Origin of the sequence: Caldicellulosiruptor hydrothermalis 108 (genome assembly GCF_000166355.1) — a bacterium.
In the GTDB taxonomy this organism is placed as follows: domain Bacteria; phylum Bacillota; class Thermoanaerobacteria; order Caldicellulosiruptorales; family Caldicellulosiruptoraceae; genus Caldicellulosiruptor; species Caldicellulosiruptor hydrothermalis.
Genome location: NC_014652.1, coordinates 1,295,686 through 1,353,356 on the forward strand (window position 1 = coordinate 1,295,686; position 57,671 = coordinate 1,353,356).

Consider the following 57,671-nt stretch of genomic DNA (forward strand, 5'->3'; position numbering starts at 1 on the left):
TATATCATTTTAGGTTCTGTCATCTTTAAAAATCCTGATTTTGTAAGTGAAGTTATAAAACTGTTTGGTAAAGAAAGATTTATTGCTTCTCTTGACTTTAAAGATGGTTTTGTAAAACTTTCTGGATGGCAGGAAGCAACAACAATTACCATTGAAGAAGGAATTATGAAAATAAAAACTTTGGGATTTGAAAGGCTTATTTATACAGATATAACAACTGATGGAATGTTAAAAGGACATAACTTTGAAGCTGCAAGATATATTCGCAAACTTTTTGACGGATTTTTGACAGCATCAGGTGGGATTTCATCTAAAGAGGATATTATAAGACTTAAAAGTATAGGTGTTGATGCAGCAATTGTTGGAAAAGCTCTTTATATAGGTCAGCTCAAATTAGAGGAGGTAATTAGTTTACTTTAAATATTCAAATAAGGAGAAGGATGTAAAGTGGTTGCTAAGAGAATAATTCCCTGTCTTGATGTCAACAGAGGAAGGGTTGTTAAAGGTATAAACTTTGTCAACCTTGTTGATGCTGGCGACCCTGTCGAAAGTGCTCAAAAATATAATCAGCTTGGTGCTGATGAACTGGTGTTTTTAGATATTACAGCATCGCATGAAGAAAGAAATATAATGATAGAGGTCGTAAAGAATGTAGCTGAGAAGGTTTTTATTCCTTTTACAGTAGGTGGTGGTATAAGAAATTTAGATGACATTAGAAATTTGCTTTTGGCTGGAGCTGATAAGGTTTCGATTAACTCTGCAGCGGTTAAAAACCCCGACCTTGTAAATGAGGCTGCAAAGGTTTTTGGTTCGCAGTGTATTGTGGTGGCAATTGATGCAAAAAGACACAGTAATGGTTTCCATGTGTATATAAACGGTGGAAGGATAGACACAGGACTTGACGCTGTAAAATGGGCAAAAGAAGTTGAAATGAGAGGGGCAGGAGAGATACTACTTACCTCAATGGACAGAGACGGAACAAAAGCTGGATATGATTTAGATCTTTTAGAGGCTATTTGTAGCAGCGTAAACATTCCTGTCATTGCTTCAGGTGGTGCTGGCAGGCCAGAGCATTTTTTAGAGGCTTTCAAAGCTGGTGCAGAAGCTGCTTTGGCTGCTTCTATATTTCATTTTGGAGAGATTTTAATTGGAGATTTAAAAAGTTACTTAAAAAATCACGGCATTGAGGTGAGGATATAAAATGATAGATATCTCAGCTTTGAAGTTTGACCAAAATGGACTTGTGCCTGTTATTGTACAGGATAGTCTAACAGGTGAAGTACTTATGCTGGCATACATGAACAGGGAAGCTTTAGAGCTTACCATTCAGACAGGGTATATGCACTATTTTAGCCGAAGCAGAAACAAGATATGGAAAAAAGGAGAGACTTCAGGTAATGTCCAAAAATTGGAAAGTTTATTTTTAGACTGTGACGGTGACACCTTGCTTGCCATTGTTGAACAAACAGGAGTTGCGTGTCATACAGGGAACAAAACATGTTTTTTTAGTGCTTTGGAAGGTGATAAAAAAAAGATTACAACTGACATTATTTTTGAACTGATGAAAACAATAAATGAAAGAAAGCAAAATAAGGTAGAAGGTTCGTATACCTGTTACCTATTTGAAAAGGGACTTGATAAGATACTTAAAAAGATTGGCGAGGAGGCAACAGAGGTAGTAATTGGAGCAAAGAATGGTCAAAAAGAAGAAATAATCTATGAGATATCTGATTTGATGTACCACTTGAGTGTTTTACTGGCGTATTTTAACCTCGACTGGACAGATATTTTAAAAAGCTTGGAGGAGAGAAGAAAATAATGCTTTTTGGCGTTTTTCCATTGTTTAAAATTTGAAAAATATTGTATAATATAAATGTTGAAGATTTCAACTATTTTTTGAAGAGGAGGGGTTTAAAAATGCAAAGATTTGCAGTGGTTATGGCAGGTGGTGGTGGTACAAGGTTTTGGCCTTTGTCACGAAGCTCGTCGCCAAAGCAATTTTTAAACCTCTCTGGAAATGACATTTTGATAAATGAAACAATTGATAGGATATCAAAGGTCATTCCTAAGAAGAATATCTTTATTGTCACCAACATAAATCAAAAAGAGATGATAGAAAAGGTCCTTGATGAAGAGATAGATAGAAAAAACATCATTTATGAGCCAATTGGAAGAAACACTGCAGCTTGTATTTTATATGCTGCACTTAAAATTAAAAAAATACATGAAAATGGAATAATGTGTGTATTTCCATCTGACCACTATATTAAAGATAACGATGGATTTGCTGAAGTAATAAATACCTGCATTGAAATTGCTGAAAAGCATGACAAGCTCATAACAATTGGAATAAATCCAACTTTTCCATCAACTGGTTATGGTTATATAAAATTTGACAGAGATTCCAGTGATAAATATGAGAAAAAAGCTTATGAGGTTTTGGAATTTGTCGAAAAGCCATCATTTGACAGAGCAAAAGCCTATATAAAAAGCGGTAATTACCTGTGGAACAGTGGGATGTTCGTATGGAAGATAGACACAATCATTCAAAACTTCAATAGGTTCCTGCCCAGAATCTACAATAGGTTTTATTCTATATATGAGTATCTTTGGACAGACCAAGAGTTTGAGAAAATAGGAGAGATATATCCATCTCTTCAGGATATATCTATTGACTATGGGATAATGGAAAGAGCTGACGAGGTGGTAGTGGTACCTGGCGATTTTGGCTGGAATGATGTGGGGTCATGGGACTCTCTTGGAGCAATATTCCCACCAGACGATGATGGTAACATTGTGAAAGCTTTGCATGTTGGGATTGATACGCGTGACTGCATAATTTATGGAAACAACAGGCTTATCGCCACAATTAATGTGTCTGATGTAATTATTGCTGAGACAGAAGATGCAGTTCTTGTTTGTTCAAAAAACAGAGCACAGGATGTTAAAAAGATTGTTGAAATTCTCAAAGAACGAAAACTGGATAAGTTTATTTAATCTTTTTGCTGGTTCATTTATTTTTTTAAGAAGGGCGGTCTTATATGTCTGACAGTGCCAAAAGAATTACCAAAGCTACTTTTTTTGTTATCGTTGCAACTATACTGTCAAAATTGTTTGGATTTTTGCGTGAGGTTGTTTTAGGTGCTTTCTACGGGACGAGTTATAAATTGGACTCTTTGATTGCAGCCCAGCTGTTGCCGGGCGTTTTTTTTGCAAGTATTTTGGCTTCTTTTTCTACCACCTTTATTCCTATTTACAATGAGATATTGATAAAAGAGAGCAAAGAGAAAGCAAGCAGATTTGCAAGCAAATCACTTTTTTTAATTGTAATAGCTGCGCTCATTGTAGCAGTGATAGGTTCTATATTTTCACCGTTTATAGTTGAAGTGGTCTTTAGGGGATTTGATAGGTCTGCAAAACATCTGACCTGGCAGCTGATGAGAATTACATTTTTTTATATAATCTTTTTAGGCGCTAACTATATCTTGCAAGGATTTCTTCAGTCTAATGAAAATTTTGTGGTGCCTGTACTTGTAGGACTACCATTCAATGTAATTATCATCTTTTCAGCCTTTTTAAAGAAAGAATTTGACATTTATGGTGTTGCTGTTGCATTTGTACTTGGATACTTTTCGATGGTATTGTTTCAAATACCGTTTGCACTCAAAAAGGGATTTAAGTTTAAGTTGGATATTAATTTACGTGACCCATATATAATCAAACTTTTTAAGCTTGTTCTGCCTGTATTTATTGGTTCGTCGGTTATGTCGCTTAATTCTTTTGTTGACAGGTACTTGGCTTCATTTTTACCTGAGGGAAGTATTTCAGCTTTGAACTTTGCAGATAAACTAAATGGAGTGGTTTATGGTATATTTAGTGGTTCAATATCGGCTGTCATTTATCCGTATTTATCGCGATTTTTTTCAAGTGAAAAGAAAGAAGAGTTCAAAAAGTATTTGGTACTTTCTATAAATTCTCTCATATTGATTATGGTGCCAATTACAGCTGCGGTTCTGGTATTATCACGCGAGATTGTCCAGTTTGTATATGAAAGAGGGGCATTTAACAGCCGTTCAACTTATCTGACAAGTGGTGCTCTTATGTTTTTTTCCTTAGGGTATTTAGGGTATGCAGTGAGAGAAATCCTTAGCAGAACTTTCTATTCAATCCAGGATACCATTACACCAATGAAAAATGGTATTTTAGCTGTAGCAATTAATATAGTTTTAAATATCATTCTTGTCAAATACCTAAAACACAGAGGTTTAGCACTGGGTACCAGCATTGTTGCGTATGTGTCAGTATTTTTGCTTATGCGTAGTTTATTTAAAAAGATAGGAAAGATTGAACTAAAAAGCTCCTTGATAGTATTCATAAAAGCCCTGTTTGCTTCTTTTGTAATGGCTATTAGTATTATTTTTGCAAAAAATCTGATACAAGTAAAAACGCCTGTGACGTTTATAACTAAGGTAATCAATCTTTCGATTTGGGGATTTTGTGGAGTAATTTCATATAGTACAGTAATTTATTTATTGAAAATAAAAGAGGCCCAATGGGTATTGGAAAACTCAATAAAAGTGCTTAAAAAGGTTAGAGGATTAGCTGCAAAATAATAACATCCAAAAACCTACCAAATTTGCTACCAACTTTGGTGAGCTTTCCGACTTCTACAAAACCAAATGATTTGTGCAGATGTAAACTTATATAGTTTTCAGCGCACACTTTTGCAATTATGTTGGCAGCCCCTGTGTCTTTAGCTCTTTCTATTAAAAATTTTAAAATCTGCTTGCCAATCCCTCTGCCTCTGTACAATGGATGTATGTATATGGAGTCTTCAACTGTGATTGAATAAGCTTCTTTTTCTGAGAATGGGGAGAGATACCCATAACCTAGTATAGCGGAATTTTCTTCTGCTACATAAATAGGGTATTTGTTGCCGTGGCTGTCGAACAATTTCAAAAAATCTTCTGTGGTCTTGGGATGAATATCGAATGTGGATGTTGAATTCAAAACTTCATAGTTGTAGATATAAAGCAGGTCTGGGATATCAGAAATTGTTGCTTTGCGGATGTTCATTTTACCATTTTTCTCCTTTCCTCAAAAAATTCTTAGGGAGTGAACGAAGATTACTAAAAAAGAAAAAGCAAGTTATGTGATAAAAGAACTTTTAAAAATTTATCCACAACCAAAGTGTACTTTAAATTATAATAAACCATATGAGCTTTTAATTGCAACCATTTTGGCAGCACAAAGTACAGACGAGCGTGTAAATAAGATTACCGCTGAGCTTTTCAAAAAGTATCCTACACTTAAGAGCTTTGCAGAAGCAGATTTAGAAGAGCTTGAGAAAGACATAAAGCCTGTTGGGTTTTATAAAAACAAAGCGAAAAGTATTAAAGAAACCTCAAGGATTTTAATTGATAAATATAACGGTACATTACCAACTACTATAGAAGAGCTTGTAAAACTCAAGGGAGTTGGAAGAAAAACAGCAAATGTAATAATGGCAAATATTTATGGAATACCTTCCATAATAGTTGATACTCACTGCAAAAGACTTTCAAATAGACTTGGGCTTGTAAATAGCAAAGATGCTACAAAGATAGAGTTTGAGCTAAAGAATATTGTCGAGCCTCAGATGTACACTATATTTAGTAATTTGATGGTTTACCATGGGAGAGCAGTTTGCAAGGCAATAAAACCGAAATGTGAAGTGTGTACTATAAAAGATGTTTGTGAGTATTTCAAGGCCCGAAAATAGAAGGGCCTATTTTTTTTGTATTTTTACTGCCAAAGTGGTGAAAAATAAGTAAATAGAAAAAACGGTCTCAATCTTTGAAAGGGAGAATTGAAAAAGTGAAGGTAGGAGTTCCAAATAGTTTTTGCTATGCTGGAATGGAAAATTTTTTTATAAGAGTTATACCAGAAGTCTTAGAAGATTCCCAAATAATCTTTTCAGGGAAGACAACAAAGGAAATGGTAGAATATGGGCTTAAAAATGGCTGTGATGAACTTTGTATCCCTGCCAAAATTTTTATTGGACATGTAGAATATCTTATAAGAAAAAAGAATGTAGATGTGTTGTTTTTGCCGCGCCTTGTATCTGTATTACCAGGCACCTATTCATGCCCCAAGATTATTGGTATTCCAGATATCATAAAAGCTAATTATTGTGAAGCTAAGCTGCTGGTACCTGAGATAAATTTAAGAAAAAAGAGAAAAATAATGTCAGAAAAAAGTATGAAAAATGAACAGCTTTTTGATTTTCCTATGGCCAAGATAGCTAAAACTAAAAATATAATGGTATTGGCCCATAGCTATGTAATCTTTGATGAATTTCTAAACAAAGGTATATTGGAAACTATAAAAAACGCAGGCTACAATCCTATTTATCCCGCATACTATCGTTTTAATTCTTTTTATATTTCCTCTAATTTGCCAAAAGAATTCTTCTGGTCCTCTGCAAGGGATATCTACAATTATTTTGAATGGGCAGTAAATAATACACAAATTGACGGCGTAGTGTACCTTATGACATTTGGATGTGGGATTGACTCTGTTTTGCAGGAACTGATTATGAGAAAATGCAATAAAGTGGGACTGCCTTATCTTTGTATAACTGTGGATGAACACTGTGCTGATGTGGGGATACAAACAAGAATAGAAGCGTATTTAGATATGATTGAATGGAGGAGAAAAAGTGATGAGAAAAATAACATTTCCACATATGGGTAATCTATTTATTATAGGCAAAGCACTTTTTGAAGAACTTGGATTTGAAGTGGTCATTCCTCCATATAACAACAAAAGCGCTCTTGAAATTGGAAAGAGACTTTCGCCCGAATTTATTTGCCTGCCTTTTAAATTGAACATGGGGAATTTCATCCAAGCAATTGAAATGGGCGCAGACACCATTGTAATTTTTGGTGGCTGTGGACCATGTAGATTTGGATACTATGGTGCACTTGAAAAGGAGATTCTCAAAGATTTGGGCTATGATGTAGAGATGATAGTCATCGAACCTCTTTTTTATGGTCTTATGAATTTTTTGGAGCAGGTGAGTAAGATATTTGCAAGAAAAAATATAGCCAGTGTATTAAAGAGAGTGTATAGGTTAGCCAAAAAGATAGATGGGATTGAGAAAAAAGTACATTTTTTAAGACCAAGGGAAATGGTTAAGGGGAGTGTAGATAAGATATATGAGAAGTTTAGAAATGAAGCAATAAAAGTTTATGGAATTGACCAAATGGAAAGATTGGTTGATACCACGAATGTTTTGCTTGACAATTTGTATATTGTAAATGAGAAGGTCAGAAAAATAGGAATTGTAGGAGAGATATACACCATTATTGATAGTTTTTCAAGCTTAAACATTGAAAAAATACTTGGTGAGATGGGATGTGAGGTTGAACGAAATCTTTATATTTCCCAGTGGATTGATATACATCTAATATATCCAATATTTAAAAGAAAAGATCCAATTGTTAAGAGATATTCTAAAGATGTAATGCCAGTTTTAATTGGAGGCCACGCAAGAGAGACCATTTCTTATGCCAAATACTTTGCAGCCCAGAAATATGATGGAATATTGCATATTTTTCCTCTCACATGTATGCCAGAAATAATAGCAAAATCAGTATTAAATGGTATCAAAAATCAAATAAATATTCCTATCCTACACGTTGTAATAGACGAAGTTGACAGTGACGTAGGTATCAAAACACGTTTAGAAGCTTTTTTAGACCTAATTGAGGCAAGGAGTGAGAAGGTTGAGAGAGGACTTCTTTCTTGGGATTGATATTGGTTCTGTTAGTACTAATGTAGTCTTGATTGATAAAAATGGTGAGGTAATTGAAAGCATGTATCTCAGAACCCAAGGAAAGCCTATTGAAATTTTACAAAAGGCTCTTGGCACATTGTACGAAAAGTATGGAGATAGCTTGAGGATAAAAGGAGTTGGAACTACAGGGTCAGGAAGACATTTAGCATCGCTGGTGGTAGGAGCAGACATTGTAAAAAATGAGATAACTGCTCATGCAAAGGCCGCAATCTTTTTTGTACCTGATGTAAGAACTATAATTGAAATAGGTGGACAAGATTCGAAAATAATCTTAATAAAAGATAGAATTGTTATTGATTTTGCTATGAATACAATCTGTGCTGCGGGAACAGGTTCTTTTTTGGATAGGCAAGCAGAAAGACTCAATATTCCGATTGAAAAATTCGGTGAAATAGCAATAAAATCACAAAATCCTGTAAGAATAGCTGGCAGGTGTGCTGTATTTGCTGAGTCAGATATGATTCACAAACAGCAGCTTGGACATCCTTGTGAAGATATTCTTTTTGGGCTGTGTTTAGCTCTGGCAAGAAACTATCTTGCTAATTTGGCAAAGGGAAAAAGGTTGGAAAGTCCAATACTATTTCAAGGCGGTGTTGCGGCAAATATAGCAATGAAAAAGGCATTCGAACAGCTTCTTGGAATTCAAATTATAGTTCCAAAATACTACAATGTTATGGGGGCAATAGGTATTGCACTACTGGCAAAAGAGAGGACAAAAGGTCTTATCACCAAATTCAGAGGTTTTGAAAACATCCACAGGTGCAAGTTTGAGACAAAAGGATTTGAGTGCCGTGACTGCTCAAACTATTGCGAGGTTGTTGGTTTTTATAGCAATGGTAATTTAGTGGCAAGGTGGGGTGATAAATGCCAGAAATACTCATCTAACAGGAATTATCATATTGAAAACTCTAAAAATCTGTGATATATTTAAATTAGAAATAATAAAACAAAGCTATGGCAGGAACTCTGCCGTGTGCGTTACAAGATGGTGAAGTTCCAGGCCAACACCATCAAAAAAGGGAATCCGGAGTCCAATAGTGGCGCATAGGCTTCCCACCCAAGGTTTTGCTTGGGTGACAAACAGGAAGTAATGCAAAGCTATTGGCAGGATACCCACCTGCTGAGGCAGGGTCTGGGAAACTCCCTGAGGACGGCATGGTGGAGTTCCTGACATGAAAGAAGAAAGACCCCAAAAACAAAAGAGGGTCTTTTATTTTTTAATTTACTTCAGAGAGGAGAGAATAAGAATATTGATAGGTCCAGCGGATATTTTCCAAAGAACTATGATGTTGATTGGAGAAGATAAGATTGAAAAACTGTCAAAGGCAAAAATAGCAGTGTGTGGACTTGGTGGAGTTGGAAGTTTTGCATTTGAAGCTCTTGTTCGCTGTGGAATTGGAAATTTTGTTATTGTTGACAAAGACAGAGTAGTTCCCTCTAATTTGAACCGTCAGCTTATAGCCACCATTCCAAATATAGGAAGGTATAAGGTGGATGCTGCTCGTGAAAGAGCAATTGAAATAAACCCTTTTGTAAAAATAGAAATAATTTCCGAGAAAATTACATCCGAAAATGTCTATGAGATTTTTGGAAAAGGGAGTATAGATTATATAGTAGATGCAATAGATGATATTAGGGCAAAAGTTGCGCTGATCAAGTTTGCTTCAAAAGAGAACATAAAAATAATAAGTTGTATGGGTATGGGCAATAGACTAAATCCTTTGCTTATAAAAGTTTCTGATATATATTCTACACGTTATTGTCCGCTTGCTAAAAAACTTAGAAGTATTCTGAGAAAAGAAAATATTAAGAGTTTAAAGGTTGTGTACTCTGAGGAAAAACCGTCAAAACCCGACTATAGATATTTAAAAGAAGAGACAGAAAAAAAGCATGTTCCAGCAAGTATTTCGTTTGTTCCACCTGTTGCAGGATTTATCATGGCTTATGAGGTGATAAAGGATTTGGTTTTCTGTGATTAATTTTGATATACAAAAATAATCTTTTTTGTGTTAAAATATTCAAAAAGGTCTTAAGAGAATGTGGAGGTAAAAATGAATACATACAAATTTGCAAGGACTTTTAGGGGTTTTAAACCAAGTTCTGTGATAGAGTACTTAAACAATTTGGAGATGACCTATGAAAAAGAAATAAAAGAGAAACAGGAAAAGATTGAAGAACTTCAGAAAGAAAATGAGGAGTTAAAGAATACTTTGAAAAAGCTTGAGGAAGAGCTTTCAAAGTTGAACGAGCAGAAAATAAAAATTGCTGAGCTTCTCATAATTGCTCAGGAAAAGGCAGAGAGCATCGTATCAAAAGCAATTGAAGAGGGGGAAAACAAAAAAAGAGCTCTTCTTGCTGAAATCGAGGAGCATGAAAAACTTCTGCAAAATTTAAAAGACGAAATAAAGCGAATAAAAGGAGAACTTCAATCTTTCATTTCTAAATTTGATGAGAAAGCTATAGGTAGCTCTCAACCTGAACTTCAAGAAGAGAGTAGCATTATGTAAAAAATATGCTACTCTATTTTTTCATATTATTGCTGTCATTTTCATAAATTTACCTTAGAACAAACTTTGTGGAATGAATAATGATAAGAGTTTTTAACATTTCCAAGATTATAAAGCTGGTCTTAATCACAATTCTTGTTTTGCTCACAATAAACACTATTTTTATCTATTCAAAGCTAACTGTAGAGGTTATAAATCAAAAAAAGCTTCTACCAATCTACTGTGTTGACAGAGATGACAAGAAAATAGCTTTAACATTCGATGCTGCATGGGGAAACGACGATACAAAAGAACTGCTTAGTATACTCAAAAAATTCAATGCAAAAGCTACTTTTTTCCTTGTAGGCTTTTGGGTAGAGAAATATCCTGAAGATGTAAAAGATATCTTCAGTCAGGGGCATGAAATAGGAAGCCATTCTGACAAACATCTTCACATGTCAAGATTATCTGAATCTGAGATAATTAGAGATATTAAAAGCTGTGAAGAAAAAATTATGAAGATTATTCACAAAAAACCAGTGGTTTTTAGACCTCCATATGGAGATTACAATAATACTTTAATAAAAACTCTTTCTTCCTTGGGATATTACGTTATCCAGTGGGATGTTGATTCACTTGATTGGAAGGATTTATCTGCACAAGAGATTGCACAGAGAGTATTGAAGAGAGTAAAAAGTGGCTCTATCGTATTGTTTCATAATAATGCCAAAAATACTAAGTATGCTCTGCCAATTATACTCAGTACTCTTTCCAAACAGGGATATCAATTTGTAACAGTATCGCAGCTAATATACAAAGATGGTTATTATATTGACCATCAAGGTGTTCAGAGGAAAATAGTAAGGTGACTTAAATAATTGAAAGAAGAATGGTCACACTAATATATGCGGTAAAAAACAGCGGGGAGAAAAATAAAATGGTAAAAATAGGTGTGTTGTATAAAAACCTATCGTACAAAGAGATGTTTAAAAGCGACTTTGTTGATTTTGTAAAAAAAAAGGGTAAAAAAATATTAGAGATAGATTTAGCGAATGAAAAAAATAATGATGAAAAAATTACAGGTTTGCTTACAGATTTTAATCTTCCCTTCGATTATATCATTTTTTATTTAGATTGTCCACAAAATGTTATTAAATATTGTGAACTGGTTGTTGTACTTCAGAACGAGATTTTAGGTGAGTTGGAAGGCATTTTTGATAAACACCAGAAAATTTTAATCTTTATGGATAACAGCTTACCTATGGTATTAAAAAATGCTTCTTGTAAGGTTGTTGACATAGGCTTTTCATCCCAAAACACCATAAATATAACTCATCTTGATTATGGCAGTGACAACAAGGTAAGCCTGAGCCTATTTTTCCAGAGAGCTGTTGAGACCATTGATGGCAATATTATTGCCGAGAAAGAAATAAAAGAAAAAGAAAATCTACAAAAAGAGGAAGAGGGGATATCTGTCTGTGTGATTTCTGCCACTTTAAAAAGCTTGTGTGGTTTGAATTTGGATGTCTAAAAATTTACCTTTTTGAATAGGATAAAAATAGGTTAAAAAAGTACGAAAGGATGAGTGTGTGCCATGTCTAAAAATCCTTTAGAAAACAATAGAGTTTACTTATGTGGAAAGGTTGTTACTCCACTTAATTTTAGTCATGAAAGTTTTGGCGAAAGATTTTTTACATTTAAACTTGAAGTTCCTCGACTTTCTCAACAAAAGGATATCTTAATTGTAACAGTTTCTGATAGACTTTTAATCAATGTAAATCTTGAAGAGGGAAGCTCGGTAGAGGTAATAGGACAGTTTAGGTCATACAACAATCCTTCAAATGTAGGAAACAGACTCATCTTAACAGTATTTGCAAGGGACATTAAAAATGTTGAGAGCATAGACCCTTCAAAGAATATCAATGAGATATTCTTAAATGGATATGTGTGCAAAAAACCTCAGTACCGTACCACGCCTTTAGGAAGGGAAATAACAGATATTTTGCTTGCTGTAAATAGACTTTATGGAAAGTCAGATTATATTCCCTGTATTGCTTGGGGGAGAAATGCCCGTTTTGCAAGCACATTTCAAATAGGTGATAACATAAAAATATGGGGAAGAGTACAAAGTAGAGATTATCAAAAGAAATTAGAAGATGGTAGAATAGAAACCAGAACTGCTTACGAAGTCTCTATATTTAAGCTTGAAAAAGTAGAAAAGAGTGAGAATGTAAGCTAAAGATATGATGTAGATATTATCTTTGAAATATGATAAAATCATAAAAAGTGACAAAAGAAAAAAGAGGTGTAGTTGTTGAATCTTCCAAATATTCTCACAATTTTAAGATTTATATTGGTACCAGTATTTGCTGCAATATTTCTTTCTCATCTGAAGTACAATTATCTGATAGGGCTAAGTATATTTTTATTATCAGGACTCACTGATGTTTTGGATGGTTTTATTGCACGAAGATACAATATGGTTACACAATTTGGAAAGCTATTTGACCCGCTTGCAGACAAGTTGATGATACTTACCGTCTTGTGGTGCCTTGTTTTGAAAGAATATATACCTTCATGGGTTTTTTATATTGTCCTTGCAAAAGAGATTTTTATGATAGTAGGTTCAGCTCTCTTATATGGGAAGATAAAAATAGTGGTTTCTGCTAATATCTATGGCAAGCTTTCTACTTTTTTGTTTTACATAGCCATTGTCTCGTTAATTTTGAGATGGCAGATATCCTTTCTTACACTCATATTGGCTCTAATTTTTGCTATTTTTGCACTTGTGATGTATGTATCAAAATATGTAAATGAATATAAAAGACTCAAAAGCACCTCCCGTGAATAACTGCATTATAAGTTGGTTAACCTACAAATAGGAGGTGCTTTTGTTATGAGTGAAAAAACTGAAAAAAGGTATGCAAGCTGGCTAGGTATAATTGTGAGATTTGTTGTTGCTTCTTTTATGATGCTTTTGATGCAGCTCATCTACCCCAACTTTGTATTCAGCAATTGGATGATAGGAATAGCTTTAATTGTAGCAATATCTGTGATAACATATATAATTGAGAGAATAACAACACTTTATAGAACCCCTATAGGAAGAGGAATAATTGCTTTTTTAGTAACTTTTGCTATTTTGTATTTTGGTAATATGTCAGTACCAGGTATTAAAGTACCCATTATAGCTAACTTAATTACCTCTTTTGTTGTAGGGATGTTTGATATATTTTTGCCAGATAGAGTATTTTAGATTGAAGAGGCAAAGGGGGTCTTCTTTTTGGATATAGGAAAGGTACCCGTAGAGATACTGCAGAAGCATGTCTTTAGCAACTTAAGGACCAACAAAAACATCTTGTTGCTTCCTAATATTGGAGAAGATTGTGCTGCTGTGGATATCGAAGGAGAAATAGCTGTTCTTACCACGGACCCAATTACAGCAGGCGACAATATGAGTGGTTTTTTGTCGGTGGTTGTTGCCTGTAACGATTTGGCGGCAGCTGGAGCAGAACCACTTGGGGTACTTACTACTGTGCTTCTTCCTCCCGGAAGTAGTGAGGATGAATTTGCGAAGATATTAACTCAAATAAGAGATGCTTGCAATAAATTAAACATCCATCTCTTAGGCGGACATAGCGAAGTGACAACTGCAGTTACAAGACCATTGATTGTTTCAACTGGTTTTGGAAAGGTAAAAAAAGAGCTTCTTATCCCTACAGGGGGAGCAAAGCCGGGTGATAAAATTGTTATCACAAAAACAATAGGTTTAGAAGGTACTTTTATTTTATATAACAAGTATAAAGAAAAACTGAAGGATATATTAAATAGCCACGAAGAAAAAGAAATAGAAAGCTTTGTAGAAAAATTAAGTGTTGTAAAGGAAGGGATGATAGCAAGAGAATATGCCTCCAGTATGCATGATATTACAGAAGGCGGACTTTTTGGAGCTATATATGAGGTGTGCAGAGCATCAAGTAAAGGTGCAGTAATATATGAAGATATGATAAATCTCAGTAGTGCAGTTGAGAAAGTGTGCGCTTTTTTTAATTTAAATCCATATAAGCTTATCTCAAGTGGAAGTATGTTAATTACAACAAGTAAGGCAGATGAACTTGCAACAAAGCTTTTAGAAAGTGGCATTGAATGCTGCATAGTTGGAGAAATTGTGGAAAAACCAAGTATAGAATTTGTTTCTAAAAGCGGAGAAAAAACTTATATAAATGATTTACCAATAGATGAAATATATAAAGTTGTGTAGAGGAGAGGTAGAGATAGGATGAAAATCCTTGTCATTGATGATGATGTAAAGATATGTGAGGTAATAAAACTCTACTTAGAAAAAGAAGGGTTTGAAGTAGTAGTTGCTCACAATGGTATAGATGGAATTGCTATGTTCAAAAATGAAATGCCCGACCTTGTAATACTGGACATTATGCTGCCCAAAAAGGATGGATATGAAGTCTGTAGAGAACTTAGAAAGATTAGTAACATTCCAATTATAATGCTCACTGCAAAGGGAGAGACATTTGATAAGGTACTTGGATTAGAGTTGGGAGCAGATGACTACATTGTAAAACCGTTTGATCCAAAAGAACTAATTGCACGAATAAAAGCGGTGCTGAGAAGAACACAGGGTGAAGTCAATGATGAAAAGGTTGTTGTATATCCAAATCTGACAGTAAATCTCACTACATATGAGGTGAAACTTGAAGATAAAGTAATAGATATGCCGCCGAAAGAGATAGAGCTTTTGTATTTCTTAGCATCACATCCCAACAAAGTGTTCACAAGAGAGCAGCTTCTTGACCATATATGGGGTTACAACTTTGTTGGAGACACTCGTACAGTTGATGTACACATCAAAAGAATAAGAGAAAAGATTGAAAAAGACAAATATCCTTGGAAGATAAAGACTGTATGGGGTGTGGGTTATAAGTTTGAAATTTAGGCTTTGTTGAGGAAGTGAAAAGAATTGAAATCTATATATTTTAAATTTGTGGTGACATATACAATCATAATTGCAGTTGGATTTTTAATTTTTGGGACAGTGCTCAATAACCTGACAGAAAACTATTTTGTCTCCCAAAAACAGACTCAGCTTGTTCGTGAAGCTGAGAAAATTGCAACTGGACTTGCGCTTTGGTATATAACAGGGTTTTTGGAACAGGATAGACTTAGGTTTGAGATTAGATTTTTGCGGGATTATCTGAATGCTTCAATCCTGCTGATAAATAAAAATGCAAATGTAATATTAAACTCGGATGAACAGGTATATATAGATGATTTAAATCTGAGAAAGATAAGAGACAAGGTCTTTGAAGGCGAGATTGCTGTAAAAAAGCTTCTTATAGGGGATATGATAAAAAGAGAATATCTTGTGATAGGGTATCCGGTAGTGATAAATAACCATGTTGTGTCAGGACTTCTTCTTATCACTTCAACAGATGAGATAAGGCAGACATTAAAGATGTATAACAGAATAATTTGGCTGATTACATTGTTTGAGGTTTTAGTTGTTTTGATAATAACATATGCACTGACTCAAAGGATTATCACTCCCATTAAAAAGCTTGCACAGGCTTCAAGAAAGATAGCTGAAGGTGATTTTTCGCAAAAAATTCCTATTCCAAACAATAGTGATGACGAGATTAGTGAACTCATCTCATCTTTTAATTATATGACCGAAAAATTAGAAAATTTAGAGATGATGCGAAAAAGTTTTATTTCTAATGTGTCACATGAGCTCAGGTCTCCTCTTACCTCTATAAGAGGGTTTGTGGAAGGTATATTGGATAAGACCATTCCAGATGACAAAAGAGATTTTTATCTGACCCTTGTAAAAGAGGAAGTTATAAAGCTTAACAACTTGATTAATCAACTTTTAGAATTGTCAAGACTTGAGTGGGGGAAAATAAATCTTAATTTGAGCGAATTTAAGATTTATTCTGTGATTGCGGAGGAGCTAATTAAGTTTGAAAAGCGAATAGAAGAAAAAGAAATAGATGTAACTCTGCAAGTGGACGAAGAACTTGTTGTCAAGGCAGATAGGGATTTGATAAGTAGGGTTGTTCACAATCTTCTTGACAATGCTATAAAGTATAACAAGGTTGGCGGGAAGATTTATATATATTCTGAAGTAGTAAATGGTAAAGCCTATATAACAATACAGGATACAGGCGTGGGTATTCCTGAAAAGCTACAAAAGCTTATCTGGGAAAGGTTTTATAAAGTTGATGAGTCAAGAAGCCTTGAAAATGGAGTTGGGTTAGGGCTTTCAATTGTAAAAGAGATTATAAAGCTTCATAAACAGAACATCTGGGTTGAAAGCGAGGAAGGTGTTGGATCCAAGTTTACATTTACGCTGGATTTAAAATAATTTTTATTATTTGTTAACAATTCGTTAATAATTTTTTCAAAAACAAGGGGTAGAATTATAAGTGAAAAAACAAAGTGAGAGGTGAACAAAGATGACAGATAAATTTGATTTCGAAACTCCAAACTATCAACCATCTTACAGTCCCATTAATTTTGAGATTCCCAAAACAATAAGAAAGAAAAAGTCAGCAAAAGAGTATATAGTTGCAGGGCTTGTAGGTGGTTTAATTGGTGCCATTTTAATGTCAATATTTTTCATGGCATATTTTGGTGTTAACTTTAATAACTTTAAAAATGATATTAACTCTACGTTGAACAGTTTCAACTTGAATAATTCCACTGCCACAGAACCTATTACAAAAACAGTTGTACTCAATTCTGGTAACAGTTCATTTGTGACAGATGTGGCACAAAAGGTTGGTCCAGCTGTTGTGGGAATTAAAAACAAAGGAACAGCTTATAACTGGTGGACAGATGAAGAACAGGAAATCACAATAGGTGAGGGCTCTGGGGTTATAATTAGTAAAGATGGTTATGTTGTGACAAACAACCACGTAGTATCAGGTGCTAAATCTGTCACGGTGATTTTATCAGGTGAAAAGGAAGTGCCGGCTACAATTGTTGGGACTGATGCTTTGAGTGACATAGCGCTTTTGAAAATTGACCCGAAATATGTAAAGGCTGTTGCTCCACTTGGAGACTCATCAAAAGTAAAAGTTGGGGAGTTTGTGGTTGCAATAGGAAATCCTCTGGGGCAAGAGTTTGCTGGGACAGTTACATTTGGTGTTGTGAGCGCGGTCAATAGAAAGCTTGATATGGGAAATGGTATTCAGATTCCACTGATTCAAACTGATGCTGCGATAAACCCAGGTAACAGTGGAGGAGCACTTGTAAATAGCAGTGGTGAGGTTATTGGCATCAACACAGCAAAGATTTCTCAAACAGGTGTTGAAGGAATGGGTTTTGCTATACCAATAAACTATGTAAAACCGATTATAAACGATTTGATGAAGTATAAAAAAGTTTTAAGACCAACTATAGGTATATCTGTTATGGAGTACTACGACAGATCTGGTAATATTATGGGGATGTATATTTCAAGGGTTTATCCAGGTACAGGTGCAGCAAAAGCTGGTTTAAAAGAAGGAGATATAATTTTGCAGATAGATGGTAAGAAAGTTACTACATTTTCAGATATTCAGTCAATACTTTCAAATCATAAGATTGGTAACGTAATAACCATAAGAGTTCTGCGGGATGGCCAGACCAAGGACTTCAAAGTGACCTTGGGTACTCCTGTTGATACAACTACTAACGACTAAAATTAATTTCGGAAAGATTTGATCAGGTCACATCTTTTAAAAAAGAGGTGTGACCTGTTTTTTTGTATATTATCATTCCGAATATTATTTAAGCGCATTTTAATTTTGTTCACAATTAATTATTGACATAAAGGCTTTTGCTTTGATAATATGTACTTGTAGATACCAAACATTCGGATGTTATATTTAAAAAATGTTCGAAGAAAGGTGGTATATTTGTGTTAGAAAATATTTTTAAGCTCAAAGAAAGAAGAACTGATGTAAAGACAGAGGTAATAGCAGGTTTTACTACATTTATCACAATGGCGTACATAATCTTTGTCAATCCTTCTATTCTTAGCACGACCGGACTTGACAAGCATGCTGTATTTTTTGCAACATGTATTGGTGCAGCAGTTGGAACGCTTATAATGGCACTCTATGCTAATCTTCCATTTGCTCTTGCACCTGGGATGGGCCTTAACGCTTTCTTTACCTACACTGTATGCCTTCAAATGAAATATACTCCACAGCAGGCATTAGCAGCAGTGTTTATATCAGGTATTATATTTGTTATCATCACAGCAGTTGGGCTCAGACAAGCAATAGTTCGTTCTATACCTCAATCTTTAAAACATGCTATGACAGCAGGTATTGGACTTTTTATAGCTTTTATCGGGTTTATAAACAGTGGAATAGTAGTAATAGACTCCGGTTCCAAACTTCCAAAGTTCGGCGATTTTACATCTGCTTTTAAGTCTTTGACAAATGACCCAAATATAAACTCAGCAATAATATCTTCACGTGGTGCGATTGTTGCTCTTATAGGACTTTTAATTATAGGAATTTTGATTGCAAAAAGAGTAAAAGGCGCAATTATTATTGGAATAATTATAGCCACAGTAATAAGCTTTCCTTTGAAAATTGTGGATTTGTCGAAATTTAAATTTTCGCTGGAGGCATTTAAAGTCTCTGCCTTCAACTTTGATTTTGCAGGTCTATTTGCGGCACATGGCCAAGGAGGCGGCATAGGTGCGGTTCTTCTTAGTCTTTTTGCGGTGATATTGACATTTACTCTCATAGATATGTTTGATAGCATCGGGACATTTGTAGGTCTTGCTGATAAGGCTGGGATGCTTGATGAAAAAGGAGATATTCCAAATATGGACAGGGCATTGATGTCTGACGCGATTGCAACAATTGTTGGGGCTATCTTTGGTACTTCTACAGTAACAACTTATATCGAAAGCGCAGCTGGTATAGAAGAAGGTGGAAGAACAGGTCTTACATCCTTGGTCACAGGTATTTTATTTATCCTTGCATTGGTGATTGCGCCGTTTATAGGGCTTGTGCCATCCCAGGCAACTGCTCCAGCGTTGATTGCTGTTGGTGTTATGATGATAAGCTCTATCAAAAAGATTGACTTTAACGATTTTGAAGAAGCTCTTCCAGCATTTTTAACAATTGTAATTATGCCGTTTACTTACAGCATTGCAAATGGTATTTCAGCAGGTATTATATTCTATGTTCTGGTTAAACTTTTAAGAGGAAAAGCAAAAGAGGTTCATCCAATAACATACATTCTTGCTATACTCTTTATTTTGAGATTTATGATTATTGCACACTAAAAGAAAAAGGGGAGCATGCAGATTGCTCCCCTTTAAAAATCCAGGTATTGCATAAATATACATTGCTATCTCTCAAAGAAGGCTTTAGCATTTACACTAATTGATAATTGGGAGGCTTTTAAAATGAGTTATGTTATTACAAAACTTTTGTATGAAGGCAAAGCAAAAAAAGTTTATGAAACTGAGAACCCAGATGTTGTTGTAATTGAGTACAAAGATGATGCAACAGCTTTCGACGGTACAAAAAGAGGTATAATTAATAATAAAGGAGTTGTCAACAACTTAGTGGCAAACCATTTCTTTAAAATATTAGAGACCAACAAAATTCCCACACATTTTATTGAGCAAATTGATGAGAGAAAGACAGCTGTTAAGAAAGTGCAGATAATTCCAGTTGAAGTTATTGTGAGAAATGTAGCTGCAGGTTCACTATGCAAAAGACTTGGACTTGAAGAGGGAGCGATTTTGAAAAGACCTATCTTAGAATTTTGTTACAAGAACGATGCCCTTCACGACCCTCAGGTAAATCAATACCATATCCTGGCTTTGGAACTTGCAACCGAAGGGGAAATTAGGAAGATTGAAGAGTATTCATTTAAAATTAACGACGTGCTCAGAAATTATTTAAAACAAGTTAACATTGACCTCATTGATTTCAAACTTGAATTTGGCAGGTACAAAGGAGAGGTAATCTTGGCTGATGAGATTTCTCCCGACACCTGTAGGTTCTGGGATACTACAACTAAGGAAAAGCTTGATAAGGATAGATTTAGAAGAGACCTTGGAAATGTGGAAGAGGCATATATGGAAATATTAAGAAGACTTGGTCTTGATAAAAATAAGTAAAATCAAAATAATTATTTGAAAGGGGATATAGAAATGCTCAAGGCAGAAATCTTTGTATATTTAAAAAAATCAATTTCAGACCCACCTGGTATTGCTGTGTTGAATTCTTTAAAAAGTCTGGGATTTGACAATGTAGAGAAAGTTAGAATGGGAAAGTATATTGTGGTATATTTGAACGAAAATGATATTGAAAAAGCAAAAGAATTGGTAAAACTTATGTGTGAAAAGCTTTTATGCAACCCTGTTATGGAAGAGTACAAGTTTAACATTTTGGAGGAGTAAGAGATGAAGTTTGGCGTTGTAGTTTTTCCGGGTTCTAACTGTGACAGTGATTGTTTTCATGTAATTAAAGATGTAATAAATGAGGATGTCGAGTATATTTGGCACGACAGTGATGAAAAATTAACGGGGTTTGATTGTATAATCTTGCCTGGAGGATTTTCGTACGGGGATTATTTGAGGGCTGGAGCAATAGCAAGGTTTTCAAAAATAATGCCAAGAATAGAGGAATTTGCCCAAAATGGAGGACTTGTGATAGGTATATGCAATGGGTTTCAGATTTTAACTGAAAGTCATCTTTTGCCAGGCGCGCTGATAAGAAACAAGAATCTTAAGTTTATTTGCAGTGACCAGTATGTAAAGGTAGTGAATACAAACACTCCTTTTACTAATCTCTACAAAGAAGGAGAGGTAATAAACCTGCCTATTGCCCATGGCGAGGGTAACTATGTTGTGGATGAAGAAACATTAAAACAAATAATTCAAAATCAACAGATTGTGCTGCAGTATTGTGATAAATATGGCAACGTCAATGATGAAACAAATCCTAATGGTTCTATTCTAAACATAGCAGGTATATGTAACAAGGAAAAAAATGTTTTTGGACTCATGCCTCATCCTGAAAGAAGCAGCGAGAAAATCCTTGGTTGTGAAGATGGTAAAAGAGTATTTTTAAGCATTGTCAATTATTTGAAGTCGAGGTGAGAGGTTTTGAAAAAACATCTTTATGAAGAAGTGGGACTGACATACAATGAGTATAAAATAATTGTGGAAATTCTGGGGAGAGAACCGAATGAGCTTGAGCTTAATCTTTTTGGGGTTATGTGGTCTGAGCATTGTGGGTATAAAAACTCAAAAGCGTTTTTAAAGAATCTTCCTACAAAAGGTGAGCATATCCTTCAAGGTCCAGGAGAAAATGCAGGGATTGTTGACATTGGTGATGGATATGCAGTGTGTTTTAAAGTAGAGAGTCACAATCACCCATCAGCAGTAGAACCGTACGAAGGTGCAGCAACAGGAGTTGGCGGGATAATACGAGATATATTTACAATGGGAGCAAGACCAATAGCTCTTTTGGATTCACTCAAGTTTGGCAACCTCAATGATAACAGAACAAAATACTTGTTTGAAGGGGTTGTAGCTGGTATTGCAGGATATGGCAACTGTGTAGGTATTCCCACTGTAGGTGGTGAGACCACATTTGACCCTGTTTACAAAAACAATATCTTGGTCAATGTCATGTGTGTAGGTATTATGAAGAAAGATAAAATTTTCAAAGGGGTTGCCCAGGGAGTAGGCAATTCTGTGTTTTATGTTGGACATACCACTGGTAGAGATGGAATGGGTGGAGCAACATTTGCGTCAACAGATCTTACAGCTGAATTAGAGGAGAAAAGGTCTGCTGTGCAGGTTGGAGACCCATTTATGGAAAAGCTCCTTTTAGAAGCGTGTCTAGAACTTTTTCAGACAGATGCAGTTGTTGGTATTCAAGACATGGGTGCAGCAGGGCTTACTTCTTCAACATGTGAGACAGCGGCAAGAGCGGGAACAGGAATCGAGATAGATGTAGCACTCGTTCCAAAAAGAGAAGAAGGTATGAACCCAATTGAGGTTATGCTTTCAGAGTCACAGGAGAGAATGCTTGTCATTGTTAAAAAAGAAAGAGAAGAAGAGGTATATAAAATATTTGAAAAATGGGGACTTCATGCAGTAAAAATAGGAAAAGTTACAGATGATGGTATGCTAAGGGTTCTTGAAAATGGAAAAGTAATTGCAGAGGTTCCTGCAAAGGCACTTGCTCATGCGCCAGCTTATGTCAGAGAGATAAAAGAGCCAGCGATAATAAAAGAGGCTGAAAAATTTGATATATATTCAATTCCGCAACCAAATGATTTAAACGAGGCAATCTGCAAGATGATTTCAAATCCTAACCTTGCAAGCAAAGAGTACATCTATCGCCAGTATGACCATATGGTCAGAACAGATACTGTCATAAGACCAGGTCATGATGCAAGTCTTTTGAGAATAAAAGGAACAAAGAAAGGAATTGCTGTCACAATAGATAGTAACGGCAGATACTGTTATTTAAATCCATATGAAGGAGTTCAACTTGTGTTGGCAGAAAGTTATAGAAATATTGTAGCTGTTGGGGCAAAGCCACTTGCAATCACAGATGGACTTAACTTTGGAAATCCGCACTATCCGGAAATTTACTACCAGTTTGTCAAGACAATTGAAGGAATGAAAGTTGCATGCGAGCATTTTGAAACACCTGTGACTGGTGGAAATGTATCATTCTATAACCAGTCAGAAGAAGGAGCTATTTACCCTACGCCTGTAATTGGAATGGTAGGTAGAATTGATAATATTGAAAAAGCTGTTGATATTTCATTTAAAAATGAAGGTGATTTGATTGCAGTTGTTGGTAGAACCTCAGATGATATTGGAGCAAGCGAATATTTAAGTTTTTATCATGGGATAGTTTCTGGTAGGGTACCAAAACTCGATTTAAAGCTTCACAAAAAAATATGTGATAAGATCTTAGAATGTATCAACAAAGGACTTTTCAGTTCTGTTCATGATATTTCGGATGGAGGTTTTGCAATTGCTCTTATAGAAAGTGCATTAAGAGGTTCAAAGGGTGCTGAGCTGCAAATTAAAACAGAGCTAAGAGAAGATTTTTATCTTTTTAGTGAAACACCAGGAAGGTTTGTTGTTACATTCCAAGAAAATAATTTAAGAAAAATACAGGATATATTAGATGACATTGAGTTTACTGTAGTAGGAAGAGTAACAGATGAGTTTGCGATAAATGGTAAAATAAATGATAAAGATATTCATTTGGACTTAAAAGAGGTGGAGAGAATATATCAGGAGGCAATACCATGTGCTTTAAAGAGTTAGAAGAAAACTTTAAAGACCATTGTGGGATATTTGGCATATATTGCCCGGATGGTAAGCTTGACGTTGCAAAGATTACTTATTTTGGACTTTACGCTCTTCAACACAGAGGCCAGGAAAGCAGCGGTATTGCTGTAAATGACTCGGGGAATATCATTTATCATAAGGACAATGGTCTTGTCAATGAAGTTTTCAACGAGGTTGTGCTAAATCATCTTAAAGGATATTCAGCAATTGGTCATGTAAGGTATTCTACTACAGGCAAAAGTGACAGGGAAAACGCTCAGCCTCTTGTCATAAAATACAGAAAAGGTCATATGGCTCTTGCGCACAATGGCAATCTTGTCAATGCACATATAATAAGAGAGAAACTTGAGCAGGAAGGCGCAATCTTTCAAACAACTATCGATTCTGAAGTTATTGCAAGTTTGATTTCTCGCAACAGGATAAAATCCGAAAATATCGAAGAAGCCATTTTAAAAACTATGGATGAAATAAAAGGGGCATATTCTTTGCTGATTTTAACACCCAACAAACTTATTGCAGTAAGAGACCCTTATGGACTTAGACCTTTGGTAATGGGAAAGATAAGCAACAGTATTTGTTTTGCATCAGAAACATGCGCCCTGGACACTATCGGAGCCGAATATATCCGAGATGTTGAACCAGGAGAGATAATTTCGGTAACTAAAAGTGGTATTAAGAGTGTAAAATACAATAATAGCACTAAACACTTATGTGTATTTGAATTTATCTACTTTGCAAGGGCTGACTCATACTTGGAAGGAATAAGTGTTTATGAAATAAGAAAAAGGCTTGGGAAACAACTTTGCAAAGAGTCTTATGTTGACTGCGACATTGTAATTGGTGTGCCCGACTCTGGAACAACTGCTGCAATTGGCTTTGCGGAAGAGGCCAATATTCCATTTTCAGAAGGTTTTATAAAAAATAGATATATAGGAAGGACATTCATAAAACCAGAACAGACACAAAGAGAAATCGCTGTGAGAATAAAGCTTAATGTCTTAAAAAGCAATGTAGAGGGAAAAAGGGTGGTTTTAATTGATGATTCTATTGTAAGGGGAACAACATCGCGAAAGATTATAAAAATGCTGCGAGATGCAGGGGCAACAGAGGTTCATCTTAGGATAAGCTCTCCACCAGTTGTTTTTCCTTGTTACTACGGTATAGATACACCTGACAGAAAAGAGTTGATTGCAGCAAATTACTCAACTGAGGAGATTGCAAGGATTTTAGGTGCTGACTCATTAGAGTACTTGAGCTTAAACGGACTGAATGAGGTCTTTGATGGGAGAATCCATCAGTTTTGTACAGCATGTTTTAGCGGGGAGTATGTAACCGAGATACCAGAGAATTTTAATAAATATATTCTTGAAGAGGGTGTTTGAAGAATGACCACATATAAGGATGCGGGCGTGAACATTGAAGAAGGTTACAAAGCAGTGAATTTGATTAAAAGCTTGGCGAGAGAAACTTTTGACTCAAATGTTATTACTGACATAGGTAGTTTTGGGAGTATGTATCTTTTGAATATTGGAAGTTCTGAATATATTTTGGTTTCTGGCACAGATGGAGTTGGTACTAAACTGAAGATTGCATTTTACCTTGATAAGCACGACACTGTTGGTATAGACTGTGTTGCAATGTGCGTCAACGATGTTTTATGTCATGGTGCAAAACCACTTTTCTTTTTAGACTATGTTGCATGTGGTAAACTAAACAGTAGCAAGATTGCAAGCATTGTGAAAGGCATTGCAGAAGGTTGCAAAATGGCTGGATGTTCACTTGTAGGCGGAGAGACTGCTGAGATGCCAAGATTTTACAAAGAGGATGAGTACGATTTGGCAGGGTTTGCAGTTGGAATTGTAGAAAAGCAAAAAGCGGTGTATGGCAAAGATGTGAACCAAGAAGATATTATAATTGGCCTTGCTTCAAGCGGTGTTCACAGCAATGGTTATTCACTTGTAAGAAAAGTTTTTGGGATAGATGATAATCCAAAAGTGCTTGGAAAGATATATGAAGAGCTTGGGGTGTCACTTGGGGAAGAGCTATTAAAGCCTACAAGGATATATGTAAAACCTGTTTTGAAAGTGCTTGAAAGGGTAAATGTTAAAGGAATAGCTCATATTACTGGCGGTGGATTTTTTGAAAATATACCTCGTGCTTTTCCGAAAGGTTACTCTGCCATCATCGAAAAAGGTAGTTGGGAAGTTCCTGCTATATTTAGGTTGATTCAGGAACATGGAAAAGTAGAAGAAAGAGAGATGTTTTCAACATTTAACATGGGAATAGGTATGATTCTAATAGTTTCTAAAGAAGGTGTGGATTTGACATTGAAGATTTTAGAACAAGAGAAAGTAAATGCATGGGTAATAGGTGCAATTCAAAAAGGTGAAGACGGAGTTGTTTTAAAATGAAAAAATTAGCTGTATTTGTTTCAGGTTCAGGTTCTAATCTTCAGGCAATCATTGACCAGATTAAAATTGGAGAGATACCAGCTACTATCTCATGTGTCATATCCAACAAAAAAGATGCATATGCACTTGAAAGGGCAAGAAAAAACGGTATTCAAGCAATTTATATATCCAGGAGAGATTTTCCTTCTTCTTTGGAGTATGAAAAATATTTGGTAAAGTTACTTAAATGTCAAAAAATTGATTACGTCATTTTAGCAGGTTTCCTTTATATATTTTCAGAGTATTTTGTGGAAGAGTTCAAGAACAGAATTGTAAACATTCATCCTTCCTTGCTACCAGCATTTGGTGGTAAAGGTATGTATGGCATAAACGTACACAGAAGTGTGTTAGAATATGGAATGAAGGTAACAGGTGCAACAGTCCATTTTGTTGATGCAGTACCTGACGGTGGTCCAATAATCTTGCAAAAAGCTATATATGTAAGGGAAGATGATACTCCAGAGACTCTTCAAAAGAGGGTACTTGAAGAGGTTGAATGGAAGATATATCCTTTAGCTATAAAGCTTCTTTGTGAAGATAAGATAGAAGTCATAGGAAGAAAAGTTATCATAAAGGACAAGGAAATCTTAAAAAAGGTGGGAATTGAGATATGAACAAGAGGGCGATTATAAGTGTTTACAATAAAAACGGGATAGTAGAATTTGCAAAAAAGCTAAGAAAGTTTGGATATGATATTATCTCAACAGGTGGTACCATGAAGTACTTGACCGAAAATGGGATTGAGGTTATAAATATCTCTGATGTGACCCGTTTTCCAGAGATTTTGGATGGCAGAGTAAAAACTCTTCATCCAAATATTCACGCAGGAATTCTTGCAATGAAGGATAACAAAGAACACTTAGAAACTTTAAAGGCATTGGATATTCTGCCAATTGACATGGTTGTGGTTAACCTTTATCCATTTAAAGAGACTATTTTCAAGAAAGATGTTACGCTTGACGACGTTATAGAAAATATAGATATAGGCGGGCCCACCATGATTCGAGCAGCTGCAAAAAACTTCAAATACACAACAGTAATAGTTGACCCTGAAGATTACGATACAGTAGCAATGGAAATAGAAAAAAATGGAGAGGTTTCTTTTGAGACAAGATTTTATCTTGCCACAAAGGTTTTTGAATACACCTCGTATTATGATTCAATGATTTTTAACTATTTCAAACATGTGCGAAAAGACCAGTCGTTTTCGAAGTATTTTACAGTCCCACTTGAACTTTTGCAGAACTTAAGATATGGTGAAAATCCTCACCAGAAGGCATGTTTTTATAAGATATCGTTACCCTTCATCAAAACTTCAAATGTTGTGAATTGTACGCAGCTTCATGGTAAAGAACTTTCATACAACAACATCCTTGACAGTGACAGTGCTATAGAGCTTTTGAAGGAGTTTGATGAACCTACATGCGTTGCTATAAAGCACAATAACCCATGTGCAGTAGCATCGGCAGAGAATATCTATGAGGCTTATAAAAAGGTATATGAAAGTGATCCAGTGTCAATATTTGGCGGCATTGTTGCTTTCAATAGAAAGGTTGACAAGGGTACAGCAGAGCAGCTCAAAAAGATATTTCTTGAAATTGTGATTGCTCCGGAATTTGACGAGGATGCTCTTTCTATCCTGTGTTCCAAAAAAGATTTGAGAGTTTTAAAATTAGCATCCTTAGAAAAAACCAATACTTTCTATGATATAAAATCTGTGAATGGTGGCGTTTTAGTACAAGAAAAGGATAAAATGCTTTTCAAAGACGGATTTCAGGTTGTCACAGAAAGAGAGCCGTCAGAAAAGGAACTGGAAGATTTAATCTTTGCCTGGAAGGTTGTAAAACATGTAAAATCGAATGCTATAGTTGTAGCAAAGGATAAAATGACCCTGGGCATTGGAATGGGTCAGACAAATAGAATATGGGCTGTTGAACATGCAATTTCAAGGTCGCGATTTGATTTAAAGGGAGCAGTGCTTGCATCCGACGCATTTTTCCCATTTTCAGATAGTGTTGAAACTGCGGGCAAAGCAGGAATTAGTGCTATTATCCAGCCAGGTGGTTCTATCCGCGACAAGGATTCTATTGAGATGGCAAATAAGTTCAATATAGCTATGGTGTTCACAGGAATGAGACATTTTAGGCATTAAGAAAGAGGTGGTATTTTAACCATGAGAGTACTAATTGTAGGAAATGGTGGACGTGAACATGCTATTGCATGGAAGATATACAATGAAGGTTACAAAGATTTGTTCTGCATTCCAGGAAATGCAGGAATAAGCGAAATAGCTGAGTGTGCTGATATTAAAGTGAATGAGTTTGACAAGATAAAGGACTTTTGTTTAGAGAAAGGAATAGATTTTGTGGTTGTTGGTCCTGACAATCCACTGGCTGACGGGATTGTTGACTATCTTGAATCTTTTGGTATAAAGACATTTGGACCTACAAAAGATGCTGCAATGATAGAAAGCAGTAAAGCTTTTGCGAAAGATTTGATGAAGAAATATGGAATTAAAACTGCAAGATATGAGGTGTTCACTAACTATGAAGATGCATACAAGTTTGTAAATCAAACATATAAGTATCCAATTGTTATAAAAGCAGATGGGCTTGCTCTTGGCAAGGGTGTGATTATTGCAAATAACCAGCAAGAGGCAGTTGATGCCTTGAATCTTATTATGAAAGAAAAGGTTTTTGGAGCTGCAGGCAACAAAGTGGTTATTGAAGATTACCTTGTTGGTGAAGAAGTTTCAGTGTTTGTTGTTTCTGATGGTAGGGATATTGTTCCTCTTACAACAGCAAGAGACCACAAAAAGGCATTTGATGGTGACAATGGACCAAATACAGGTGGAATGGGTGCTTTTTCGCCGTCTAAACTTGTCAACAAAGATATTTTTGAAGATATGTTAGAAAACATAATGCTCAGAGCAGTGTATGGCATGCGAAAGGAAGGACGACCTTTCAAAGGAGTACTATATGGAGGACTTATCCTGACAGAAGAGGGGCCAAAGGTTTTAGAATTTAATGCACGTTTTGGAGACCCAGAAGCCCAGGCAATTTTACCGCTTATGAAAAGTGAACTTATGGAAATAATGGTAAAGGCGAGAGAAGGAAATTTAAAGGGTGTTGAGGCAAGGTTTGAGCAAGAGTATTCTCTGTGTGTTGTGCTTGCCTCAAAAGGTTATCCTGACAAATATGATACTGGCTTTGAAATAAGCGGATTAGAAAATCTGGATGAAAGGACCATAGTATTTCACGCAAATACAAAGAAAAAAAACGGTAAGATAAAAACTGCTGGTGGAAGGGTACTGAATGTGGTAAGAAAAGAAAAGACTCTAAAAGAAGCGAAAGATAAGGTATATGAAGAGATTAAGAAGATTTGGTTTGAAAATATGTTCTACAGAAATGATATAGGAGATAAAGAGATTGAGATTGAATAAAATTTGTGTTTTAAGAAGAGAAAAATGAGGTATAAATTATTTGACAGTTTAAATTCTAAGAAAGGAGAGAATGTTTAAAGTGGAAATTTGGGTATGCAGTATATGCGGATACGAGTACAATCCTGAAAATGGAGACCCAGAAAACGGTATTGCGCCAGGAACAAAGTTTGAAGATTTGCCAGACGATTGGGTTTGCCCTATTTGCGGTGTTGGCAAGGACATGTTTGAGAAAAAATAAGTTCGAGAAGTAAAGCGGGAGTACCCTAAGTCATCTTTGGTAGTTTATTGGGATGGCTTAGGGTATTTTTATGGTATAATAATTTTTATAGGAATGCCAAAGAGGTATAAGAAAAGAATGATAGCAAACATTCCTTCATATATTTTTTTAAACGATGTATTTACACAAGCCGGTCGAGGTTTGAAAAAGGTTTCGTATGAAATCGTAAATGAAAAGGATGGTTTTACTGCAAAGCTTTCTTTTACTGACAGCTGTGAAGTTAATAACATAGGAGTGGCTTTTGACCTTCAAGAAGCAGAAATTTTTTTTATGCCAAGGCTTCAAAGAGGAAAGAAAGGACTTGTGTGTAACAACTCGAATACACAAATTATCCTTTTGAGAACTAAAGATTCGTTTTTTCTATTAAAAGTTTGTGGTATTTTACAACTGGATGAAATATATTTGAGATTTGCCACGAAGATAAAAGAAAACTTATTGTGTATAGGGTTTTTCCATTCGTTCTGGATAGATGAAACACAGAATAGTTTTTGTTTTCAAAATTTACTACCGATGTCGAGGATAAAAAAAGGCTCAAATATAAAAATAGAAGTCAAGGTACAGAAAGGAAGTTCAATTTATGATTGCGTTGAAAACTTTAATCCAAAATTGAAATCTTTTGAAGCAGGACTTAATTTAGAACCGGCAAACAATCCAAAGTACGTTGGTATAGTAGATATAATGAAGTATTCAAAAATAGACATTGCGAGAAGGTACCGATTATCACTTGGCGTTCCAGCAAAGATGTTAAAACTTTACTTTTTATATCTACCCAGAAAACTTATAAATTTCAAGCTTTCCTATACATCCTCGTTACAATCTTCCAGTTTTTATTATATAAAAATTTTAAGCGAGCTTAGAAAAAGTGAAATTTTAAGTCTTAAAGAAAACATAGAACTATTATCCACAAAAGAAAATATTTATTTTAATTTTTACAATAAAAATCTTATGTTAACCTCAATAAAAACTTATTATCATCTGCCTTATATTTTACTTCTTTATACTAAGCTTTGTTCTTTGACAGGAAAAGAAATAAAAACTTCTATTGAGAGACTCATCGGTGAGATAGAATGGCATGTTATAAGAAACTATAAATTTTTCACAGATGAGACTTTGATGAATATAGAAGAGTTTGATAGAAAATTTGAGAATGGAATGTATCCAAATGAAACCCTAACAATATATATTTGTTATGAGCTGTACAGGTTTCTCTTCAACTACTATGAAGATTTAAGTTACTATAAAACAAGCAATGACTTAAAGGCTTTATTGTTTCTATACTATGATTTTGAGTATGAATACTTTTATAAAAACAACTATTCATTCAAAAAAGAAGAACTTTTAAGAATTAATGAAAGGGAAGATAGAAGATGAAGCTGGTTATATTTGATGGGAACAGCATTTTATATAGGGCTTTCTTTGCTCTTCCTGAACTGACAACCTCAAGCAATATTCCAACAAACGCTATATATGGGTTTATAAATGTGATATTAAAATATTTAGAACAAGAAAAACCTGATTATATTGCTGTAGCATTTGACAAGAGAGGAAGAGAGGCTCGAAAAAGCGAATACCAAGAATACAAAGCTAACAGAAAACCTATGCCAGATAACCTTCAAGTGCAAATTCCTTATGTTCGAGAAATTCTTTATGCCCTCAACATTCCAATTGTTGAGTTTGAAGGTTATGAAGCAGATGATGTAATCGGCTCACTTGTTAACAAGTTCAAAAATACTGGTTTGGATATTGTTATTATTACAGGTGATAGGGATACTCTTCAATTACTTGACAAAAACGTGGTTGTAAAAATTGTCTCGACGAAGTTTGACAGAACAATGGAAGATTTGTACACCATCGAGAATATAAAAGAAAAATATGGAGTTTGGGCAAATCAAGTTCCTGATTATAAAGCGCTTGTTGGAGATCAATCAGATAACATTCCCGGAGTGAAGGGAATTGGCGAAAAGAGTGCTCAAAAACTCTTGGAAGAGTACTCGTCTTTAGAAGAAATATACCAAAATTTAGATAAAATTAAAGGTTCTATCAGAGAAAAATTAGAAGCTGGAAAAGACATGGCGTTTTTATCCAAGCGTTTAGCAACAATTGTATGTGACTTACCACTAAATGTTAATCTTGAGGACTTAAGAACAAAAGAGTGGAACAAGGAAAGGTTATATGAGATTTTGGTCCAATTAGAGTTCAAAAGTATAATAAAACGATTAGGCCTATCAGAGAATATACAATTTGAATTTGTTCAGCAACGAACTGATATTCCTGACGTAGAACAAAGAGAGCTTGAAAGTATCTCACGAATAAGATCAAAAGAGATTCCATTAATGTTTGTACAGGACGAAAAGTGTTTTTATTTGTATGACCAAGAAAGTAATACTGTATTTGTGACAAGGGATAGACATTTGGTAGAGGAGATTTTAAAAAGTGACACTGTGAAAATTGTATATGATTTAAAAAATATATTTCATCAACTCAACTTGGAAGACACAGATAATATTAAAAATTGCGAGGATGTAATGATTGCTTCTTATGTTCTTGACAGCACAAGAAGTTCATATGAGTTAGAAACGTTGTTTGTATCCTACTTGAACACTGATATAGAAGCTGTAAAAAAAGATAAAAAGATGGTATCTGTAGTACTTCTAAAACGGTTATGGGATGATCTTTTAAGATTAATAGATTTAAATTCGTGCCAGTTTCTGTATGAGAATATAGAAAGACCTCTTATCCCAGTTCTATATGAGATGGAAAAAACGGGGTTTAAGGTGGATAGAGATGCCCTCCTTCAGTATACCAAGGAGATTGAAAACAAAATATTAAAACTTGAAACGCAGATATACCAGATTGCGGGTGAGTGGTTTAATATAAACTCGCCCAAACAGCTTTCTTACATTTTATTTGAAAAGTTAAAACTTCCTGTGATCAAGAAGACAAAAACAGGATATTCCACTGATGCCGAGGTTTTAGAAGAGCTTTTTGACAAACATGAAATAGTTCCTCTTATTTTGGACTACAGGATGTATACCAAGATACTAACAACCTACTGTCAGGGATTACTTCAGGCAATAAATCCTTCTTCGGGCAGAGTTCATACAACCTTTATCCAAACAGGTACAGCAACAGGAAGACTGGCAAGCAGTGATCCTAATTTACAAAATATACCTGTAAAATATGATGAGGGGAAATTGATAAGAAAGGTTTTTGTACCTGAAGAAGGACATGTACTGATTGATGCAGATTATTCTCAAATTGAGCTGAGAATACTTGCCCATATTTCTGAAGATGAAAGACTTATAAATGCTTTCAAAAATAATATTGACATCCATTCGCAGACAGCAGCTGAGGTTTTTGGTGTAGACATAGCCGATGTTACTCCAGAGATGAGAAGTCAAGCTAAAGCAGTGAATTTTGGTATAGTTTATGGAATTTCTGATTATGGCCTTGCAAGGGACATTAAGATTTCCCGAAAAGAAGCTGCAGAGTTTATAAACAAGTATTTTGAACGTTATCCTAAGGTTAAAGAGTATTTAGATAATATTGTCAGGTTTGCTCGTGAAAACGGATATGTTTTAACCTTATTTAACAGAAAGAGATATGTAAAGGACATAAAATCTGCAAACAGAAATGCAAGAAGCTATGCCGAAAGGATTGCAATGAATTCGCCGATTCAGGGCAGCGCTGCTGATATCATGAAATTGGCAATGATTAAGGTATATCAAAAGCTCAAGGAAAATAATCTTAAATCAAAAATAATTTTGCAGGTACACGATGAGCTTTTGATTGAAGCCCCATACGAAGAAAAGGATATAGTAAAAAGAATAGTAAAAAGAGAGATGGAAAATGCAGTAGCTCTAAAAGTGCCTCTGGTGGTTGAGGTAAAAGAAGGACTGAACTGGTATGAGACAAAATAGAGTTTTAGGAATTACAGGAAAGATGGGTTCAGGTAAGAGTACCATCAGTAGCATATTAGCGCAGAGTTACGGTTTTAAAGTAATTGATGTTGACAAGGAGTATCATACCCTTTTAGAAGAGAACGAAGAACTCAAGAAAAAGTTGACTGATGTTTTTGGGGAAGAAATATTGGTATCAGGGAGAATAGACCGAAACAGGTTGAGAGCTTTAGTTACTGCTGACAAATCCCGTTTTGATGTTTTAAATAAAATAACTCATGAATTTATTTTTGAAAGGGTAAGCTACTTGGTTTTAGAGGTCTTTAAAGAATACCCTACTGTCATAGATGCTGCGCTTTTATTTGAGATAGGACTCAACAAACTCTGTTCGGTTGTGTGGTTTGTGGAGGCAGAAGAAAATGTATTGGTTGAGAGAATAATAAAAAGAAATGGATGGAGTGAAAAAGAGATAAAATCTTTTTTAGAAAGGCAAAAAGTATTAGAGAGCCATAAGAAGCTTGCTAACAGGGTTATAATGAATAATTTTGACATTGAAGAGTTAAAAAGTGTAATAAAAAAATATCTCAAAGAGGATGGGTTGATTTGAAGAAGAAGGTTATAATAATAGTCTTGCTACTTGTTTTTCTTTTATTCTTTGAAAGATTTTATTTTTTTGTTCTAAAGCAAATATATCCTCTGAAATTTTCTGAAAGTATAAGTAGATATAGCAGTGAAATAGGGGTAGATCCATATTTGATATGTGCAATAATAAAATCTGAAAGTAACTTTAACCAGTATGCAGTTTCAAGAAAAGGCGCTGTTGGACTTATGCAGCTTTCACCTTCAACTGCAAAGTGGGTTGCTCAAAAGCTTAAAACGGAATATGTAGAAGATAGCCTCTATAATCCTGATTACAATATAAGGCTTGGTTCGTGGTATATAAAATATCTTATAGACTACTACTCTGGTGATACAAAGCTTGCAGTTGCAGCTTACAATGCTGGTATGACAAATGTAAATAAATGGCTTTCGATTAGAAAAAGAAACACCATTGAAATAACAGAAATTCCTTTTAAAGAGACAAACCATTTTGTAAAAAGAGTTTTTAAGAGTTACGAGATGTACAAAAAACTTTATCCAAAAGCATTTAAAAATACAGATTATTGAGGAAACCGCGGCACAGATTTTCCAAACATACGTTTGAAATTTGAGGATGAATGAGATAAAATAAAATTTGGTGATTTGATATGAAAAAATTTAAGCTTGTTTCAGACTTTAAACCAACTGGCGACCAGCCAAAAGCAATTGAGATGTTAACAGAAGGAATTTTAAAAGGTGAAAAATTTCAGACCCTTTTAGGTGTTACCGGGTCGGGCAAGACATTTACAATGGCAAAGGTCATAGAGAATGTTCAAAGACCTACACTTGTCTTGGCACATAACAAAACTTTAGCAGCACAGCTTTGTAGTGAGTTTAGAGAATTTTTCCCAGAAAATGCAGTGGAATTCTTTGTGAGTTATTATGACTATTATCAGCCTGAAGCTTATATCCCGGAGACTGACACATATATTGAAAAAGATTCGTCTATAAATGAAGAGATTGACAAGCTGAGACATTCAGCTACATCTGCCTTATTTGAAAGAAGAGATGTTATAATTGTTGCAAGTGTATCCTGTATTTACAGTTTGGGTAGTCCTGAAGATTATTTAAATCTTACTATTTCTTTGCGCCCTGGCATGACAAAAGACAGAGATGAGGTCATAAGAGAACTTATAAGAATGCAGTATGAAAGAAATGATGTTGACTTTCGAAGAGGCAGATTTAGAGTAAGAGGGGACGTACTTGAAGTTTTCCCTGCTTCTAATACGGACAGGGCGATAAGAATAGAATTTTTCGGAGATGAAATAGAGAGGATTACAGAATTTGATGTTGTGACAGGTGAGGTAATTGGGCGAAGGAACCATGTTGCAATATTTCCAGCATCTCACTATGTAACAACAGCAGAGAAGTTGAAAAGAGCGATAAAAAGTATAGAAGAAGAACTTGAACAAAGGCTAAAAGAGCTAAGAAGTATGGGGAAGCTTGTTGAAGCTCAGAGGCTTGAACAGAGAACGCGCTATGACATAGAGATGCTTCAGGAAATGGGTTTTTGTAAAGGGATAGAGAACTACTCAAGGCACTTAACTGGCAGGCCACCAGGAAGTCCACCGTATACCCTACTTGATTATTTTCCGAAGGATTTCATAATGTTCATTGACGAGTCACATGTTACTATACCTCAAGTAAGAGCTATGTACAATGGTGACAAAGCAAGAAAAGATGCTCTTGTTGAATATGGTTTTAGACTTCCATCAGCATACGACAACAGACCATTGACATTCGAAGAATTCGAAGAGAAGCTAAATCAAGTGATTTTTGTAAGTGCAACACCCGGGCCGTATGAACTCAAAAAATCTTCACGCATTGTTGAACAAATTATAAGACCGACAGGACTTGTTGACCCTGAAATTGAGGTTCATCCTGTACAAGGTCAGATTGACCATCTGATTGGCGAGATACGAAAGCGAGTGGAAAAGAACCAGAGAGTTCTTGTTACTACCCTTACCAAAAAGATGGCTGAAAGCCTTACTGACTATTTAAAAGATGTGGGAATCAGGGTCCGATATATGCATTCAGACATAGACACAATTGAGCGTATGCAGATTATCAGAGATTTACGGCTTGGCAAGTTTGATGTGCTGGTAGGGATAAATCTGCTCAGAGAAGGACTTGACCTTCCCGAGGTGTCACTTGTTGCAATTTTGGATGCAGACAAAGAAGGTTTTTTGAGGTCAGAGACTTCGCTTATCCAGACAATTGGACGTGCTGCAAGAAATGTTTATGGAAAGGTTATAATGTATGCAGATAGAATCACAAACGCTATGCAAAGAGCCATTGATGAGACAAACCGACGTAGGAAAATCCAGATAGAATACAATCAGAAACATGGCATTGTACCTCAAACTGTAAGAAAAGGTATAAGACAGATAATTGAAGCGACAGTGTCTGTGGCTGAAGAGGAAGAGAAATATGAAGTTGTGGAGAAAGACATTGTAGAAAATATGACAAAGGAAGAGATAGAAGAATATATCAAGGAACTTGAACAGGAGATGAAAAAGCATGCTATTGAACTTGAATTTGAGAAGGCTGCAAAAATAAGGGACAAAATATTTGAACTCAAAAAACTTCTTTAATGGCTTTATCGCTTGGAGGAGAAAAGGAAGATGTCAAAAGAGTATATAGTTATAAAAGGTGCGAAGGAACACAATCTCAAAAATATTGATTTGGTACTTCCACGAGACAAACTCATAGTTTTTACTGGTCTTTCTGGTTCTGGCAAGTCATCTTTGGCGTTTGACACAATCTACGCCGAGGGACAGAGAAGATATATAGAATCTCTCTCTTCTTATGCAAGGCAGTTTTTAGGAATGATGGAAAAACCAGATGTAGAATACATTGAAGGACTTTCTCCGGCTATTTCAATTGACCAAAAGACAACTTCTAAAAATCCGCGTTCAACTGTGGGGACAATTACTGAGATTTACGACTATTTGAGACTTTTGTTTGCAAGAGTTGGAAAACCTCATTGCTATATATGTGGAAAACCTATTTCACAGCAAACAGTTGACCAGATGGTAGACGAGGTATTGAAACTTAAAGAGGGTACAAAGATTCAAATACTTGCGCCGGTTGTAAGAGGAAGAAAAGGTGAGTACCAGAAGCTATTTGAGGAGCTGAGAAGAAGTGGGTTTGCAAGAGTTAGAGTAGATAGTATTGTGTATGAGCTTGAAGAAGAGATAAAACTTGATAAGAACAAAAAACATAGTATTGACGTCATTGTAGATAGGCTCATAGTAAAAGAGGGGATAGAATCAAGGCTTGCGGGTTCAATAGAAACAGCGCTCCAGCTCGCAGGGGGGATTGTAACTGTATCTATTGTTGATGGAGATGAGATTGTGTTTTCACAAAACTTTGCATGTGTAGACTGTGGAGTTTCGTATGAAGAAATAACTCCACGTCTTTTTTCTTTCAACACACCATATGGTGCATGCCCAACGTGCATGGGCCTTGGTTATTTGCAAAAGGTTGATCCTGACCTATTAATTTCAGATAAATCTATTCCCATAGGTCAGGTTGCAATAAATGGGTGGAACTTTACTGAGACAAATTCATATGCAAGAATGATTTTGGAATCACTTGCAAAAGAGTATAATTTCAGTCTAAATACTCCTGTTGAAAAACTGGACAAGAAAATTTTGGATATCTTTTTATATGGAACAGGTGACGAGAAGATAAAAATTTATACTCCACGTGGTATATACTTTGCAAAGTATGAGGGGCTTATAAATAATCTTGAAAGAAGATATAAAGAGACCCAGTCAGAATATGTCAAGCAAGAGATTGAAGAGTATATGAGTACATTTACATGCCCTGACTGTCAGGGTAAAAGACTTAAAAAAGAGGCTTTGGCGGTTTTGATAGAGGGTAAGTCTATAGCAGATGTTGCTGACATGACAGTATTGCAAGCAAAAGAATTTCTTCAGAGCCTGAACCTTCAGGGTAAGGATAAAGTAATTGCCCAGCCAGTAATAAAAGAGATTGTGGCAAGACTGGACTTTTTAATAGATGTGGGACTTGACTATTTAACTCTTTCGCGGTCAGCGGGCACACTTTCTGGGGGTGAAGCACAGAGAATAAGGCTTGCTACCCAGATAGGGTCTGGACTTGTTGGAGTTTTGTATATTCTTGATGAGCCGAGTATAGGGTTGCATCAGCGTGACAATCACAGACTAATAAAAACTCTCAAAAAACTAAGAGACCTTGGCAACACATTGATTGTTGTGGAACATGATGAGGACACAATAAGGTCGGCAGACTTCATTGTGGACATTGGACCAGGAGCAGGCGAGCACGGTGGAAAAGTGGTTGCTGCAGGGACACTGGATGATATAATTTCATGTGAAGAATCTATAACAGGACAGTATCTTTCTGGAAAGAAAAAGATTGAGATACCTGAGAGAAGAAGAGAACCTGATGGTAGATGGCTTACCATAAAAGGCGCAAGCGAGAATAACCTCAAAAATATTGATGTGAGTTTTCCTGTAGGACTTTTTACTTGTGTAACCGGCGTTTCGGGCTCTGGTAAAAGCACTCTTGTGAACGAGATACTTTACAAGGCAGCGAGCGCAATTTTGAACAAGTCCAAAGAAAAACCAGGTAAATTTCAAGAGATAATAGGCCTTGAACATTTTGACAAGGTTATAAATATAGACCAATCACCTATAGGAAGAACTCCACGGTCAAACCCTGCAACTTACACAGGTGTTTTTGATTATATAAGGGAAGTTTTTGCCCAAACGCCCGAGGCAAAGCTCAGAGGTTATAAGGCAGGAAGATTTAGCTTCAACTTGAAAGGTGGGAGATGTGAAGCTTGTTCGGGAGATGGTATTATAAAGATAGAAATGCATTTTTTACCTGATGTATACGTACCGTGCGATGTGTGCAAAGGGAAAAGGTATAACAGAGAGACGTTAGAGGTAAAGTACAAGGATAAGACCATTGCTGATGTGCTTGAAATGACAGTGGAAGAGGCGTTGGAATTTTTCAAGAACATTCCGAGGATAAAATCCAAGCTTCAAACACTTTATGATGTAGGGCTTGGTTATATAAAACTGGGTCAGCCTTCCACCACTCTGTCTGGTGGAGAAGCGCAGAGAGTAAAACTCGCAACAGAACTTTCTAAAAAAGCAACTGGAAGAACCCTGTATATCTTGGACGAGCCTACAACTGGTCTTCATATGGATGACGTCAACAAGTTAATTGGTGTTCTTCAACGCCTTGTGGATATGGGCAACACGGTAATTGTAATTGAACATAATCTTGATGTTATTAAAGTAGCAGATTATATAATTGATTTGGGACCGGAGGGCGGAGATAAAGGCGGCGAGGTAGTTGTGTGCGGCAGTCCCGAGGAAGTGGCTATGTGCGAAAGGTCATATACAGGAATGTTTTTAAAAGAAATCCTGAAAGATAGGATTTATGCTAAAAAATAAGCGGAGCGTTTGCCAGCTCCGCTTTTTATTTCAAAAGGTTTTCTAGCAATTTTATGTTAACATGACTATTTAAAAACTTAGAAAGCTGCAAATGTGTTTTGGTGTCATTTAAGAGAAGGTAGGCGGTTAACTTGTTGTTTTTTACCACAAATTTTTTATAAATCATTCTACTCTTATCTAAAAATTCGAGTATATTTGCGTTTTGCAGATTTTGCATATCACCTGCTGAAACAATCTCGAGTCCAAAGGCTTTTAAGAAATATGGTAGTGGATTATTTTGATAAAAAGCTGCAAATCCTAAAATATTCCTTGCAACTATTTTTGCACTCTCTAAAGCAAACGTCCATGTTCCAGGATTTTGACCATCAATATATGCAACATCACCACAAGCATACACATTGGTAAGCTTAGTCTGCATCTTGTAATTAACATCTATACCTCTTTTGCTATTTAGTATATCTTCCTGCGAATTTATAAACTCAGTATTTGGTACAACTCCAGCCGAAAAAATGAGTATATCACATTCAATAGCCTGACCACTTGAAAGTGTTATTTTTAATCCATTTTGATGAGGTTCAATATTTTCAATTTTATTGTCCAAAATTATCTTAATTCCTTTTTTTACAATATGTTCTTCCAGTAGAAAAGAGGCAACTTCATCCAACTGTTTTGACAATATTCTTTTGCTCAGCTCAACTATTGTTATCTCCTTACCTTCAAGTGCAGATGCAAGTTCTAATCCCAAAAGTCCAGCACCAACAATTACAACTCTGCCAGCCTGTGACAGTCTTTTTTTAAGCGCAAGCAAATCTTCATAGCTTCTAAATGTGAAGACAAAGTTTTGCAACTTTTCATTTCGCATCTGCTCAGGAAGGTAGGGTTTTGAGCCTGAAGCAATAACAAGATAGTCCCATTCTATCTTTTGGCTCCTTGAAACTACAATTTTTTCCTCAAAATTACATTCCTCAACCTTACTATTCAACATCAATTTTATATTGTTCACTTGGTACCACTCTGAAGATTTCAAGAAGAACTTTTCATCTATAGGATTTTGAAGATAATATCCAAGTCTTAACCTATAATAAGGCAAAACCTTTTCTTCACTTAAGATACAGACTGAAATATTCTTGTTCTCTTTTCTTATCTGTTCTGCAATGGTTACACCCGCAGGTCCCCCACCAATTATAACAATGTCATACTTTTCCATTGTATATGCACCAGCTTTTTATTCTTTTATCTTTTCAGCAAATAGTATACCAAATTCAAAAGATTTTTTTAACTCCTCTTCGTTTGGCTTAAAATTCACCTTTAACCCGGGCTGGACAACTTTTAATCTTAGCTGCTTAAGACGGCTTTCAATATTTGGCACAGCTTCACCACTCCATCCGTATGAACCAAATGCAGCTGCTACCTTTCCGCCGTGCACAATAGGATTTAATCTTGTGAGTATGTCATAAATAGGTGGCAGGGCATCAGAATTTATGGTTGGTGAACCAAACAACACACCGTTTGCAAAATAGATTTTCTCTACAATCTCTTCAGGCTTGTGTTCAATTGCGTTGTATACAAAAACATCTACACCACTTTGCTCAATACCTTCTGCAATCTTTTTTGCAAGCATTTCTGTGTATCCATACGCCGATACATATACTATCACAACATAAGGTTTAGACGGCTTTTCTAAAAGTTTTTCAGACCATGATTTATATAACGAAATCAATTCCTCTTTATAATTTGTTAATATAGGACCATGCCCTGGAGCAATTATATCAATTTCTAAATCTTTTATCTTATCTATTGCTTGCAGAACATAACTTTTAAACGGTGACATAATAACTTCGTAATAGTACTTATAAGCATCCATAAAACCTTCTTTTTGGTTTTGCATAACCCAGTTTATATCAAGGTTTTCAGTACTAAAATGGCAGCCAAATGAGTCACAGGTAAAAAGAATTTTGTCTTCGACCAAATACGTATAAATGGAATCAGGCCAGTGCAAAAAAGGAGCAGAGATAAATTTTAAAGTTTTATTTCCAAGCGAAATCTGGTCGTTGTGATTTACAACTTGAAATTGAAAGTCCTTATTTGTGATCTTTTTCAAAAATTTTATTGCTGTACTACTGCCAAAGACCTTTATATTAGGATTTAGCTCTAAAAGTTTCTCAATTGACCCTGAATGATCTGGTTCTGTGTGGTTTATTATCAAGTAGTCTATTTTTTCTGGTGAGATAACCTCTTTTATGTTACTTAAAAATTGGTCAAAAAACTTATATTTCACGTTTTCGATTAAAGCTATTTTTTCACTGTCAACTATCAAATAAGAATTATAGGTAGTCCCATATTTAGTATACATCACAATATCAAATATTCTCAGGTTTGGATCTTGTACACCAACTGAATATATTCCATCTTTTAGTTTTGTGTGCATTATTTTTCCCTCCACTTCTGAAGATGAATTTTAGTATTCAAAGATATTTATACCCTAATATTTTTTCGGTAAACAAGTAGTGATAGAAAATGCACTTGAATAATATATTTTAGTAGAAACATTATTTGGCAAGGGAGATAATGAAGATATGCTTAGCAGGGTTTCAAACAGGTTTTTAGCTGTTACAATTTTAGCTATATTTGTTATTGCCTTGGTAGGAATAATTTCCAACAAAAGCTTGGAAAGTTCAAAATTAACCTCTACAGAAGTCAAAAAAAATTCTTCTGTGCCAGCATCTGAGCAGGTCTCTAAAACTGAGGGTTTGAAAGGTTATTTGCAGGTTATGGTTGTTGACAGCAAAACTGGTCTTCCTGTTGAAGGTGCAAATGTAGTGTTTTCAAATCTGGACCAGCTATACACCACAGGCAAAGATGGAAAAACTCAGATTATTCCCATGCAGATTAAAGCCTCAGAGTCTTCAAAGATTCTATCGCAGCCATATGAAGAAGTGGTAATTGGAGTATTCAAACAGGGATATGCTGATTACATTTTGATGGGTTCAAAGGTTCGTCCTACCACTCAAGACAAACCACAGCTAAAAATAATTAGGATAGTAAAGGCATCAACTCCTACCACAACGCCTGTTTTTGCAATGGAAAAGTATTCTGCTGATGTTGCGAAAGAAGTGATGAGTAAGATGAAAGAAAAACTCAACTCGCTTGCGAACACCTCACAAGAGGTTGAAGAAATAGAGATTACAGAATAAAGTGCCTTGTAAAAAGGCACTCTTTTTTTATATAATAGAGCTTGAACATTTAAAACGCACTTTTTATTAGAAGGGTTTTGACAGCAATGAATGATGAAGTTCTGATTCTCTTGAAAAATTTACTGTTTCTTTTCGCTATTATATTTATAGGATTTATGGGAACAAAGCTAAATCTATTTTCAAATACAGTAAAAGACTCTGTAAGTGAACTTATTGTAAAAGTGACAGCGCCCATTTTGCTTTTTACAACAATAAGTAGCAAACCTTATTCCTCTCAAGTAGTAAAAAATGTATTTATTTTGATACTTTCAGCTTTTGTGGGGATTATGATTTTGCTTCTACTTGGCTACATAACAGGGTCTTTATTTAAGCTTCAAGGAAAAACTTTTTATACTCATATTTTTTGTTCAGCCTTTGGCAACACAGGATTTTTGTCTTTCCCCTTATTGTATTCAATCTTTGGTGAAAAGGGAGTCTTCTTTGCTGCAAGTTACAATATCATGCATGATTTTTTGGCTTGGTCTTTAGGACTTTCGATAATAAGCCGGCACAATCGTGAGAAAACTAAATTTGGGTTTGTAAATGCAAATTCTATTGCTGTTTTTGTTGCATTTATCATTTATCTCATAAAAGGAATATTGCCATATGATATAAAAAGTTCATATGACAAAGTATTTCTAACAATTTATGACGCTTTAAATCCCTTTGGAAAAACTACAATTTATCTTTCGATGTTTTTTATTGGATGTTTGCTGGCAGAAGTATCGTTTAAAGAGACATTAAAAACTTCTTCTGCCTATGCAATAACACTATTCAAGATGGTCTTGTTACCACTTGGTATTATGTATCTTACCAAATATTTATCAATAGACAATTTTACAAGACTCATAATTGTACTTCAGACTGGGATGCCAACAGCTATAACAAGCTCTGTCTTATCTTACCGATATGACGGCGATAGCCACTATGCGACCCGGACTATATTCATAACAACCATTTTTTCGCTCATAACAATTCCTTTACTGGTGTTTCTATACTATCATATTTAATAACTTTATGAAGAAAGGATGAGAAAGTTTGCAACATGAGATTGTAGTAGTTCTGGACTTTGGTGGTCAGTATAACCAGCTTATTGCAAGAAGAGTAAGAGAATGCGGAGTGTACTGTGAAATTTGGCCATACGACACACCTCTTGAAAAGATAGTTAGTAAAAATCCAAAAGGAATTATATTTACAGGTGGACCGTCAAGTGTATACGAGCCAAACGCTCCTATGATTGACAAAGAACTATTCGAAAGGGGTATTCCAATACTTGGGATATGTTATGGGAACCAGCTGATTGCTCATGTTTTGGGCGGAAAAGTGTCAAGGGCGCTATTTAGAGAGTATGGAAAGACGCATATAAAATACGACATCTCTTCTCCTCTTTTCAGCGGAATACCTGAACATTCTGTGTGTTGGATGAGCCACACAGACTTTGTAGAGAAGCTTCCAGAGGGGTTTAAGGCTTTGGCATCCACCGAAAATTGCGCAATTGCAGCGTTTGGAGATGATATCAAGAAAATTTATGGTGTTCAATTTCATCCTGAGGTTGTCCATACCGAATATGGACGGGAAATTATAAAAAACTTTTTATTTAACATTTGTCAATGCAGCGGTGATTGGAAAACTTCATCATTTATTGAGGAAAAGGTTAATGAGATAAAAAGTATTGTAGGCAACCAAAAAGTGGTATGTGCTCTTTCAGGTGGTGTTGACTCTTCTGTTGCAGCAGTCCTTGTTCACAAAGCGATAGGGAAAAATCTTTACTGCATATTTGTTGACCATGGTCTTTTGAGAAAGGGCGAAGCTGAGGAAGTTATGAGTGTTTTTAAAGATCAATTTGACATGAATGTAATCAAGGTTGATGCGAAAGATAGATTCTTAGATGCTTTAAAAGGTGTTACTGAACCAGAGGAAAAACGGAAGATCATTGGAAGAGAGTTTATCAGGGTATTTGAAGAGGAAGCAGAAAAGCTTGGCGATATAAAGTTTTTGGTTCAGGGAACAATTTATCCTGACGTTGTTGAGAGCGGGGTTGGCAAGGCTGCAACTATAAAAAGCCACCACAATGTCGGTGGTCTTCCTGAAAAAATAAAATTCGAACAAATAATTGAGCCTCTCAGAGAGCTATTTAAAGATGAGGTAAGAAGAGTAGGAATAGAATTGGGAATACCTGAAAAGATTGTCAAAAGACAGCCTTTCCCCGGACCTGGTCTTGCAATAAGGATAATTGGAGAGGTTACAGAGGAAAAATTGGAGATACTGCGCGAGGTTGATTGGATCTTTAGAAAAGAGATTGAACAGAGCGGTCTTGACAATGAAATATGGCAGTACTTTGCGATATTAACCAATATGAGAAGTGTTGGTGTAATGGGTGATGAAAGAACGTATGATTACACAGTTGCTCTAAGAGCTGTTACAAGCATTGATGGGATGACGGCTGACTGGGCTAAAATACCTTATGAGATTTTAGAGAGGGTTTCAAATGAGATTGTAAACAGTGTGAAAAAGGTCAACAGGGTGGTGTATGACATCACTTCAAAACCTCCTGCTACAATTGAATGGGAATAGCAAAAAAATTTTTTTGATGGGCTTGAAATTTCTCACAGAAGGGTGTAACATATTTATAAGTTTTCTCTTTGGAAAGTAGAGAAGAGAAATGAAGTCTTATGTGGTAAGCTTGAGTTTAAAGTTAGTTTCGTTTATCTACCTGTGCCTGTGCATATGCTTATTTATATATTCTAAAGAAGCAGATGTTTTGTTAATTTCAGCGGTATTGAGTATACTGATTGTTTCTACAGTTTATACCTTAAGTAAAGTAGTGGAAAAAGCTCTTACAAAACAATTTAGCATCTTCTACTTTATAATTCACTATTTGATTGTCGTTCTCTTGATCATGTTGTCTTCTTTTATATCCGCCTGCATCAGACAAAGAGCTTTATATATTGTGATTCTTCTAATAAGCTATCCTATAGCCTTGTTAATCTCGTTTGGTATTGCCTATGTTTACTCTAAAAAGCTCTCAAGGAAGTGAAGTGAAAGATGGGCGAAAGCGTATTGAAGGTTTTATTTACCATCCCTATTGGAAAAGGCATACCAGTAAGAGTCGCAGTTGTTGAAATGTGGGCTGTGATGCTATTTTTGATTGCTCTTGCTTTTTATTTAACATCTAATATGAAACTTGTGCCCACGAAAAAACAGATGATTGCTGAATTTATTGTTGATTCTATGAATAAGATAACCAAAAATTTTTTAGGTCATTATTGGCGTATTTTTTCGCCATATTTAGGGACTCTGTTTTTGTTCTTGCTAAGCCTGAATCTGTTGGGACTTTTTGGTTTTCAGCCACCAACAAGTAACTTGAATGTTACTGCAAGTTTTGGTGTAATGTCTATTTTAGTATTGATAATCTCTACAATAATACTAAAAAATCCAATAAGATGGTTTTTAGATCACTTTAGACCCATCCCAATCATTTTCCCGTTTAAGTTCTTGGACTATTTCACAAGAACTCTTTCTTTGTCTGCCCGATTATTCGGTAATATTCTTGCTGGGACTACCATCATGGAGCTCATTTACCATGGCCTTATAAAGTTCCACATACCTCCTGTTGGTATTCCAGCAGTAGCAAGTTTATATTTTGATATATTTGATGGGGTTCTTCAGGCAATAATCTTTACATTTCTTTCCTTAATTTACCTTTACGAAGCCTTAGAAGAATAATTTATTAATTTTGGAGGTGCTTTGAGATGACAGCATTAGCAGCTGGTATAGCAATGCTGGCAGGTTTGGGTGTAGGTATTGGTATTGGTATTGCAACAGGAAAAGCTTCAGAATCTATTGGAAGACAGCCAGAAGCATTTGGACGTATTTTCCCGCTATTTTTAATTGGTGCTGCTTTGGCGGAAGCAGTTGCTATCTATAGTTTGGTTATTGCATTCATGTTAATTTCTAAAATCTAAGCGCTCTCCATGCTTTTTGGGGAGCGTCATCTCTTTTCAGTACCTGAATTTTGCTAAAATAGCAATTATTCTCCATAAATGAGGACTAAAAAGGAGATGATAGAATAAGATGTTCGAACTTAAGATATTTGAGAATATATTCTTTTGGGCAATTATAAACTTTTTGATACTTTATCTCATATACAAAAAGTTTTTCTTCCAAAGAGTTACACAGTTTATGGAAAAAAGATCCCAGATAATTCAAGATCAGCTTGATTTTGCAGCAAAGTCAAAAGAAGAGGCAATAAAGCTAAAGGAAGAATATGAGAATATACTTGCCCAGGCACATGCCAAAGCAAATGAAATTGTTGAAAGTGCAACCTTGGAGGCACAAAGACAGGCGGCAGAAATCATTGAAAATGCAAAGCTTGAGGCTAACAGAATTATGGAAAATGCGCTCAGACAATTTGAGATTGAAAAGAAGAAGCAAATAAATGAACTCAAAAATCAGTTTGTTTCAATTGCGCTTCTTGCTGCATCAAGAGTTATTGAGAAGAATTTGAATACAGAGGAAAATAGAAAGATGGTTGAGAACATATTTGATGAGGCAGGGGTTGCTTAAAGATGTTGCCAGCAAAAAGATATGCAGAGGCTCTTATAAAGCTTGGTCAAGAGGAAGGTAAGCTGGAAAAATTTTATGACCATTTGTTCAAATTATTTGAGATTATCAAAAGTAATAATGAATTTAATAATATTTGGTTCGATTTAGAAATGAAGCGTTCAGAAAAGAAACAAAGAATCAAAGTATTCTTTGGTGATGACATTGATAGTTATATCTTGAACCTTCTTTATCTTCTCATTGATAAACGCAGGGAAATAATTCTTCCCTATATACCTTTTTATTACAAAGAGATATATGACAAAATTGTAGGCAATGTAGATGTGCAGGTTATTGTTGCTCATGAAATTGGAAGCGATGTGTTAAACAAAATTTCTAAATGGCTTTTGAAAAAGTACGGAGTCAAAAATCCAAGATTCATTGTAAAGGTTGACAAAAGCATAATTGGTGGGATAAAGCTGTTATTTAATAACATTGAAGTTGATGCTTCAATAAAAGGTGCTCTTGATTCAATGAGAAAAGAGCTTGTAAAGATAGCTATTTTGTAGGGGTGAGAATGGAAGATGGTTGATGTAACAATTAGACCAGATGAAATTGCTTCAATAATAAAGGATCAAATAAAAAACTATGAAAAAAAGATTGAAACAAGCGATGTTGGTGTTGTCATAATGGCGGGTGACGGTATTGCGAGAATACATGGTCTTGACAACTGCATGGCTGGAGAGCTTTTAGAATTTCCTAATGGAGTTTTTGGAATGGCTCTCAACTTAGAAGAAGACAATGTTGGATGTGTTATACTTGGAAATGATAAGGAAATAAAGGAAGGCACCATTGTAAAAAGGACAGGTAGAGTTGTTGAGGTGCCTGTAGGAGAAGAACTTTTGGGAAGAGTTGTAAACGCTCTGGGCCAACCCATAGATGGTCTTGGTCCCATCAATGCCAAAAAATTTAGACCAGTGGAAAGGATAGCTCCTGGTGTAATTGAAAGAGAACCTGTTAAAACTCCTCTTCAGACAGGTATAATGGCAATTGACGCTATGATTCCTATAGGAAGAGGACAGAGAGAGCTTATAATTGGTGATAGGCAAACTGGTAAAACTGCAATTGCAATAGATACGATTATAAACCAGAAAGATCAAGGTGTTTATTGCATCTATGTGGCAATTGGTCAAAAGGCCTCTACAGTTGCTCAGATAGTCCATACCTTAAAAGAATACGGCGCAATGGATTATACCATTGTTGTGAGTGCAACAGCAAGTGACTCAGCTCCTCTTCAATTCTTAGCTCCATACGCAGGTTGCGCGATGGGAGAAGAGTTTATGGAGTCGGGCAAAGACGCACTCATTATATACGATGACCTTTCTAAACACGCTGTTGCATACAGGGCAATGTCTCTTTTACTCAGACGTCCACCTGGAAGAGAAGCTTACCCTGGCGATGTGTTTTACCTGCATTCAAGACTTTTGGAAAGAGCAGCAAAACTGAATGCTCAGCGTGGAGGCGGATCTCTTACCGCACTGCCAATAATAGAAACTCAAGCAGGTGACGTTTCAGCATATATTCCTACGAATGTCATTTCAATCACAGACGGACAGATATACCTTGAAAGTGAGCTATTTTACGCAGGTATTAGACCTGCGATAAATGCCGGCATTTCTGTCTCAAGAGTCGGTGGTAATGCCCAAATAAAGGCAATGAAAAAGGTTGCGGGAAGGCTTAGACTTGACCTTGCTCAGTACCGTGAGCTTGAAGCTTTTGCTCAGTTTGGTTCAGAACTCGATAAGTCAACGCGAGAAAGACTTGCTCAGGGGCAAAGAATTGTAGAGACGTTAAAACAGCCACAGTACAGACCACTGCCTGTATGGCATCAGGTTGTGATTTTGTACAGTGCTGTAAATGGTTATCTGATGGATATAGAAGTTTCAAAGGCCAGGGAATTTAATGAAAAGCTTGTACAGTATATATCAGCAAACTATCCCCAGATATTTGATTCTATAAAAGAGACAAAGGATTTGACACCTGAAACGGAAGAGCTTTTGAAGAAGGTCATAGTAGAGTTCAAAGAGAGATTTAAGAGTAACAAGTAGGTGAGATTACAAGATGGCGAACAAAACAAGATGGATAAAATCAAGGATCAGAAGTGTCAATGAAACAAAAAAGATCACAAGAGCAATGTATCTTATCTCTGCATCAAAGGTGAAAAGGCTCCGAGATAGGCTTGATAGTACAAGACCTTATTTTGAAAAGGTAAATGAGTTTATGAAAGATTTGATTTTGCATGGAGTGAAAACCCCGCACATTCTTTTTGAAGGATCATATAAAGAGGGGAAAAAAAAGATTGGGGTTATAGTTATCAGTGGCGACAAAGGTTTATGTGGAGGATACAATGCCAACGTTCTGAGAAGTACAACCAGCTTATATGAAAATTTTGCAAAAGAAGCGGATGTGACGTTTTTCCCTATTGGTATGGTGGGACGAAACTTTTTGGTTCGCCATGGGTATCAGGTTGATGAAGGTTTTAATTACCAGACACAGTCTGTTTCTGTAAAACTTGCAAGACTCATTTCGCAAAAGATTGTGAGAAAATATTATACCGGTGAAGTTCATGAAGTTTACATCATTTACACAAAACTTGTTTCAACCATAAAACAAGAAGTTACTATCAAAAAACTTTTGCCTCTTGACAAGACTGAATTTGGTATAGAAGAGGGTAAAAGCGATGAGATTATAATCTACGAGCCAGACCCAGTTTCTGTACTTGACATCGTTATTTATGAATACATCAAAGGAATTATCTTTGGTGCTATGATGGATTCATATGTGAGTGAACTTGCTGCAAGAATGACAGCAATGGACAATGCCACAAAAAGTGCTGATGAGATGATACAAAAACTTATTTTAAAACTTAACAGAGAACGCCAGGCTGTGATAACCCAGGAAATTTCAGAAATTATAAGTGGTGCCGCAGCTTTGAAATGATATTTTTAACAATCTTGATTTTAGTTTGAGGGAGTGTAGTCAAAAATGGAACAGAATGTAGGGTATGTCGTCCAGATTATAGGACCTGTTATTGATATACGATTTGAGAGTGAAAATTTACCAGCCATCAACAATGCTATTGAAATTCACTTTGATGGTAAAAAACTTGTTGCTGAAGTTGCTCAGCATCTTGGGAATGACACTGTTCGATGTGTGGCTTTGGGTTCCACCGATGGACTTAGAAGAGGTGTAAAGGCAATAGACACTGGTGGGCCTATAAAAGTCCCTGTGGGGAGAGGAACGCTGGGTAGGATATTTAATGTATTGGGAGAGCCTATCGACAATAAAGGTGAGGTAGTAGCTTCAGATTACTGGCCTATTCACAGAAGTGCACCGTCGTTTGAAGAACAGGTACCTGCAGTTGAAATTTTTGAGACAGGTATAAAAGTCATTGATCTTTTAGCTCCGTACGCAAAAGGTGGTAAGATAGGACTTTTTGGCGGTGCGGGCGTTGGTAAGACTGTCCTTATAATGGAGCTTATAAGAAATATAGCAACAGAGCACGGTGGTTTTTCAATTTTCACAGGTGTGGGTGAAAGGACAAGAGAAGGTAACGACCTTTGGCTTGAGATGAATGAGTCTGGTGTTATAGAAAAGACTGTATTGGTGTTTGGTCAGATGAACGAGCCGCCTGGGGCAAGAATGAGAGTAGCTCTGACCGGGCTTACCATGGCTGAATATTTCAGAGATGTAGAAGGACAAGACGTTCTTTTGTTCATTGACAATATTTTCAGGTTCATCCAAGCAGGATCTGAAGTGTCAGCGCTTTTAGGAAGAATTCCCTCAGCAGTTGGATATCAACCAACACTTGCAAACGAGGTAGGTGCTTTGCAGGAAAGAATTACATCCACAAAAAAGGGGTCAATCACCTCTGTACAGGCTATATATGTCCCTGCCGATGACCTTACAGACCCAGCACCGGCTACAACCTTTGCACATTTGGATGCGACAACAGTTTTGTCAAGACAGATTGCTGAGCTTGGAATATATCCTGCTGTTGATCCTCTCGATTCAACCTCGCGTATACTTGATCCGCGAATTGTAGGAGAGGAACACTATTATGTTGCAAGGACTGTGCAGCAAATACTTCAAAGATATAAAGAGCTTCAGGACATTATTGCCATTTTGGGTATGGATGAACTTTCGGAAGAAGATAAACTGATTGTCTACAGAGCAAGAAAGATTCAGAGATTTTTGTCCCAGCCATTCTTTGTTGCTGAAGCTTTCACAGGAAGACCTGGAAGGTATGTGAAGTTAAAAGATACTATAAGAGGTTTCAAGGAGATAATTGAGGGAAAGATGGACCATATTCCTGAACAGTATTTTTACATGGTAGGAACAATAGATGAGGTATATGAAAACTACGAAAAAGATATGAAAGGCAAATAAATCTTGAGGTGAATTTAAAGATGGCTGAATTTGAATTGGAGGTTCTCCAGCCTGAAAGGGTGTTTTTTAAAGACAGGGTCGAAATGGTTGTTGTGCGAACAATAGATGGTGAGATAGGTATTATGGCAAACCATCAGCCTATTGTTGTACCCATTGGTATTGGGAAGTTGAGGATAAAGAAGGATGGAAAGTGGAAAGAAGCAGCCATTGCAGGTGGTTTGCTTGAAGTGAAAAATAATAAGGCAACAATATTGAGTGATGCTGTAGAGTGGCCAGAGGAGATAGACAGACAAAGAGCACTTTTGGCAAAAGAAAGGGCAGAAAAGAGACTCGAGCAAAAGCTTCCTCCTGATGAGTTTGAAAGATACAAAGCGGCGCTGTACAGAGCGCTAAACAGGCTAAAACTTGCCGAAGAAAATAGAAAAGATGTATAAAAAGGGCAGTGCAACCTCGGTTGCACTGCCTCATTTACTTTTTTTCTTTCCTTTTTTCTTTTCAGTTTTTGTTTCTTTTTTGGTTTTGCTACTGGACTCTTCTTCTGATGGGATATTTTCATCCTCAATCTCAGTTTTTTCTTCATAGTCTTCTGATTCTTCCTTTATTTCTTCATCATCCAATAGTATTTCTTCGTCCACTTCTAATTCTTCTAAGTCTATTGGTGTGTCAACAAGGTCGAGCTCATCATCAGGTAGTTGAGTTAGGATATCTGGTTCTATATCTGCAAAATCATTTTCAAATATCTCTGAGCCAGTTTCTTCCTTGATTGCTTCTTCTTCAATTTCAGAGTCGTCAACAACTCCTGTCAACAGTCTTTCTTCAAAGCAAGACTCACACATGTCTTGATCTTCCGGAATATACTCTTCATGGCAATATGGGCACAGTTTCATGTTTGCCTCTGTAACTTTTTTTAGCTGTTCTAAGTCCTTTTTGCAGACTGGACACAGATCTTGGTCTTCCGGGATTCTATTCAATTCGCATCTTGGACAGTATTTATAACCCATTTTCTTTCCCCCTAAAATGTGATATGCTATCACAATAATATTAATTACTCTTCAAGAAAAAATCAACTAAAATTTGCTTAACATTATCAATCATTTTTGCTACTATAAAAACATAAGAAGTAAAAGAGAAAAAGGAGAAAAGAGACTTTAGTGTTCGGATATGTGGTTCCTTATAAGCCAGAGCTAAAAGTGCGAGAATATGAATATTACAAGGCAGTTTACTGTGGTATATGTCTTCAGACAAAAAAGATAGGAAACCTTCCGCGGGTATTTCTTAACTATGATTTTGTTTTTTTGTATCTGGTGCTAAAAGAGCATTTTAAAGTCAAAGATGAGTTAGGAAAAACAAGGTGTATTGTTCACCCAATTAAGGAAAGGTTCTTTTTGAAACCTAATGAAATCTTGGAATATGTGAGCAACCAAATGGTTCTTTTGAGTTTTTTTAAGCTTTATGATAACATTCTTGATGAAAAGAATATATTTAGTTATGCACCTTATAGTATTTTGAAATTATATATAAGGAAAATAACAAAATCACATCGAGAACCGTTTGAGAAGATAAAAGAACTATTTAACAAGCAGATATCGCTTGAGAAAAGTGGTTGTGAAAATATAGATGAACTTGCGCACAATTTTGGCAATATTTTGGCCGAAATATTTGCTTACAATGACGAAGAACTTTTGAGACAAATTGGGTATTATACAGGTGTGTGGGTATACATCATCGACGCTATTGACGACTATATTGATGATGTGAAGAAAAAGAGATATAATTGTCTGAAACACCACTTTGAAAAGTGTAGGCAAGATAAAAGACTTTTTGAATATGAACTCAGCATTTTGAAGGTTAGTTTGGAAAATTATCTTGCTATATTAAGTGACTATGTTAAGGGGTATAATAATTCAATACTGAACAACATTGTTCAGGTTGGTATGTACTCAAAAACACAGCAGGTCTTAGAGCGTTTTACAACAAACTTCTTTAAGGAGTTGAAGGAGTAATGAGAGACCCATATGAGGTTTTGGGTGTGAGAAAAGGTGCTTCAAAGGAAGAAATAAAAAAAGCTTATCTTGAACTTGTAAAAAAGTACCATCCAGATAAGTTTAAGGACAATCCTTTAAGAGAACTTGCAGAAGAAAAGTTAAAAGAGATAAATGAAGCATATAATATCCTTATGAACGATCAATATTCAAACTATGAATACTCTACATACGATCAAACCTCTCTCTACCAACAGGTGAGAGACTTGATTATGCAGGGTAATATAGCTCAAGCAGAAAGTCTGCTAAATCAAAACCCTCGAAATGACGCAGAATGGTTCTATTTGATGGGAATAATATATCAAAAAAGAGGATGGATAAATCAAGCATACCGATACTTTATTGAAGCCTATAATCGTGATCCTGGAAACTATGAGTACAGGCGCGCAAAAGAACAGTTTGAAATGGCTTCAAGAAATTATGAATGGTCAGCATACAATAGGGGATATAGAAGACATGATGACTGCGATATTTGTACAATATGTCAAATAATTGCATGTTGGGAATGCTGTTGTGATAACGATATAGACTGCTAAGGAGGTTTCCTTTTTGTGATAAAACTTCACACACTTTCAAACGGTATAAGGCTTGTATATGAAAAAATTGATACAGTAAAAACTGTGAGTATAGGTATTTGGGTCTTGGCTGGTTCAAGGTATGAGACAAAAAAGATAAATGGAATTTCCCATTTTATCGAGCATATATTGTTCAAAGGAACTAAAAACAGAAGTTCAAGAGAGATTGTATATGAAATTGAATCAATTGGTGGACAGATAAATGCCTTCACAGCAAAGGAGTACACCTGTTTTTATGTAAGAGTTTTGGATGAGTTTTTACAAAAAGGTTTTGATATATTGTCAGACTTAATTTTAAATCCTGTCATAGCAGCAGAAGAGATAGAAAAAGAGAAGACAGTAATCATTGAAGAGATAAATATGACAAAAGATGACCCGGAAGAGATGTTGTATCAGTCACTGAATGATTTGATATGGAAAAGCCAAGCTCTTTCGTATCCTATAATCGGAAAAGAATCTACTGTTAAGAAAATAGATAAGATCAAAATTGAATGTTATATGAAAGAAAGATATATACCTCAAAACATTGTAATATCTGTTGCTGGAAACTTTGCAGAAGAAAAGCTTATAGAATTTGTGAAGATGTACTTTGGGGATTGGAAGTGTTCAAACAAAACAGATGTGAGTTATTGCATATCAAAGCCAGTTTTTAATAGAGGTGTTGTCATCAAAAACAAAAAGAGTGATCAGGCTCATTTAGCAGTAACTTTTGAAGGTTTTGGACAGGAAGATGAAAAGGTTTATGAGCTTTTAGTTTTATCTAATATTCTTGGCGGGGGAATGAGTTCACGACTTTTCCAGCGAATAAGAGAAGAGTTAGGACTTGTATATAGCATAAGTTCGTTTGTGAGCACATTTAAAGATGCGGGAGTTCTTATCATCTACGCAGGAACAAATCCCAAAAATATTGCAGCGGTGTACAAAGAAATCATGAACCAGTTAAATCTCTTTTTAAAAGGTGAAATCTTACCTGATGAGGTAGAGGTCGCAAAACAGCAGATAAAGGGAAGTATCATATTTGGGCTTGAAAACACAAGTAGTCGAATGTCCAACATAGGGAAAAATATGCTGCTTTTAAACAAAATTATGGAGATAGAGCACATTACAAAGATAATAGATTCCATTGACTATACAAACGTGATTGACACAGCAAGAGAGGTTTTGTCAAAGGAATTTTCAGTTGCTGTTGTTGGGAATAAAAAAGAGATGGATTTGAAAATCTTTGATCAAAGAGTACTGACATAATAGAAAGGAGAAAGCATTTATGGTCCTGAAAGTAAAAAGAGCAGTCGATGCAAAGGATCTGCCGCTTCCAACATATATTTCAAGCGGGGCGGCAGGAATGGACCTGTTTGCATGTGTTGAAAAAGAAGAGATTATAAACCCTGGTGAGATAAAGCTCATCCGAACAGGTCTTTACATTGAACTTCCGGAAGGATATGAAGCACAGGTACGACCTCGCAGTGGCCTTGCTTTAAAACATGGCATTACTGTTTTAAATTCTCCTGGAACAATTGATAGTGATTATAGGGGGGAGATAGGAATAATATTGATTAACCTTGGCAAGGAACCTTTTGTAGTAAAGAGAGGAGATAGGATAGCCCAGATGGTAATATCAAAGTTTGAAAGGATAGAAAAGATTGAAGAGACAGAAGAGCTATCAACAACGTCCAGAGCAGACAGAGGATTTGGTTCAAGTGGTGTGTAGAAAAGGTAGGTGGGTAAAAGTATGCTTTTGAGCGAAATAAAAAATTCAAAACCTGTTGTATCTCAGCAGTCAGGCAGAATTGTAGGAAGTTCTGAGTCGTTGGAGTTGGTAATTGACGATGAGGGAAATATACTGAGCATTGAACTTAAAAAGAAACGGGGGTTTAGGTGGGAGACAGAAGTAATTTCATGGGATGATATTGTTGTGATAGGTGAGGATGTAATAATTGCAAATATAAAAGAGGGGGAACATGAATGATTCTTCCAACCTCTTTTTTTGGTTTTTCTAAGCCTCAAGTGAGAAGTTATATTGAAAATCTTACACAGAGTTTTGGAAATTTGATTTCTAAGCTTGATAGAGAAAGAGACCTTTTGACTTTAGAAAACGAAAGACTTGCAAAGGAGATAGAGAAGCTCAAAAAGAATTTGACTAATTTACATATCAAGGATATCGAATATTATAAAGCTTTCATTGAGGATTTTTTTGTAAGCGAATGGGAAGAATACTATTCAAAAAAAGCACAAGAAGTTCAGATAGAATATTCAAAAACTTTAGATGAGCTTGAAAAGATTAAAGAAAGTATAATTCAGCATATTCAATATCTTGAAAAATACAAAGAAGAAATCTTAAAAAGACTCTGCACTTTGGTTGATGAGATAGAAAAGTTTTTGGGCGATGATGGAAGTTTGCCCGCTAAAAAACTCCAAAGAGACTTTTATGTAGACGATGAGTTGGTACTACCTGCAGGAATTGTTATAAACCATGAGGTAATTGAAAGTATGAGGAAGAAAGGCTTTTTGATTGAATTTTTAAAACATCTTGCAAAGGAGGAAGAAGAATGAACATAGAAGTGAAGGTTTTAGAGATTTTAGAACAAAATCCCAAACTCTCTGCCGAAGAGATTGCAATAATGCTGGGTGAAAACAAAGAAAATATCGAAAAAACCATTAAAAAGCTTGAACAAGATAAGGTTATTGTAAAATATCACACAATTGTGAACTGGGAACGAACAGAAAAGGAAGTGGTTGAAGCAATTGTTGAGGTGAAAGTAACTCCCCAGCGAGGGTTTGGTTATGACGCCATTGCTAAAAGAATTTACAAGTTTCCTGAAGTAAAAGCTGTATATTTGCTTTCGGGAGATTATGACCTGCACGTTGTTGTAGAGGGCAAGAGCATGAAAGATATTGCTCAGTTTGTTGGCTCTAAACTTGCACCGCTTGAATATGTCCTTTCAACAGCAACCCACTTTATAATGAAAAAGTACAAAGATGCAGGA

General features: G+C 35.7%; 59 protein-coding genes and 1 other RNA gene (2 of these 60 only partly in view). 56 read left to right on the forward strand and 4 right to left on the reverse strand.

Annotated elements, in window-relative coordinates:
• The 5 genes from hisA to murJ all read left to right on the forward strand — a co-directional run.
• Nucleotides 1-420: the 3' portion of a 1-(5-phosphoribosyl)-5-[(5-phosphoribosylamino)methylideneamino]imidazole-4-carboxamide isomerase gene (gene hisA / locus CALHY_RS06420; RefSeq protein WP_013403158.1), read on the forward strand. 294 nt of this gene lie to the left of the window's left edge; 420 of the gene's 714 nt are visible here — the last part of the coding sequence; its start codon lies beyond the left edge, outside the window; it ends in the stop codon at nucleotides 418-420.
• Nucleotides 421-447: 27 nt separating this feature from the next.
• The gene (gene hisF, locus CALHY_RS06425; protein ID WP_013403159.1) at nucleotides 448-1,200 is read left to right on the forward strand and encodes an imidazole glycerol phosphate synthase subunit HisF; all 753 of its coding nucleotides are present in this window, start codon (nucleotides 448-450) and stop codon (nucleotides 1,198-1,200) included.
• Between the two features lies 1 nt (nucleotide 1,201).
• Nucleotides 1,202-1,819 carry a bifunctional phosphoribosyl-AMP cyclohydrolase/phosphoribosyl-ATP diphosphatase HisIE gene (gene hisIE, locus CALHY_RS06430; RefSeq protein ID WP_013403160.1) on the forward strand — a complete coding sequence of 206 codons (618 nt, stop codon included), beginning with the start codon at nucleotides 1,202-1,204 and terminating at the stop codon, nucleotides 1,817-1,819.
• A 98-nt stretch (nucleotides 1,820-1,917) separates the two neighbouring features.
• Entirely contained in the window at nucleotides 1,918-2,997 is a 1,080-nt protein-coding gene (locus tag CALHY_RS06435; RefSeq protein WP_013403161.1) for a mannose-1-phosphate guanylyltransferase, read from the forward strand.
• A gap of 44 nt (nucleotides 2,998-3,041) precedes the next feature.
• Entirely contained in the window at nucleotides 3,042-4,613 is a 1,572-nt protein-coding gene (gene murJ, locus CALHY_RS06440; RefSeq protein ID WP_013403162.1) for a murein biosynthesis integral membrane protein MurJ, read from the forward strand.
• On the opposite strand, the gene CALHY_RS06445 is transcribed toward murJ, so the two are convergent.
• Nucleotides 4,591-5,076 (reverse strand): GNAT family N-acetyltransferase, encoded by a 486-nt coding sequence (locus CALHY_RS06445; protein ID WP_013403163.1) that lies wholly within the window; start codon nucleotides 5,074-5,076, stop codon nucleotides 4,591-4,593. The genes murJ and CALHY_RS06445 overlap by 23 nt on opposite strands.
• A gap of 49 nt (nucleotides 5,077-5,125) precedes the next feature.
• Between CALHY_RS06445 and nth the strand changes: the two genes are divergently transcribed.
• From nth to uvrA, 33 genes are all read left to right on the forward strand, one after another.
• Complete coding sequence (nth, locus tag CALHY_RS06450; protein WP_041723129.1) at nucleotides 5,126-5,761, forward strand: endonuclease III; 636 nt, start codon at nucleotides 5,126-5,128, stop codon at nucleotides 5,759-5,761.
• A 95-nt stretch (nucleotides 5,762-5,856) separates the two neighbouring features.
• A complete protein-coding gene (locus CALHY_RS06455) occupies nucleotides 5,857-6,735 on the forward strand; it encodes an acyl-CoA dehydratase activase-related protein (RefSeq protein ID WP_013403165.1) in 879 nt (292 codons plus the stop codon).
• Nucleotides 6,704-7,798 carry a hypothetical protein gene (locus CALHY_RS06460; protein ID WP_013403166.1) on the forward strand — a complete coding sequence of 365 codons (1,095 nt, stop codon included), beginning with the start codon at nucleotides 6,704-6,706 and terminating at the stop codon, nucleotides 7,796-7,798. The genes CALHY_RS06455 and CALHY_RS06460 overlap by 32 nt, the downstream gene beginning before the upstream one ends.
• Complete coding sequence (locus CALHY_RS06465) at nucleotides 7,770-8,762, forward strand: acyl-CoA dehydratase activase (RefSeq protein ID WP_013403167.1); 993 nt, start codon at nucleotides 7,770-7,772, stop codon at nucleotides 8,760-8,762. Before CALHY_RS06460 ends, CALHY_RS06465 begins: the two co-directional genes overlap by 29 nt.
• Nucleotides 8,763-8,800: 38 nt before the next feature.
• Nucleotides 8,801-9,009: non-coding RNA, 6S RNA (gene ssrS / locus CALHY_RS13405), on the forward strand.
• 81 nt (nucleotides 9,010-9,090) lie between these two features.
• Nucleotides 9,091-9,819: a tRNA threonylcarbamoyladenosine dehydratase gene (locus tag CALHY_RS06475; RefSeq protein WP_049772036.1), complete on the forward strand. Its 729-nt coding sequence runs from the start codon at nucleotides 9,091-9,093 to the stop codon at nucleotides 9,817-9,819.
• A gap of 72 nt (nucleotides 9,820-9,891) precedes the next feature.
• Nucleotides 9,892-10,347 carry a DivIVA domain-containing protein gene (locus CALHY_RS06480; RefSeq protein WP_013403169.1) on the forward strand — a complete coding sequence of 152 codons (456 nt, stop codon included), beginning with the start codon at nucleotides 9,892-9,894 and terminating at the stop codon, nucleotides 10,345-10,347.
• Between the two features lie 80 nt (nucleotides 10,348-10,427).
• A complete protein-coding gene (gene pdaB, locus CALHY_RS06485) occupies nucleotides 10,428-11,195 on the forward strand; it encodes a polysaccharide deacetylase family sporulation protein PdaB (protein WP_013403170.1) in 768 nt (255 codons plus the stop codon).
• 68 nt (nucleotides 11,196-11,263) lie between these two features.
• Entirely contained in the window at nucleotides 11,264-11,857 is a 594-nt protein-coding gene (locus CALHY_RS06490) for a hypothetical protein (RefSeq protein WP_013403171.1), read from the forward strand.
• A 63-nt stretch (nucleotides 11,858-11,920) separates the two neighbouring features.
• A complete protein-coding gene (locus CALHY_RS06495; protein WP_013403172.1) occupies nucleotides 11,921-12,565 on the forward strand; it encodes a single-stranded DNA-binding protein in 645 nt (214 codons plus the stop codon).
• Between the two features lie 72 nt (nucleotides 12,566-12,637).
• Nucleotides 12,638-13,177 carry a CDP-diacylglycerol--glycerol-3-phosphate 3-phosphatidyltransferase gene (pgsA, locus tag CALHY_RS06500; protein WP_013403173.1) on the forward strand — a complete coding sequence of 180 codons (540 nt, stop codon included), beginning with the start codon at nucleotides 12,638-12,640 and terminating at the stop codon, nucleotides 13,175-13,177.
• A gap of 45 nt (nucleotides 13,178-13,222) precedes the next feature.
• Nucleotides 13,223-13,582, forward strand: a complete 360-nt coding sequence (locus CALHY_RS06505) for a phage holin family protein (protein WP_013403174.1) — start codon at nucleotides 13,223-13,225, stop codon at nucleotides 13,580-13,582.
• A gap of 27 nt (nucleotides 13,583-13,609) precedes the next feature.
• Nucleotides 13,610-14,587: an AIR synthase family protein gene (locus CALHY_RS06510; RefSeq protein WP_013403175.1), complete on the forward strand. Its 978-nt coding sequence runs from the start codon at nucleotides 13,610-13,612 to the stop codon at nucleotides 14,585-14,587.
• A gap of 18 nt (nucleotides 14,588-14,605) precedes the next feature.
• Nucleotides 14,606-15,277 (forward strand): response regulator transcription factor, encoded by a 672-nt coding sequence (locus CALHY_RS06515; RefSeq protein WP_013403176.1) that lies wholly within the window; start codon nucleotides 14,606-14,608, stop codon nucleotides 15,275-15,277.
• A 24-nt stretch (nucleotides 15,278-15,301) separates the two neighbouring features.
• The gene (locus CALHY_RS06520) at nucleotides 15,302-16,705 is read left to right on the forward strand and encodes a sensor histidine kinase (protein WP_013403177.1); all 1,404 of its coding nucleotides are present in this window, start codon (nucleotides 15,302-15,304) and stop codon (nucleotides 16,703-16,705) included.
• 91 nt (nucleotides 16,706-16,796) lie between these two features.
• The gene (locus CALHY_RS06525; protein ID WP_013403178.1) at nucleotides 16,797-18,026 is read left to right on the forward strand and encodes a S1C family serine protease; all 1,230 of its coding nucleotides are present in this window, start codon (nucleotides 16,797-16,799) and stop codon (nucleotides 18,024-18,026) included.
• Nucleotides 18,027-18,244: 218 nt separating this feature from the next.
• Entirely contained in the window at nucleotides 18,245-19,633 is a 1,389-nt protein-coding gene (locus CALHY_RS06530) for an NCS2 family permease (RefSeq protein ID WP_041723131.1), read from the forward strand.
• Between the two features lie 123 nt (nucleotides 19,634-19,756).
• Entirely contained in the window at nucleotides 19,757-20,479 is a 723-nt protein-coding gene (purC, locus tag CALHY_RS06535) for a phosphoribosylaminoimidazolesuccinocarboxamide synthase (RefSeq protein ID WP_013403180.1), read from the forward strand.
• Between the two features lie 33 nt (nucleotides 20,480-20,512).
• Complete coding sequence (purS, locus tag CALHY_RS06540) at nucleotides 20,513-20,761, forward strand: phosphoribosylformylglycinamidine synthase subunit PurS (RefSeq protein ID WP_013403181.1); 249 nt, start codon at nucleotides 20,513-20,515, stop codon at nucleotides 20,759-20,761.
• Nucleotides 20,762-20,764: 3 nt separating this feature from the next.
• On the forward strand, nucleotides 20,765-21,463 hold the full coding sequence (purQ, locus tag CALHY_RS06545) for a phosphoribosylformylglycinamidine synthase subunit PurQ (protein WP_013403182.1): 699 nt from the start codon (nucleotides 20,765-20,767) through the stop codon (nucleotides 21,461-21,463).
• 6 nt (nucleotides 21,464-21,469) lie between these two features.
• Complete coding sequence (gene purL / locus CALHY_RS06550) at nucleotides 21,470-23,662, forward strand: phosphoribosylformylglycinamidine synthase subunit PurL (protein ID WP_013403183.1); 2,193 nt, start codon at nucleotides 21,470-21,472, stop codon at nucleotides 23,660-23,662.
• The gene (gene purF / locus CALHY_RS06555; RefSeq protein ID WP_013403184.1) at nucleotides 23,644-25,068 is read left to right on the forward strand and encodes an amidophosphoribosyltransferase; all 1,425 of its coding nucleotides are present in this window, start codon (nucleotides 23,644-23,646) and stop codon (nucleotides 25,066-25,068) included. Before purL ends, purF begins: the two co-directional genes overlap by 19 nt.
• 3 nt (nucleotides 25,069-25,071) lie before the next feature.
• Nucleotides 25,072-26,097, forward strand: a complete 1,026-nt coding sequence (gene purM, locus CALHY_RS06560; protein WP_013403185.1) for a phosphoribosylformylglycinamidine cyclo-ligase — start codon at nucleotides 25,072-25,074, stop codon at nucleotides 26,095-26,097.
• Nucleotides 26,094-26,750 carry a phosphoribosylglycinamide formyltransferase gene (purN, locus tag CALHY_RS06565; RefSeq protein ID WP_013403186.1) on the forward strand — a complete coding sequence of 219 codons (657 nt, stop codon included), beginning with the start codon at nucleotides 26,094-26,096 and terminating at the stop codon, nucleotides 26,748-26,750. Before purM ends, purN begins: the two co-directional genes overlap by 4 nt.
• A complete protein-coding gene (gene purH / locus CALHY_RS06570; protein WP_013403187.1) occupies nucleotides 26,747-28,288 on the forward strand; it encodes a bifunctional phosphoribosylaminoimidazolecarboxamide formyltransferase/IMP cyclohydrolase in 1,542 nt (513 codons plus the stop codon). Before purN ends, purH begins: the two co-directional genes overlap by 4 nt.
• 21 nt (nucleotides 28,289-28,309) lie before the next feature.
• Nucleotides 28,310-29,578 (forward strand): phosphoribosylamine--glycine ligase, encoded by a 1,269-nt coding sequence (gene purD, locus CALHY_RS06575; protein WP_013403188.1) that lies wholly within the window; start codon nucleotides 28,310-28,312, stop codon nucleotides 29,576-29,578.
• A 79-nt stretch (nucleotides 29,579-29,657) separates the two neighbouring features.
• Nucleotides 29,658-29,816, forward strand: coding sequence for a rubredoxin (gene rd / locus CALHY_RS06580; protein WP_013430239.1), 159 nt, complete (start codon nucleotides 29,658-29,660; stop codon nucleotides 29,814-29,816).
• Between the two features lie 36 nt (nucleotides 29,817-29,852).
• The gene (locus CALHY_RS06585) at nucleotides 29,853-31,226 is read left to right on the forward strand and encodes a hypothetical protein (RefSeq protein ID WP_013403190.1); all 1,374 of its coding nucleotides are present in this window, start codon (nucleotides 29,853-29,855) and stop codon (nucleotides 31,224-31,226) included.
• Nucleotides 31,223-33,775, forward strand: coding sequence for a DNA polymerase I (gene polA, locus CALHY_RS06590; RefSeq protein WP_013403191.1), 2,553 nt, complete (start codon nucleotides 31,223-31,225; stop codon nucleotides 33,773-33,775). Before CALHY_RS06585 ends, polA begins: the two co-directional genes overlap by 4 nt.
• Complete coding sequence (coaE, locus tag CALHY_RS06595) at nucleotides 33,762-34,361, forward strand: dephospho-CoA kinase (protein WP_013403192.1); 600 nt, start codon at nucleotides 33,762-33,764, stop codon at nucleotides 34,359-34,361. The genes polA and coaE overlap by 14 nt, the downstream gene beginning before the upstream one ends.
• Nucleotides 34,358-34,921: a lytic transglycosylase domain-containing protein gene (locus CALHY_RS06600; RefSeq protein ID WP_013403193.1), complete on the forward strand. Its 564-nt coding sequence runs from the start codon at nucleotides 34,358-34,360 to the stop codon at nucleotides 34,919-34,921. Before coaE ends, CALHY_RS06600 begins: the two co-directional genes overlap by 4 nt.
• An 80-nt stretch (nucleotides 34,922-35,001) precedes the next feature.
• A complete protein-coding gene (uvrB, locus tag CALHY_RS06605; RefSeq protein WP_013403194.1) occupies nucleotides 35,002-36,987 on the forward strand; it encodes an excinuclease ABC subunit UvrB in 1,986 nt (661 codons plus the stop codon).
• 30 nt (nucleotides 36,988-37,017) lie between these two features.
• Nucleotides 37,018-39,846 carry an excinuclease ABC subunit UvrA gene (gene uvrA, locus CALHY_RS06610; protein ID WP_013403195.1) on the forward strand — a complete coding sequence of 943 codons (2,829 nt, stop codon included), beginning with the start codon at nucleotides 37,018-37,020 and terminating at the stop codon, nucleotides 39,844-39,846.
• 25 nt (nucleotides 39,847-39,871) lie between these two features.
• Here the strand turns inward: uvrA and CALHY_RS06615 are convergent, their stop codons facing one another.
• Entirely contained in the window at nucleotides 39,872-41,053 is a 1,182-nt protein-coding gene (locus CALHY_RS06615; RefSeq protein WP_013403196.1) for an NAD(P)/FAD-dependent oxidoreductase, read from the reverse strand.
• Nucleotides 41,054-41,071: 18 nt separating this feature from the next.
• Complete coding sequence (locus CALHY_RS06620) at nucleotides 41,072-42,274, reverse strand: FprA family A-type flavoprotein (RefSeq protein ID WP_013403197.1); 1,203 nt, start codon at nucleotides 42,272-42,274, stop codon at nucleotides 41,072-41,074.
• Nucleotides 42,275-42,422: 148 nt separating this feature from the next.
• Here CALHY_RS06620 and CALHY_RS06625 point away from each other — a divergent pair, with 148 nt between their 5' ends.
• From CALHY_RS06625 to atpC, 11 genes are all read left to right on the forward strand, one after another.
• Nucleotides 42,423-43,040, forward strand: a complete 618-nt coding sequence (locus tag CALHY_RS06625; protein ID WP_013403198.1) for a hypothetical protein — start codon at nucleotides 42,423-42,425, stop codon at nucleotides 43,038-43,040.
• An 86-nt stretch (nucleotides 43,041-43,126) separates the two neighbouring features.
• Entirely contained in the window at nucleotides 43,127-44,089 is a 963-nt protein-coding gene (locus CALHY_RS06630) for an AEC family transporter (protein WP_013403199.1), read from the forward strand.
• Nucleotides 44,090-44,117: 28 nt separating this feature from the next.
• The gene (gene guaA, locus CALHY_RS06635) at nucleotides 44,118-45,653 is read left to right on the forward strand and encodes a glutamine-hydrolyzing GMP synthase (protein WP_013403200.1); all 1,536 of its coding nucleotides are present in this window, start codon (nucleotides 44,118-44,120) and stop codon (nucleotides 45,651-45,653) included.
• Nucleotides 45,654-46,124: 471 nt separating this feature from the next.
• Nucleotides 46,125-46,805, forward strand: a complete 681-nt coding sequence (locus CALHY_RS06640; RefSeq protein WP_013403202.1) for a F0F1 ATP synthase subunit A — start codon at nucleotides 46,125-46,127, stop codon at nucleotides 46,803-46,805.
• Between the two features lie 26 nt (nucleotides 46,806-46,831).
• Nucleotides 46,832-47,044: an ATP synthase F0 subunit C gene (gene atpE / locus CALHY_RS06645; protein WP_013290424.1), complete on the forward strand. Its 213-nt coding sequence runs from the start codon at nucleotides 46,832-46,834 to the stop codon at nucleotides 47,042-47,044.
• A 109-nt stretch (nucleotides 47,045-47,153) separates the two neighbouring features.
• The gene (gene atpF, locus CALHY_RS06650; RefSeq protein WP_013403203.1) at nucleotides 47,154-47,645 is read left to right on the forward strand and encodes a F0F1 ATP synthase subunit B; all 492 of its coding nucleotides are present in this window, start codon (nucleotides 47,154-47,156) and stop codon (nucleotides 47,643-47,645) included.
• A gap of 2 nt (nucleotides 47,646-47,647) precedes the next feature.
• Nucleotides 47,648-48,190 carry an ATP synthase F1 subunit delta gene (gene atpH / locus CALHY_RS06655; protein WP_013403204.1) on the forward strand — a complete coding sequence of 181 codons (543 nt, stop codon included), beginning with the start codon at nucleotides 47,648-47,650 and terminating at the stop codon, nucleotides 48,188-48,190.
• Nucleotides 48,191-48,205: 15 nt separating this feature from the next.
• Nucleotides 48,206-49,729: a F0F1 ATP synthase subunit alpha gene (gene atpA, locus CALHY_RS06660; protein ID WP_013403205.1), complete on the forward strand. Its 1,524-nt coding sequence runs from the start codon at nucleotides 48,206-48,208 to the stop codon at nucleotides 49,727-49,729.
• A gap of 13 nt (nucleotides 49,730-49,742) precedes the next feature.
• The gene (atpG, locus tag CALHY_RS06665; protein ID WP_013403206.1) at nucleotides 49,743-50,621 is read left to right on the forward strand and encodes an ATP synthase F1 subunit gamma; all 879 of its coding nucleotides are present in this window, start codon (nucleotides 49,743-49,745) and stop codon (nucleotides 50,619-50,621) included.
• Nucleotides 50,622-50,666: 45 nt separating this feature from the next.
• On the forward strand, nucleotides 50,667-52,070 hold the full coding sequence (gene atpD / locus CALHY_RS06670; protein WP_013403207.1) for a F0F1 ATP synthase subunit beta: 1,404 nt from the start codon (nucleotides 50,667-50,669) through the stop codon (nucleotides 52,068-52,070).
• Nucleotides 52,071-52,090: 20 nt separating this feature from the next.
• A complete protein-coding gene (atpC, locus tag CALHY_RS06675; RefSeq protein WP_013403208.1) occupies nucleotides 52,091-52,504 on the forward strand; it encodes an ATP synthase F1 subunit epsilon in 414 nt (137 codons plus the stop codon).
• Between the two features lie 30 nt (nucleotides 52,505-52,534).
• Here the strand turns inward: atpC and CALHY_RS06680 are convergent, their stop codons facing one another.
• Nucleotides 52,535-53,071, reverse strand: coding sequence for a hypothetical protein (locus CALHY_RS06680; RefSeq protein WP_013403209.1), 537 nt, complete (start codon nucleotides 53,069-53,071; stop codon nucleotides 52,535-52,537).
• 150 nt (nucleotides 53,072-53,221) lie between these two features.
• Here CALHY_RS06680 and CALHY_RS06685 point away from each other — a divergent pair, with 150 nt between their 5' ends.
• The 7 genes in view from CALHY_RS06685 to CALHY_RS06715 are tightly spaced (at most 21 nt apart) and all read left to right on the forward strand, a layout consistent with a single transcriptional unit that may run on beyond the window.
• A complete protein-coding gene (locus CALHY_RS06685) occupies nucleotides 53,222-54,073 on the forward strand; it encodes a DUF5685 family protein (protein WP_013403210.1) in 852 nt (283 codons plus the stop codon).
• Complete coding sequence (locus CALHY_RS14110) at nucleotides 54,073-54,648, forward strand: J domain-containing protein (protein WP_013403211.1); 576 nt, start codon at nucleotides 54,073-54,075, stop codon at nucleotides 54,646-54,648. Before CALHY_RS06685 ends, CALHY_RS14110 begins: the two co-directional genes overlap by 1 nt.
• A gap of 15 nt (nucleotides 54,649-54,663) precedes the next feature.
• Nucleotides 54,664-55,932 carry a M16 family metallopeptidase gene (locus tag CALHY_RS06695; RefSeq protein ID WP_013403212.1) on the forward strand — a complete coding sequence of 423 codons (1,269 nt, stop codon included), beginning with the start codon at nucleotides 54,664-54,666 and terminating at the stop codon, nucleotides 55,930-55,932.
• Between the two features lie 19 nt (nucleotides 55,933-55,951).
• Nucleotides 55,952-56,395 carry a dUTP diphosphatase gene (gene dut / locus CALHY_RS06700; RefSeq protein WP_013403213.1) on the forward strand — a complete coding sequence of 148 codons (444 nt, stop codon included), beginning with the start codon at nucleotides 55,952-55,954 and terminating at the stop codon, nucleotides 56,393-56,395.
• 21 nt (nucleotides 56,396-56,416) lie between these two features.
• Nucleotides 56,417-56,653 (forward strand): PRC-barrel domain-containing protein, encoded by a 237-nt coding sequence (locus tag CALHY_RS06705; protein WP_013403214.1) that lies wholly within the window; start codon nucleotides 56,417-56,419, stop codon nucleotides 56,651-56,653.
• Complete coding sequence (locus CALHY_RS06710) at nucleotides 56,650-57,237, forward strand: hypothetical protein (RefSeq protein WP_013403215.1); 588 nt, start codon at nucleotides 56,650-56,652, stop codon at nucleotides 57,235-57,237. The genes CALHY_RS06705 and CALHY_RS06710 overlap by 4 nt, the downstream gene beginning before the upstream one ends.
• On the forward strand, nucleotides 57,234-57,671 hold the 5' portion of the coding sequence (locus tag CALHY_RS06715; RefSeq protein ID WP_013290438.1) for an Lrp/AsnC family transcriptional regulator. Its footprint extends 51 nt past the window's final position; the window shows 438 of its 489 coding nt (coding positions 1-438); it begins with the start codon at nucleotides 57,234-57,236; its stop codon lies off the right edge, out of view. The genes CALHY_RS06710 and CALHY_RS06715 overlap by 4 nt, the downstream gene beginning before the upstream one ends.

Coding starts and splice junctions, on each gene's coding strand:
- hisIE (WP_013403160.1), top strand. CDS start 1,202: ATGATAGATATCTCAGCTTTGAAGTTTGACCAAAATGGACTTGTGCCT.
- CALHY_RS06435 (WP_013403161.1), top strand. CDS start 1,918: ATGCAAAGATTTGCAGTGGTTATGGCAGGTGGTGGTGGTACAAGGTTT.
- murJ (WP_013403162.1), top strand. CDS start 3,042: ATGTCTGACAGTGCCAAAAGAATTACCAAAGCTACTTTTTTTGTTATC.
- CALHY_RS06445 (WP_013403163.1), bottom strand. CDS start 5,076: ATGAACATCCGCAAAGCAACAATTTCTGATATCCCAGACCTGCTTTAT.
- CALHY_RS06460 (WP_013403166.1), top strand. CDS start 6,704: ATGAGAAAAATAACATTTCCACATATGGGTAATCTATTTATTATAGGC.
- CALHY_RS06480 (WP_013403169.1), top strand. CDS start 9,892: ATGAATACATACAAATTTGCAAGGACTTTTAGGGGTTTTAAACCAAGT.
- pdaB (WP_013403170.1), top strand. CDS start 10,428: ATGATAAGAGTTTTTAACATTTCCAAGATTATAAAGCTGGTCTTAATC.
- CALHY_RS06490 (WP_013403171.1), top strand. CDS start 11,264: ATGGTAAAAATAGGTGTGTTGTATAAAAACCTATCGTACAAAGAGATG.
- CALHY_RS06495 (WP_013403172.1), top strand. CDS start 11,921: ATGTCTAAAAATCCTTTAGAAAACAATAGAGTTTACTTATGTGGAAAG.
- CALHY_RS06505 (WP_013403174.1), top strand. CDS start 13,223: ATGAGTGAAAAAACTGAAAAAAGGTATGCAAGCTGGCTAGGTATAATT.
- CALHY_RS06515 (WP_013403176.1), top strand. CDS start 14,606: ATGAAAATCCTTGTCATTGATGATGATGTAAAGATATGTGAGGTAATA.
- CALHY_RS06525 (WP_013403178.1), top strand. CDS start 16,797: ATGACAGATAAATTTGATTTCGAAACTCCAAACTATCAACCATCTTAC.
- purC (WP_013403180.1), top strand. CDS start 19,757: ATGAGTTATGTTATTACAAAACTTTTGTATGAAGGCAAAGCAAAAAAA.
- purS (WP_013403181.1), top strand. CDS start 20,513: ATGCTCAAGGCAGAAATCTTTGTATATTTAAAAAAATCAATTTCAGAC.
- purQ (WP_013403182.1), top strand. CDS start 20,765: ATGAAGTTTGGCGTTGTAGTTTTTCCGGGTTCTAACTGTGACAGTGAT.
- purF (WP_013403184.1), top strand. CDS start 23,644: ATGTGCTTTAAAGAGTTAGAAGAAAACTTTAAAGACCATTGTGGGATA.
- purM (WP_013403185.1), top strand. CDS start 25,072: ATGACCACATATAAGGATGCGGGCGTGAACATTGAAGAAGGTTACAAA.
- purN (WP_013403186.1), top strand. CDS start 26,094: ATGAAAAAATTAGCTGTATTTGTTTCAGGTTCAGGTTCTAATCTTCAG.
- purH (WP_013403187.1), top strand. CDS start 26,747: ATGAACAAGAGGGCGATTATAAGTGTTTACAATAAAAACGGGATAGTA.
- purD (WP_013403188.1), top strand. CDS start 28,310: ATGAGAGTACTAATTGTAGGAAATGGTGGACGTGAACATGCTATTGCA.
- polA (WP_013403191.1), top strand. CDS start 31,223: ATGAAGCTGGTTATATTTGATGGGAACAGCATTTTATATAGGGCTTTC.
- coaE (WP_013403192.1), top strand. CDS start 33,762: ATGAGACAAAATAGAGTTTTAGGAATTACAGGAAAGATGGGTTCAGGT.
- uvrB (WP_013403194.1), top strand. CDS start 35,002: ATGAAAAAATTTAAGCTTGTTTCAGACTTTAAACCAACTGGCGACCAG.
- uvrA (WP_013403195.1), top strand. CDS start 37,018: ATGTCAAAAGAGTATATAGTTATAAAAGGTGCGAAGGAACACAATCTC.
- CALHY_RS06615 (WP_013403196.1), bottom strand. CDS start 41,053: ATGGAAAAGTATGACATTGTTATAATTGGTGGGGGACCTGCGGGTGTA.
- CALHY_RS06620 (WP_013403197.1), bottom strand. CDS start 42,274: ATGCACACAAAACTAAAAGATGGAATATATTCAGTTGGTGTACAAGAT.
- CALHY_RS06625 (WP_013403198.1), top strand. CDS start 42,423: ATGCTTAGCAGGGTTTCAAACAGGTTTTTAGCTGTTACAATTTTAGCT.
- CALHY_RS06630 (WP_013403199.1), top strand. CDS start 43,127: ATGAATGATGAAGTTCTGATTCTCTTGAAAAATTTACTGTTTCTTTTC.
- CALHY_RS06640 (WP_013403202.1), top strand. CDS start 46,125: ATGGGCGAAAGCGTATTGAAGGTTTTATTTACCATCCCTATTGGAAAA.
- atpE (WP_013290424.1), top strand. CDS start 46,832: ATGACAGCATTAGCAGCTGGTATAGCAATGCTGGCAGGTTTGGGTGTA.
- atpF (WP_013403203.1), top strand. CDS start 47,154: ATGTTCGAACTTAAGATATTTGAGAATATATTCTTTTGGGCAATTATA.
- atpH (WP_013403204.1), top strand. CDS start 47,648: ATGTTGCCAGCAAAAAGATATGCAGAGGCTCTTATAAAGCTTGGTCAA.
- atpA (WP_013403205.1), top strand. CDS start 48,206: ATGGTTGATGTAACAATTAGACCAGATGAAATTGCTTCAATAATAAAG.
- atpG (WP_013403206.1), top strand. CDS start 49,743: ATGGCGAACAAAACAAGATGGATAAAATCAAGGATCAGAAGTGTCAAT.
- atpD (WP_013403207.1), top strand. CDS start 50,667: ATGGAACAGAATGTAGGGTATGTCGTCCAGATTATAGGACCTGTTATT.
- atpC (WP_013403208.1), top strand. CDS start 52,091: ATGGCTGAATTTGAATTGGAGGTTCTCCAGCCTGAAAGGGTGTTTTTT.
- CALHY_RS06680 (WP_013403209.1), bottom strand. CDS start 53,071: ATGGGTTATAAATACTGTCCAAGATGCGAATTGAATAGAATCCCGGAA.
- CALHY_RS14110 (WP_013403211.1), top strand. CDS start 54,073: ATGAGAGACCCATATGAGGTTTTGGGTGTGAGAAAAGGTGCTTCAAAG.
- dut (WP_013403213.1), top strand. CDS start 55,952: ATGGTCCTGAAAGTAAAAAGAGCAGTCGATGCAAAGGATCTGCCGCTT.
- CALHY_RS06705 (WP_013403214.1), top strand. CDS start 56,417: ATGCTTTTGAGCGAAATAAAAAATTCAAAACCTGTTGTATCTCAGCAG.
- CALHY_RS06710 (WP_013403215.1), top strand. CDS start 56,650: ATGATTCTTCCAACCTCTTTTTTTGGTTTTTCTAAGCCTCAAGTGAGA.